Annotated in this window: 48 protein-coding genes, 1 pseudogene and 2 riboswitches; of the genes and pseudogenes, 20 read left to right on the top strand and 29 right to left on the bottom strand. The window is 39.2% G+C overall.

Annotation, left to right across the window (positions count from 1 at the left end):
* The first annotated feature begins 299 nt into the window (after positions 1–299).
* The 3 genes from htpG (at position 300) to KI363_RS17320 (ending at position 3,872) form a co-directional block, all read left to right on the top strand.
* Positions 300–2,183: a molecular chaperone HtpG gene (htpG, locus tag KI363_RS17330; protein WP_212967106.1), complete on the top strand. Its 1,884-nt coding sequence runs from the start codon at positions 300–302 to the stop codon at positions 2,181–2,183.
* Between the two features lie 387 nt (positions 2,184–2,570).
* The gene (gene pcp, locus KI363_RS17325) at positions 2,571–3,215 is read left to right on the top strand and encodes a pyroglutamyl-peptidase I (protein WP_212967105.1); all 645 of its coding nucleotides are present in this window, start codon (positions 2,571–2,573) and stop codon (positions 3,213–3,215) included.
* Between the two features lie 138 nt (positions 3,216–3,353).
* Positions 3,354–3,872 carry a DUF1648 domain-containing protein gene (locus KI363_RS17320; RefSeq protein WP_212967104.1) on the top strand — a complete coding sequence of 173 codons (519 nt, stop codon included), beginning with the start codon at positions 3,354–3,356 and terminating at the stop codon, positions 3,870–3,872.
* Between the two features lie 102 nt (positions 3,873–3,974).
* On the opposite strand, the gene KI363_RS17315 is transcribed toward KI363_RS17320, so the two are convergent.
* On the bottom strand, positions 3,975–4,157 hold the full coding sequence (locus KI363_RS17315; protein WP_212967103.1) for a hypothetical protein: 183 nt from the start codon (positions 4,155–4,157) through the stop codon (positions 3,975–3,977).
* Between the two features lie 137 nt (positions 4,158–4,294).
* A riboswitch (SAM riboswitch) is annotated at positions 4,295–4,402 on the bottom strand.
* Positions 4,403–4,478: 76 nt separating this feature from the next.
* The gene (locus tag KI363_RS17310; protein WP_212967102.1) at positions 4,479–5,495 is read right to left on the bottom strand and encodes a hypothetical protein; all 1,017 of its coding nucleotides are present in this window, start codon (positions 5,493–5,495) and stop codon (positions 4,479–4,481) included.
* 141 nt (positions 5,496–5,636) lie between these two features.
* Here KI363_RS17310 and KI363_RS17305 point away from each other — a divergent pair, with 141 nt between their 5' ends.
* From KI363_RS17305 to KI363_RS17295, 3 genes are all read left to right on the top strand, one after another.
* Entirely contained in the window at positions 5,637–6,119 is a 483-nt protein-coding gene (locus tag KI363_RS17305) for an Hsp20/alpha crystallin family protein (protein WP_158321086.1), read from the top strand.
* A gap of 191 nt (positions 6,120–6,310) precedes the next feature.
* The gene (gene ilvA, locus KI363_RS17300) at positions 6,311–7,579 is read left to right on the top strand and encodes a threonine ammonia-lyase IlvA (protein ID WP_158321085.1); all 1,269 of its coding nucleotides are present in this window, start codon (positions 6,311–6,313) and stop codon (positions 7,577–7,579) included.
* 118 nt (positions 7,580–7,697) lie between these two features.
* Positions 7,698–8,765: a C45 family autoproteolytic acyltransferase/hydrolase gene (locus KI363_RS17295; protein ID WP_212967101.1), complete on the top strand. Its 1,068-nt coding sequence runs from the start codon at positions 7,698–7,700 to the stop codon at positions 8,763–8,765.
* 846 nt (positions 8,766–9,611) lie between these two features.
* On the opposite strand, the gene KI363_RS17290 is transcribed toward KI363_RS17295, so the two are convergent.
* From KI363_RS17290 to KI363_RS17240, 11 genes are all read right to left on the bottom strand, one after another.
* On the bottom strand, positions 9,612–10,826 hold the full coding sequence (locus tag KI363_RS17290) for an ABC transporter permease (protein WP_158321083.1): 1,215 nt from the start codon (positions 10,824–10,826) through the stop codon (positions 9,612–9,614).
* Positions 10,823–11,503: an ABC transporter ATP-binding protein gene (locus KI363_RS17285; protein WP_158321082.1), complete on the bottom strand. Its 681-nt coding sequence runs from the start codon at positions 11,501–11,503 to the stop codon at positions 10,823–10,825. Before KI363_RS17285 ends, KI363_RS17290 begins: the two co-directional genes overlap by 4 nt.
* A complete protein-coding gene (locus KI363_RS17280; RefSeq protein ID WP_158321081.1) occupies positions 11,487–12,749 on the bottom strand; it encodes an efflux RND transporter periplasmic adaptor subunit in 1,263 nt (420 codons plus the stop codon). The genes KI363_RS17285 and KI363_RS17280 overlap by 17 nt, the downstream gene beginning before the upstream one ends.
* 516 nt (positions 12,750–13,265) lie before the next feature.
* Positions 13,266–13,433 (bottom strand): transposase, encoded by a 168-nt coding sequence (locus KI363_RS22110; RefSeq protein WP_373306805.1) that lies wholly within the window; start codon positions 13,431–13,433, stop codon positions 13,266–13,268.
* A gap of 60 nt (positions 13,434–13,493) precedes the next feature.
* The gene (locus tag KI363_RS17270; RefSeq protein WP_158321080.1) at positions 13,494–14,258 is read right to left on the bottom strand and encodes an HAAS domain-containing protein; all 765 of its coding nucleotides are present in this window, start codon (positions 14,256–14,258) and stop codon (positions 13,494–13,496) included.
* Entirely contained in the window at positions 14,248–14,595 is a 348-nt protein-coding gene (locus tag KI363_RS17265; protein WP_158321203.1) for a PadR family transcriptional regulator, read from the bottom strand. Before KI363_RS17265 ends, KI363_RS17270 begins: the two co-directional genes overlap by 11 nt.
* 219 nt (positions 14,596–14,814) lie before the next feature.
* Entirely contained in the window at positions 14,815–15,588 is a 774-nt protein-coding gene (gene yidC / locus KI363_RS17260; protein ID WP_158321079.1) for a membrane protein insertase YidC, read from the bottom strand.
* Positions 15,589–15,626: 38 nt separating this feature from the next.
* Complete coding sequence (locus KI363_RS17255; RefSeq protein WP_212967100.1) at positions 15,627–15,893, bottom strand: hypothetical protein; 267 nt, start codon at positions 15,891–15,893, stop codon at positions 15,627–15,629.
* Positions 15,894–16,244: 351 nt separating this feature from the next.
* The gene (gene cypC, locus KI363_RS17250) at positions 16,245–17,507 is read right to left on the bottom strand and encodes a CYP152 family fatty-acid peroxygenase CypC (RefSeq protein WP_158321202.1); all 1,263 of its coding nucleotides are present in this window, start codon (positions 17,505–17,507) and stop codon (positions 16,245–16,247) included.
* Positions 17,508–17,771: 264 nt separating this feature from the next.
* The gene (locus tag KI363_RS17245) at positions 17,772–18,323 is read right to left on the bottom strand and encodes an NADPH-dependent FMN reductase (protein ID WP_158321077.1); all 552 of its coding nucleotides are present in this window, start codon (positions 18,321–18,323) and stop codon (positions 17,772–17,774) included.
* A gap of 15 nt (positions 18,324–18,338) precedes the next feature.
* Complete coding sequence (locus tag KI363_RS17240; RefSeq protein ID WP_158321076.1) at positions 18,339–18,755, bottom strand: MarR family winged helix-turn-helix transcriptional regulator; 417 nt, start codon at positions 18,753–18,755, stop codon at positions 18,339–18,341.
* Between the two features lie 318 nt (positions 18,756–19,073).
* A riboswitch (SAM riboswitch) is annotated at positions 19,074–19,176 on the top strand.
* A 190-nt stretch (positions 19,177–19,366) separates the two neighbouring features.
* On the opposite strand from KI363_RS17240, the gene KI363_RS17235 reads away from it, so the two are divergent.
* The 4 genes from KI363_RS17235 (at position 19,367) to KI363_RS17220 (ending at position 22,800) form a co-directional block, all read left to right on the top strand.
* Positions 19,367–20,131 carry an SDR family NAD(P)-dependent oxidoreductase gene (locus KI363_RS17235; protein ID WP_212967099.1) on the top strand — a complete coding sequence of 255 codons (765 nt, stop codon included), beginning with the start codon at positions 19,367–19,369 and terminating at the stop codon, positions 20,129–20,131.
* A 109-nt stretch (positions 20,132–20,240) separates the two neighbouring features.
* Positions 20,241–21,542, top strand: a complete 1,302-nt coding sequence (locus KI363_RS17230) for a Na+/H+ antiporter NhaC family protein (protein ID WP_212967098.1) — start codon at positions 20,241–20,243, stop codon at positions 21,540–21,542.
* A gap of 109 nt (positions 21,543–21,651) precedes the next feature.
* A complete protein-coding gene (locus tag KI363_RS17225) occupies positions 21,652–22,119 on the top strand; it encodes an S-ribosylhomocysteine lyase (RefSeq protein WP_158321073.1) in 468 nt (155 codons plus the stop codon).
* An 87-nt stretch (positions 22,120–22,206) separates the two neighbouring features.
* Positions 22,207–22,800, top strand: coding sequence for a class I SAM-dependent methyltransferase (locus tag KI363_RS17220; protein ID WP_212967097.1), 594 nt, complete (start codon positions 22,207–22,209; stop codon positions 22,798–22,800).
* A gap of 164 nt (positions 22,801–22,964) precedes the next feature.
* Here the strand turns inward: KI363_RS17220 and KI363_RS17215 are convergent, their stop codons facing one another.
* Complete coding sequence (locus KI363_RS17215) at positions 22,965–23,171, bottom strand: cation transporter dimerization domain-containing protein (protein ID WP_246516925.1); 207 nt, start codon at positions 23,169–23,171, stop codon at positions 22,965–22,967.
* 49 nt (positions 23,172–23,220) lie between these two features.
* Here KI363_RS17215 and KI363_RS17210 point away from each other — a divergent pair, with 49 nt between their 5' ends.
* The 3 genes from KI363_RS17210 to KI363_RS17200 are packed head-to-tail and all read left to right on the top strand — an operon-like array spanning position 23,221 to position 25,840.
* Positions 23,221–24,582, top strand: coding sequence for a HAMP domain-containing sensor histidine kinase (locus KI363_RS17210; RefSeq protein WP_212967095.1), 1,362 nt, complete (start codon positions 23,221–23,223; stop codon positions 24,580–24,582).
* Between the two features lie 9 nt (positions 24,583–24,591).
* Positions 24,592–25,266, top strand: coding sequence for a response regulator transcription factor (locus KI363_RS17205; protein WP_212967094.1), 675 nt, complete (start codon positions 24,592–24,594; stop codon positions 25,264–25,266).
* Between the two features lie 22 nt (positions 25,267–25,288).
* Positions 25,289–25,840, top strand: coding sequence for a CueP family metal-binding protein (locus tag KI363_RS17200; RefSeq protein ID WP_212967093.1), 552 nt, complete (start codon positions 25,289–25,291; stop codon positions 25,838–25,840).
* Between the two features lie 166 nt (positions 25,841–26,006).
* Here KI363_RS17200 and KI363_RS17195 read toward each other — a convergent pair whose 3' ends face one another.
* The 5 genes from KI363_RS17195 to KI363_RS22290 form a co-directional block, all read right to left on the bottom strand.
* Positions 26,007–28,067 carry a copper-translocating P-type ATPase gene (locus KI363_RS17195; protein ID WP_373306804.1) on the bottom strand — a complete coding sequence of 687 codons (2,061 nt, stop codon included), beginning with the start codon at positions 28,065–28,067 and terminating at the stop codon, positions 26,007–26,009.
* 186 nt (positions 28,068–28,253) lie between these two features.
* Positions 28,254–29,801, bottom strand: a complete 1,548-nt coding sequence (locus KI363_RS17190; protein ID WP_444543506.1) for a multicopper oxidase family protein — start codon at positions 29,799–29,801, stop codon at positions 28,254–28,256.
* A gap of 205 nt (positions 29,802–30,006) precedes the next feature.
* Positions 30,007–30,330, bottom strand: coding sequence for an ArsR/SmtB family transcription factor (locus KI363_RS17185; protein WP_212967091.1), 324 nt, complete (start codon positions 30,328–30,330; stop codon positions 30,007–30,009).
* Between the two features lie 3 nt (positions 30,331–30,333).
* Positions 30,334–30,759, bottom strand: coding sequence for an SRPBCC family protein (locus KI363_RS17180; protein WP_158321066.1), 426 nt, complete (start codon positions 30,757–30,759; stop codon positions 30,334–30,336).
* 126 nt (positions 30,760–30,885) lie between these two features.
* The gene (locus tag KI363_RS22290) at positions 30,886–31,008 is read right to left on the bottom strand and encodes a hypothetical protein (RefSeq protein WP_281414140.1); all 123 of its coding nucleotides are present in this window, start codon (positions 31,006–31,008) and stop codon (positions 30,886–30,888) included.
* A gap of 19 nt (positions 31,009–31,027) precedes the next feature.
* Between KI363_RS22290 and KI363_RS17175 the strand changes: the two genes are divergently transcribed.
* Both KI363_RS17175 and KI363_RS17170 read left to right on the top strand, forming a co-directional pair.
* Positions 31,028–31,315 (top strand): hypothetical protein, encoded by a 288-nt coding sequence (locus KI363_RS17175; protein WP_212967090.1) that lies wholly within the window; start codon positions 31,028–31,030, stop codon positions 31,313–31,315.
* A gap of 36 nt (positions 31,316–31,351) precedes the next feature.
* The gene (locus KI363_RS17170; protein ID WP_212967089.1) at positions 31,352–31,783 is read left to right on the top strand and encodes a hypothetical protein; all 432 of its coding nucleotides are present in this window, start codon (positions 31,352–31,354) and stop codon (positions 31,781–31,783) included.
* 176 nt (positions 31,784–31,959) lie between these two features.
* On the opposite strand, the gene KI363_RS17165 is transcribed toward KI363_RS17170, so the two are convergent.
* Positions 31,960–32,604: an SDR family oxidoreductase gene (locus KI363_RS17165; protein WP_212967088.1), complete on the bottom strand. Its 645-nt coding sequence runs from the start codon at positions 32,602–32,604 to the stop codon at positions 31,960–31,962.
* A gap of 532 nt (positions 32,605–33,136) precedes the next feature.
* On the opposite strand from KI363_RS17165, the gene KI363_RS17160 reads away from it, so the two are divergent.
* The gene (locus tag KI363_RS17160; protein ID WP_212967087.1) at positions 33,137–34,219 is read left to right on the top strand and encodes an NAD(P)H-dependent flavin oxidoreductase; all 1,083 of its coding nucleotides are present in this window, start codon (positions 33,137–33,139) and stop codon (positions 34,217–34,219) included.
* Between the two features lie 167 nt (positions 34,220–34,386).
* On the opposite strand, the gene KI363_RS17155 is transcribed toward KI363_RS17160, so the two are convergent.
* Positions 34,387–35,307, bottom strand: a complete 921-nt coding sequence (locus tag KI363_RS17155; RefSeq protein WP_246516924.1) for a phosphotransferase — start codon at positions 35,305–35,307, stop codon at positions 34,387–34,389.
* Positions 35,308–35,577: 270 nt separating this feature from the next.
* Between KI363_RS17155 and KI363_RS17150 the strand changes: the two genes are divergently transcribed.
* Together KI363_RS17150 and KI363_RS17145 are read left to right on the top strand one after the other, a co-directional pair.
* Positions 35,578–35,904: a YnfA family protein gene (locus tag KI363_RS17150; RefSeq protein ID WP_212967086.1), complete on the top strand. Its 327-nt coding sequence runs from the start codon at positions 35,578–35,580 to the stop codon at positions 35,902–35,904.
* Between the two features lie 198 nt (positions 35,905–36,102).
* Positions 36,103–36,216, top strand: a pseudogene (locus KI363_RS17145) (DJ-1/PfpI family protein); the annotation flags it as partial.
* A gap of 218 nt (positions 36,217–36,434) precedes the next feature.
* On the opposite strand, the gene KI363_RS17140 reads toward KI363_RS17145, so the two are convergent.
* The 5 genes from KI363_RS17140 to KI363_RS17120 all read right to left on the bottom strand — a co-directional run bounded on the left by KI363_RS17140 (position 36,435) and on the right by KI363_RS17120 (position 41,625).
* Positions 36,435–38,414 (bottom strand): bacteriocin-associated integral membrane family protein, encoded by a 1,980-nt coding sequence (locus tag KI363_RS17140; RefSeq protein WP_246516923.1) that lies wholly within the window; start codon positions 38,412–38,414, stop codon positions 36,435–36,437.
* A gap of 175 nt (positions 38,415–38,589) precedes the next feature.
* Positions 38,590–38,955 (bottom strand): hypothetical protein, encoded by a 366-nt coding sequence (locus KI363_RS17135; RefSeq protein WP_246516922.1) that lies wholly within the window; start codon positions 38,953–38,955, stop codon positions 38,590–38,592.
* Between the two features lie 8 nt (positions 38,956–38,963).
* Entirely contained in the window at positions 38,964–39,632 is a 669-nt protein-coding gene (locus KI363_RS17130; RefSeq protein ID WP_212967084.1) for an ABC transporter ATP-binding protein, read from the bottom strand.
* 218 nt (positions 39,633–39,850) lie between these two features.
* Positions 39,851–40,657: a sensor histidine kinase gene (locus tag KI363_RS17125; RefSeq protein WP_212967083.1), complete on the bottom strand. Its 807-nt coding sequence runs from the start codon at positions 40,655–40,657 to the stop codon at positions 39,851–39,853.
* A gap of 257 nt (positions 40,658–40,914) precedes the next feature.
* Entirely contained in the window at positions 40,915–41,625 is a 711-nt protein-coding gene (locus KI363_RS17120; RefSeq protein WP_212967082.1) for a response regulator transcription factor, read from the bottom strand.
* A gap of 388 nt (positions 41,626–42,013) precedes the next feature.
* Between KI363_RS17120 and KI363_RS17115 the strand changes: the two genes are divergently transcribed.
* Together KI363_RS17115 and KI363_RS17110 are read left to right on the top strand one after the other, a co-directional pair.
* Positions 42,014–42,550 carry a DUF2975 domain-containing protein gene (locus KI363_RS17115; protein ID WP_212967081.1) on the top strand — a complete coding sequence of 179 codons (537 nt, stop codon included), beginning with the start codon at positions 42,014–42,016 and terminating at the stop codon, positions 42,548–42,550.
* Between the two features lie 13 nt (positions 42,551–42,563).
* Complete coding sequence (locus KI363_RS17110; protein ID WP_158322190.1) at positions 42,564–42,776, top strand: helix-turn-helix domain-containing protein; 213 nt, start codon at positions 42,564–42,566, stop codon at positions 42,774–42,776.
* Positions 42,777–43,001: 225 nt separating this feature from the next.
* On the opposite strand, the gene KI363_RS17105 is transcribed toward KI363_RS17110, so the two are convergent.
* The 3 genes from KI363_RS17105 to KI363_RS22410 all read right to left on the bottom strand — a co-directional run bounded on the left by KI363_RS17105 (position 43,002) and on the right by KI363_RS22410 (position 44,307).
* Positions 43,002–43,154 (bottom strand): hypothetical protein, encoded by a 153-nt coding sequence (locus KI363_RS17105; RefSeq protein ID WP_212967080.1) that lies wholly within the window; start codon positions 43,152–43,154, stop codon positions 43,002–43,004.
* Between the two features lie 102 nt (positions 43,155–43,256).
* A complete protein-coding gene (locus KI363_RS17100; protein WP_212967079.1) occupies positions 43,257–43,910 on the bottom strand; it encodes an aminoglycoside phosphotransferase family protein in 654 nt (217 codons plus the stop codon).
* Between the two features lie 133 nt (positions 43,911–44,043).
* Positions 44,044–44,307 carry a Pr6Pr family membrane protein gene (locus tag KI363_RS22410; RefSeq protein ID WP_373306806.1) on the bottom strand — a complete coding sequence of 88 codons (264 nt, stop codon included), beginning with the start codon at positions 44,305–44,307 and terminating at the stop codon, positions 44,044–44,046.
* Between the last annotated feature and the right edge of the window lie 136 nt (positions 44,308–44,443).

The following is a 44,443-nucleotide window of genomic DNA, read 5'->3' as shown; positions in this document are numbered from 1 at the left end:
AAAAACATGAAAAAAATTTTAAAACAAACCAAAAAAGGAAAATAGTACGCAGTTTTAGGCTCTAAAAAAACCGCCAAAAGTGTTGATTTTACAGCACTTGAGGCGGTTTTAGGTGTCAAAGATGAGAATTTTTATAGCAAGTGTTTGTGAAAGTTTTTTAAATTATCGCTGAAACTTCCCTTCTAACTTACTATAGAAAAGGTTTTTTTCTTTGACACATTTAGCTCTGTATGGTATTAAATAAGTAGTTAGCACTCTCATGTATCGAGTGCCAATCATAGCGCAAAAGGGGAATTTTTATGGAGAAGAAGCTGTTTCAAGCAGAATCAAAGCGTTTATTAGAAATGATGATCCATTCCATTTATTCAAACAAAGAAATTTTTCTACGGGAATTAATCTCCAACTCTAGTGATGCGATCGATAAAATTTATTACCGTGCCCTCACAGATGATGCTTTAACTTTTAATCAAGACGATTACTACATAAAGCTTTCAATCGATAAAGAAAACCGAAAATTGAAAGTAGAAGATACAGGAATCGGGATGACAAAGGAAGAGCTGGAAGAGAATCTTGGCACCATTGCGCAAAGTGGCTCCTTGGCCTTTAAAAACGAGAATGAATTAAAAGATGGCCATGATATTATCGGCCAATTTGGTGTCGGCTTCTACTCTGCTTTCATGGTAGCGGATCAAGTGACTGTGATCAGTAAAGCTTTAGGTAGTGAAGAAGCATACAAATGGGAATCTTCTGGCGCCGATGGTTATACAATTGAACCAACCACAAAAGAAACGGTTGGGACAGAAATCATCCTAACCATTAAAGAAAATACAGAAGAGGAAAATTATGATGAGTTTTTAGAGGAGTACCGCATCCAATCGATTATTAAGAAATACTCTGACTTCATTCGCTATCCGATTAAAATGGATGTGACGGAAAGCAAACTAAAAGAAGGCACAGAGGATGAATATGAAGAAGTCAAAGAAGAAAAAACTCTCAATAGCATGGTGCCGATTTGGCGCAAAAATAAAAGCGAGTTAACGGACGAAGACTATGAAAATTTTTACGCTGAAAAACGTTATGGATTTGATAAGCCATTAGCGCATATTCACACAAGTGTCGACGGTGCGATTCGTTATAATGCGATTTTATATATCCCGGAAAAAATGCCCTTTGATTATTATTCAAAGGAATTTGAAAAAGGATTAGAATTATATTCAAGCGGCGTCTTGATTATGGAAAAATGTCCAGAGTTACTTCCCGATTACTTTAGTTTTGTCAAAGGAATGGTGGATTCGGAAGACCTATCCCTCAACATTTCTCGCGAGATTTTGCAACAGGACCGCCAATTAAAACGAATTGCCAATAATATTGAAAAGAAAATTAAAAGCGAATTGCAAAGCATGCTGAAGAATGATCGTGAAAAATACGAGACATTCTATGAAGCTTTTGGTAGACAGTTGAAGTTTGGTGTATATAGTGATTATGGCATGCATAAGGACGTTTTACAGGATCTACTTATGTTCTCTTCTTCCAAAGAAAATAAGCTTGTAACATTGGATGAATATGTTTCCAGAATGCCGGAAGAACAGAAGTATATTTACTATGCATCAGGAGATTCGATTGCTCGCATTGAAAAACTGCCACAGACTGAGGTTCTTCGAGAAAAGGGCTATGAAATTTTGTATTTCACGGAAGATGTGGATGAGTTTGCGATCAAAATGTTGATGAATTATAAGGAAAAAGAATTCCGTTCTGTTGCAAGCGGTGATTTAGGACTTGAAGATCAAGAACAGAAAGAAAAAGAAGCTTCCGAAGAAACAGAGGATAACAAGGAACTATTCAAGGCTTTGAAAGAAATTTTATCTGGAAAAGTGAAGGATGTGCGTGCTTCTAAACGATTACGGTCTCACCCTGTTTGTCTCTCTACAGATGGCGAGATTACCATCGAAATGGAAAAAATCTTACAGGCCATGCCGGATAATCAAAATGTCCAAGCCGAAAAGATTTTGGAAATTAATACAAACCATGAAGTGTTCCAATCGCTAAAATCAGCCTTTGAAACAGACAAAGATAAGCTAAACCTATACACTAACCTTTTATATAATCAAGCGCTCCTTATCGAAGGATTGCCTGTACAGGATCCGGTAGAATTTACGAATGATATTTGTAAAGTGATGGTGTAAGTGGATATCTAAAAAATAAGAATCAAGTGGATGAACAAGGATGAACAGCTAAGCAACAAGGATAAACGGCTAAGTTCGCGCCGTCCTGACGGCAGACTCAAGCCGCGACGTCCTGTCGCTTCGTCTGCACTAGTACATCCTTGTACGTCGCAACGCTGTTCTGACCAACGTCCTGTTGGCCTAAATTCGCGACAACAATCGCCACGCCTTTGTGACCTGCATCCCGTCCTGCAGGCCTCCGGTAAAAATGACACTGCGAATTGCTTTTCATAAGCGAACCCTATTTTATTGGGGTTCGTTTTTTCTTTTTAAAAACGGACAAGATTCCAGCTGAAATATGTTACCATTTAAAATAAAGATATCTAGCAAAGGAGTTGGAAAGGTACCGTGAAAAAGGTTTTATTAACTGGGTTTGATCCTTTCGGAACAGATGTGATCAATCCCGCTTCAGAAGCTATCAAACAATTAAATGGATTAATCATAGAAAATGTAAAGCTGATCACTGTTGAAGTACCAACCGTCTTTCATCAATCACGAGAAGTTGTCATAGAGGCGATTGAATTTTTTCAGCCTGATGTTGTGATTTGTGTTGGGCAGGCAGGTGGGCGTACCCAGATTACCCCAGAACGGATTGCGATTAATCTAGACGATGCACGGATTGCGGATAATGAAGGACAACAACCGATAGATGAACCTATTATTGAAAATGGCCCTGCTGCCTACTGGAGCACTTTGCCAGTAAAACGAATGGTCCATCAAATCCGAAAAATGGGGATTCCAGCAAGCGTTTCCCACACAGCAGGCACCTTTGTCTGTAATCATCTATTCTATGGAGTTATGCATTATCTTAGTGAACATGCTCCTCATATTCGCGGGGGATTCATTCATATTCCGTTCATTCCAGAACAAACCCTGGATAAATCCGCCCCAAGCATGAGCCTAAATTTAATTATCATGGCGCTAAAAAGGGCAGCCATTACAGCGGCCCATGAACAAGAGGATATGCATGAAGTTGGCGGGACGATCCATTAAGGTGCCTGGCATGCCCGTTTTCATAATTTCTAATTATTTTGCAAAGGTACATAATGTGAATCTTTCACCGTTCTAGATCGTACTTTAATAGACAGGAGATGGGCTAGTTCACCTAAAAGAAAGATGAGGCATCCACACATGATTGAGGAAAATCGTCCCAAATTAACATTACCCAAAACGAAATGGGAAATTGTCTTTAATATCGCTACCATCATCACTTTTATGAGTACGATGGTATATTTGCTTTATCATTGGAGTCTTTTACCGGAGAAGGTGCCTGCTCATTATAATGCGGCGGGGGTAGTCGATCGGTGGGGCAGCAAAGGGGAAATGCTTATTCTCCCTATCATTGGAATGATGATGTGGGTTGGCATGACCATTTTGGAACGTTATCCACATGTCTATAACTATATGGTCCCGATTACAAAAGAAAATGCCCCTGCCCAATATGTGAATGCACGTCTTATGATCAATGTTCTAAAAAATGAAATCCTGCTTTCCTTCTCTTTTCTCACATGGGAAGGGATTAAAATTGCTTTGGACGAACGAAATGGACTCGGCATTTGGTTTCCAATCATTTTTTTAGGCTTGATCTTTGGTTCAATGGGCTATTTCGTGATCCGCTCTTTTTACTTACAGAAAAGAGAGACTCGATAAGCTTGTCCAAAATGCCTGGTTGCTGATTTCCGATTTTCAGCCGGAAATCAGCTAGTAACAAAAGCATCTCTTGGAATTCTAAGAAAATTGCTTACAAAAGTTCTATTTTCTATTTTTCAAATCATCCACATGATATTCTGTCAGTGGTCTGATGAATTTCCGATATCTTTCCAGCTTAAATGCTTCTAATTCCTCCGGAGACATCTCTTTAATGACTTCACTCGCCTCCTCCTTCGTCTTATCGCATCCCTTTCCATTCTCATTTTCGATGGTCATACGTTTCAATGTCAATCCCTCCTTAAGTGAAACTTTAATCAGTGGGGTTTATTTAGCCGCCACCTTGTACAGGGAACGTAATAGCTGGTTATGCAGATAAATAAAAACCCCATCTGCATTGGATAACAGACGGGGTCATAAGACCGATCTTATCATCCAAAGCAAACAAACAGCTTTGCTGGTTTTAGCACCTTACCTATTGCAGGTTGCTGTGACGTCGTTGAGCCAGATCTCTCAGCCACTCTTGATAACTATTCAATTCATTTCAATTGTATGAGGGATTGGTAAAAATTTCAAGACCAAAGAATGTCCTTTTTCTCTAAGCGCCATTCACCATTGTTCTATTCGCTGAATACACAAAAAAGGGATCTCAGAAAGATACAAATTTCCATCTTCCTGTCCAATAATAACTTCCCCTAATCCTAACTTATCCAATTGTTTTTTTAACCGAGTAAAGGCTTGCTTATAAATGGCATCCGGCACTCTTCCTGCTTGATCAAGCGAAGCAAACAGGTCGGCTAGCTTACCTTTTTCTAGAGGCTTTCCTTCCGTGTGATTCAGTAAAACCCTTTTTAACATGCTCGCCTGCAGAATCGTAAGTGACACTTCTTGCTTCTGAAAAATCACGGACTGTTGGGCGTCAGAAAAATATAAAATAAGGGGGGACTCTTTGTTATCCGGGTTCATTAACTGCTCACATTCCTCTTTCGAAGCTAATTTCAATCCCCGCTCAGAAAGAACAGTAAAGGCATGATTTTCTAGATAGACCTCATAATGACGGATATTCTCTTGGATAGGAGGAAGTTTCAAGTTGGCCATAGATTTCTCATCCATTTTCTCTTCCGCTGTTCTTGTCATGTCCGCGGTCTCTATTGCTACTTTTAACGTGCTGTTTTGTAAATAAAGTAGGACTTGATAATGCTGTTGGTCTGATAAGCTGTAGGGCGAATCGGCGTCTCGCTCATGGCTTTTTAGCGCATTATTAAAATGAACCGCCGCTGTTATGTAAAAACTTTTCCTATAGGCATACATTCCCAGACGGTAATAAGCTAATGCATTTCCTCGATCATATTTCAGCACCTTCGCTAATGACTTCTGATCATCGACATGGTCTCTTTTATAATATGTTTTGGTATATGCACCAAAATGAACCAAATGAGCAATAAGATCTCTTTGGATTTCTTTTACATCATAAGGACTTTCACCCTTTTTTTGTCGAGAGAGTCTTCGTAACAATTCCTCCTCAACACCGATTAATGCGGAGAGAGACACACTTTTCTCTTTATCGACAGAAACTTGAAGTTCTTCTCTTAAAGCCAAAAGCTCCTCCAATGACATGTTCCGCATCTTTTCACCCCATCCCCTTTAGTTCTTCTTTTATCATACTCTTTTTAGGCATATTTTTCAGGTTCCATCCTCTATAAAAGAACATCGATTTTTTTCTAACATAAAATAACGATATAATGTCATAGGAAGGAAAGAATTCGTATGTTTCCTTGGAACTCATTCCCTTTTAACCTAAATCAAGATAAGGCTAAGGCTCCTCCCTTTGAGATCGGCAAAAATAATGTAGACGATTACGTGCAAAAAGTTTTGTCCCAAGCCTTTTCTGCTTTCGATCAGGGTGCAACGAATTCAAATGATTGGTTAGGATCTCTTCTTAAGCAAATGCCCTCTTCCACAAATCCTTCATCCTCAGATGATGTAAAGCTTTTTGAATCCTTTCAATATATCTTTATTCATATCACCGTCCCAGACGAAAAGATATTAGAAAGATGGAAAGTATACCATACAACCAATCAGCTGATCATTGAGGATTCAGAGGCCGCGCAAAACACCAAAACGATTACCTTGCCCGCCCTGGTTGATAAGAAGAAAACAACCGCCGTTTATAAAAATGGCATTTTAGAAATCATTCTTAAAAAGAAAACGGATATGCAATATACGGAAGTGGGAGTCTCAAAAGAATAAAATGGATGTTCTTTTCATTCTTCCCACTTCTCATTGCTTATAAAAATGATAGGACAAGCAACTATTTTAGAAAAAACGGATAATGAAATCGCTATCACTAAATATTAAGAATATTCCTTTGTTCAAGCTCATAATTTCATGTTATAATGTACGAATATTCTAGTTTATTAGCAAGGGAAGTGGATGACGCCATGAGTGAAACAAAATTGAAGTCAAGTGCTGTGAATGTGGAAGATATCCTGATTGCTTACCAACAATTAAAAGACGTTGTGGCACATACGCCTTTGCAAAAAAGTGAGCGTTTATCTGAGAAATATGACTGCCATGTTTTCTTGAAAAGAGAGGATATGCAACATGTGCGCTCGTTCAAATTGCGAGGCGCTTATTATAAAATCAAACGAATTGAAGCAGAAGCAAGAGATAAAGGGGTCGTGTGTGCTAGTGCCGGCAATCATGCCCAAGGAGTTGCTTACGCTTGTTCTCATCTTGGCATTTCTGGAACCATCTTTATGCCACAAACGACACCGAATCAAAAGATTGATCAGGTAAAAATGTTTGGCCGTGAATTTGTCGAAATCGTCCTAGTTGGCGATACATTTGATGATACTTCTAAAAGTGCATTGAACTATGCCGATCAGGAGGATAAAATTTTTATCCATCCATTTGATGACTACGATATTATCGCCGGACAAGGAACCGTTGCTGTTGAAATTATGAATGATTTGGAAGAACCTGTGGACTTTGTCTTTGCTAGTATTGGTGGTGGCGGCTTACTATCAGGTTTAAGTTCTTATATTAAAAATTTATCCCCACATACACATATGATTGGAGTAGAACCTGCTGGGGCAGCTAGTATGAAAGCAGCCATTGACAATAAAGGCATTACCACCCTTGATTCAATCGATAAGTTTGTGGACGGCGCCGCAGTCGGCTGTGCGGGCCAAAAAACCTTTGAAATTTGCCAACAATATGTGGATGATATCATTCCTGTGCCTGAGGGAAAAGTATGTACGACGATTTTAGATCTTTATAATAAGTATGCGATCATTGCAGAACCTGCTGGTGCCCTCCCTATCGCTGCATTGGATTTTTATAAGGAAGAAATCAAGGGGAAATCCGTTATTTGTGTCGTAAGTGGCGGGAATAACGATATTGGGCGGATGCAGGAAATTAAAGAAAAATCCTTATTATATGAGGGCCTTCTCTATTACTTTATCGTAAACTTCCCGCAACGCGCTGGAGCCTTACGTGAGTTTCTCGATAATGTCCTCGGGCCAGAGGATGACATCACCCATTTTGAATATACGAAGAAAAACAACAAAGAAAGTGGTCCGGGATTAGTTGGTATTGAATTAAAAAGACCAGAAGACTATGCCGGTTTAGTGGAACGCATGCAACAAAAAGGCTTTCCTTATACAGAAGTGAACAAAGATAGTACTCTGTTCAATCTTCTTATTTAATTAAAAACTTGGGGGCGTTTGTCCTCAAGTTTTTTCCTTTTGGATCGTAATTGCGTGACATCGTCTGGCGAGAAGAGGTACGATGAATATACCTAAAAAAACACGAGAGGGATCTACGTTGAAAAAAATCTATAGCGACATCATTCAATATCGAGGGACTCATTATGACTTTGGCTTTGCACAAGGCAAAGAAATAAAGGATTCCCTTACCATTAAAAATCGCGAACAGCAATGGAAAGTGCGAAAGCCACGTTTTTCCATTGAAGTGGAAGAAGTTAGGCAAGCGATTCTTCCGTTTGCCCCGGGGGTTTGGGAGGAATTATTGGGGCTGCAGGCGGCACTGGAGTGGCCAATGGAACGGGTTCTCGCTGAATTTGGGGGCTACCGTTTAGATTATGTAAAATCAGGGTGCTCGATTTTAACAGGTGAAGATTATCTCATTCGCAACTATGATTATCATCCGAAAACGTATGAAGGCCGCTATACATTATTCCAGCCATCTGACCAAGGCTATGCGATAATTGGACCGAGTCAAAGAGTGACCGGCCGCATGGATGGGATGAACGAAAAAGGTCTAGCCATGGGCTATAATTTTATGAATCGGAAAAAGCCAGCAGATGGATTCATTTGTTGTATGATTGGAAGACTGATTTTAGAATCATGTGCTTCTGTGGGTGAAGCGGTTGATTTGTTAAAAGAAATTCCTCACCGTCATTCTTTTAGCTATACCGTGTTTGATTCGAGCGGTGAAACGTATATTGTGGAGGCTACGCCTCGCCAGATTGAGGTGCGCCAGGCAAAAATGTGCACCAATCATTTTGAAATTTTAACAGACGAAAATCGCCATCATCTTGTCGACTCAGAGCGACGCTTGGATGCTATGAATGCGAAGTATAAGGAACTTTCTGACGCAAAATCTGCCTTTCGTTTTATGAATGGTCGCAATCAAGGGGTTTTCTCCGAATTATATAGTAGCTGGGCTGGGACGATCCATACTTCTGCTTATTTGCCTAGAGAAATGAAAGCCTGGATCGCTTTAGGCGGAGACCAAGAGCCGATTGAGTTTGATTTTTTAAAATGGCTAAGTGGAGAAGATCTTATTTTGAAAAAAATTACAGGTGAAGTGGATACCGATATCCCGTTTGTTCATATGGACGAAGGGGCGCATTGGTCGCGAAAAAGGTAAGTTTTAACGTGAGCCACTGTCTCGCTAAGTCCGAGCGTATTTTTCGTATATCCGAAACATGGTTGGATCAACGTTTTCTAGCCTTTCCCTTGTTTTCGCATATCCAAACCTTGATTGGATCGACGTTTTCTCGGCTCTCCTTTGTTTTCGTACATCCAAACCATGGTTGGATCGACGTTTTCACGGCTCTCCTTTGTTTTCGTACATCCAAACCATGGGTGGATCGACGTTTTCTCGGATTTCCTTTGTTTTCACACATCCAAACCTTGATTGGATCGACGTTTTCTCGGCTCTCCTTTGTTTTCGCATATCCAAACCATGGGTGGATCGACGTTTTCACGGCTCTCCTTTGTTTTCGCATATCCAAACCTTGGTTGGATCGACGTTTTCACGGCTCTCCTTTGTTTTCGCATATCCAAACCATGGGTGGATCGACGGTTTCTCGGCTTTCCTTTGTTTTCGCATATCCAAACCTTGATTGGATCGACGGTTTCTCGGCTTTCCTTTGTTTTCGCATATCCAAACCTTGGTTGGATCAACGTTTTCTAGCCTTTCCCTTGTTTTCGCATATCCAAACCTTGGTTGGATCGACGTTTTCACGGCTCTCCTTTGTTTTCGCATATCCAAACCTTGGTTGGATCGACGTTTTCACGGCTCTCCTTTGTTTTCGCATATCCAAACCTTGGTTGGATCGACGTTTTCTCGGCTCTCCTTTGTTTTCGCATATCCAAACCTTGGTTGGATCGACGTTTTCTCGGCTTTCCTTTGTTTTCGTACATCCAAACCATGGTTTGCTATACGAGAGTAAAAAGGCTAATTGCTCAAGCGCAATTAGCCTTTTTCCATCTATTCATATCTTAACGCATCAATCGGACTTAATTTGGATGCTTTGTTTGCTGGTAAGATTCCAAATATAATGCCGATGAAGGCTGAGAAGCCGACACCGATGATGACGACGATTGGGCTGACCATGGCATTGATTGGAGACAATAACGTAATTAAACCTGTCCCAACACTTGCCAAGCCGATTCCAATCAAGCCACCTAATGAGGTAAGTGTAATCGATTCAATTAAAAACTGAAATAAAATTTTTCCTCGCGTAGCTCCGAGTGCCTTCCGCAAGCCAATTTCCCTCGTTCGTTCGGTTACGGAGACGAGCATAATATTCATCACACCGATTCCACCAACAAGCAGAGAAATGCCGGCGATGCTACCAATAAAGATTGTCATAATTAAAATCACTTGGTTAAATTCGTCTTCAAACTCTGACATATCAAAGGTGGTATAATAACCCTGTTCAAGCTCTTTGCTTTCCGTTAAGGTCTCGGCGGCTAGTCTTCCTGTCTCCGACATTACTTCTGGGCTTTCGGCGATGAGTGAAAGTTTGTCGATCTCATTACTGCCAAACATTAGTGAAATAACCGCACGCGGCATTAGTATTTCCCCATTTTCACTCCATTGAAATTGCTCAGGTATGGGAGATTTATATACACCAATCACTTTATACGGATTATCATCAAGGTCAATAATTTCCCCAATTGGATTTTCATTCTCTTTGAAGAATTTCTCCCTAGCGACTTTATCGATCATGATCACTCGATTCATGCCATCATTGTCTCGAGCATTGATCGGTCTCCCTTCCAAAATTTCAATACTTTGCGCTTGGAAGTATTCTGGGCCAACACCCGTAATGTCCATCTCACCTGTTTTTTCATTATGAGCTAACATGCCCCAACCAGAATTTGTTCCAATTACGGCTTTGACACCTGGAACTGCCTCAAGAGTTTCTAAATCTTCGGCGAATAATTCAGGCTCTTCCCATGACCATCCCCCACTTTCCATTTCCTCTTCCGTTGGTTCATACTCATAGTATAGCTCAATAACATTTTCATCGACCGCAAATAATTCATCCGTCAAATTATCTTGCGCCCCTTGACCAAGTGCTACAATCGTAATTACGGCAGCGACACCAATAATAATACCAAGCATCGTTAAAAGAGCTCGGACTTTATGATTCCAAATCGAGGAGAAGGCAATCTTGAAGCTTTCTAAAATATTCATGATGTCATCCTCCGATCATCTATGACCAGACCATCCCTTAGTGTAATGACCCGATTGGCATATGCCGCCACTTCTTCTTCATGCGTAACGAGGATCACCGTCTTGCCTTCTTGATTCAACTGCACAAAAAGCTCCATAATCTGCTTACTTGTTTTAGAATCGAGGGCACCTGTTGGTTCATCTGCCATTATCACGGATGGGTTATTCACAAGCGCACGAGCAATCGCCACCCTTTGCTTTTGCCCACCAGATAATTGGTTGGGTAGATGTTTTACACGATCCCCAAGTCCTACTTTTTCTAACATTTGCTGTGCTCTTTCCCTACGCTCTTTTTTTGAAACACCTGCATACACTAGTGGTGTTTCTACATTTTTTATCGCATTTAGACGCGGCAGCAAGAAGAATTGCTGAAACACAAAGCCGATATGGCGATTACGCAACGCAGCTAATTGCTTTTCTCGAAAAGCGCTAATTTTTTCATTGTTTAATTCATAGTCTCCACCTGTTGGGTAATCGAGGAAACCAATGATATTCATTAAAGTGGATTTCCCTGAACCGGATGGACCCATGATCGCAACAAATTCACCATCTTCAATGGAAAGATCAATCCCATGCAGGACGGGAACTTTCAAAGAACCATTCCCATACACCTTGGTAATCTTACTCAACTTCATCATAGGATGTCACTTCCATTCCATCATACAATCCAGGATCTGGGGAGATAACAACCAATTCACCCTTCGTCACACCTTCCGTGATCTCAATGAATTCATCATTCATTTTTCCTGTTTCAACTTCGCGTCGCTGTAAAACGCCATCAACAAGCACATAAATGACTTCAACCATTTCGCCGCTGCTATCTTCGCCCTCTTCCATCGCTTCCTCTTCCAAAATCGCCATATGAGGAACAACTAAAGATTTTTCCCCTCCGCCCATCTTAACTTCTAAGGAAACATGAAACCCTTGACGTAGTTCAGAGGTATCGTCTTTAATCGCGACCTTAAATGGATAGGTTGTGACATTTCCGCCACCACCCATATCATAATCTTCTCCCCCTCCGCCATCATCTGAAGGGAATTGGGAAACAGATTCCACGACACCTTTCCATTCACGATCTTTAAACACTTTTGGGCGAATGATGACAGGTTGATCTTTCGCAATTTTCACTGCATCAAATTCATTCATCGTGCCAATGACTTTATAAGGGTCACTAGAAATAATATGGACGACAGGCTCGCTGGCACCCTCTTCTGTCTTTTCGATATTCTCGTTTATTTTTACAACAATGCCATCAATTTTACTCACAACAGTCATTGCTTTGATTTGTGCATCTAATTCATTAATCGTTTCCTGAGCTGTTTCAATCTCTTCTTTTGTCGCTTCATGGTCCATTTCAGCCTGAACTAGTTCATTTTGTAGCTGATTAACATCATCTTGTGTTACAACCTCTTCCACTACTTCGGCCTCAGGATCTATTTTACGACCCACCTTTTGCTTTGCTTCTCTAATCTTTTTATCTAATTCCGCCATTTGGTTAATCTCGATTTGCATTCTTTTTTTAATTAAATCTCGATCACGTACAGCTTTATCAAATTCGCGTTTTAATTTCGAAGAATCATAGAGAAATAGAGGATCGCCGGCTTTCACCTTTTTATTTTCCTCTACCTTAAATTCTTGAATTTCGCCATTTTCGGGTTCTAAATATACCTTTTGTTCACTTTCAGGTACAATTTTTCCCGTCACTAAGATACTTTCCGTTAATTCTTGCTCATCCGCCTTTTGGACGGTAAGAGGCATGTCTTCCATTTCATCTGCCCCATCGACCATTTTTGCCCCCATGTTCATAACAAGAGCGGCCCCGCCTCCGAGGATGATCAAAACCCCTACAACAATACTAATCCAAATCCAGACCTTTTTCTTCAAAATGGATCCCCCTTCAATTCTCTCTACTAAAATAATATTTTAACTCTATATACTATAACGTAAAAAATGACAAAAAGGTTTCTCTTTTATTAAAATATTTTTACAAAAGATGACATACTCCATCCGACCACTTCTACTTCTACTAACTTTTGACAATATATAGACGTCAAATCGTATAGAACTCCTACAGAATATGAGTGAATTTTTCACTCTGTCCAAGAGTAATCGTTTGAGATAACCACTTGGAAACGAAAACCTTACTTTTACCTTAATTTTGGTTCATCATTGTTTAGCTTCTGTTAAGGTAAATCTACTACTTGGAATTCACTGGCTACTAAAGTTAGATCTAACATTAACTCGTCGTGGCAGAAAAAAGGGGGTAATCGGAAAATAGTGTGGAAAAGTCAGCACCATAGATTTCTTCATACACCCATTCATAGCCAGTTTTTCCCCAATTTGGGAATTGATCAGGTAACATTTTTCTGAAAGTAACTTCAACTTCTTTGAATTTCTTTTTTACTTTACGATATCCTTGTGTAAATAAAATTTTTGCCCAAGAGCTTCAAATGAGTAACCACGACCAACATGGTTCATTGTCTTAATTAAACGATTTAAGGACTCTGTATAGGCATTAGTAATGGGAGAATTAAAATAGTTAAATATCTCTTCTTCCCAATTGTTCATTGATTTAACCAGATCTTCAAAATAAGTCATTAATCCTTATAGTTTGGTAGATGAATCATATTAGTATCCATTACTTTTCTCCAGTTTGGATAATATCCAAAGGTAAATACCAATTCCACCATAAGTCATGATAACACTTATGATCATCTGTGTTTCCTCTTGCAATGGAGTCAGGCTCAGTAAATAATTGGGCAGTATTAAAAATGCCATGATAATAATCAGAGTCCAAGATTTTGCCCAAATGGAAACACCTATTATAATCAGTGCTGCAACCACACCGATAGCCAGGCTTCCCTTATTGCCAAAATAAATGAGGGTAGTGTCGAAGGCTCTATTTAGGTAGATCAACCCAACAAACAAAGCTATGGGCAGTATCGCTATACTACCTAATATCAACCCCTGTATTTTGAGAGATCGATTTGCTGTAGAAATAAATTTAAATCCTATAAAAACAGAAGCAATAAATATTGCACCTATTACAATATGCCCGATGATTTCCAAGATAGAATAGGAAAGATTTCCTTCCCATAAATCAATGAAAATTGAAAAAGAAAATGAGCCAAAAACAATAAAACAAATGTATTTGAACCAAGTTCGATAGTCAATTACCATTTCATCAGAAACCATTTTCATATATTCCTTTGGTGATTTTCCAATAATTTTTTCAATGGGTTTTCCTTTTTTCTCAGCTTCAAATAAATGAACTTCTAACTCACTTACAATATCTTCAATTTCATCTGGGTTTTTCCCACTGGAAAATAAGTATAGATTTAGGTTTTCTATGAACTCTTGGCTCTTTTTAGAAAGTTGTAATTCATTTTTCAATTATCTCATCTCCTTTTGTAAATTTTGTATCTGACTCATAATCTAACACTCTGTTAACATTGTTCTGTAACGTTGCCCAACGTTCCTCGAAATTTTTTAATTCCTGCTCACCCTTAATTGTTAGTGAGTAATATTTTCTTTTAGGTCCAGCTGTTGATTTTTTTAATGTTGATGTAACTAATTCTTCCTTTTGCATCCGCATTAACAATGGATAAATTGTCCCTTCACTAAAAGACTCAAACCCATAATTACCCAACTTCTCTGCCAATTCATATCCGTAGACTTCTTTATTTTTTATAATTGCCAGTAAACAGCCATCAATTATACCCTTTAGCATTTGTGTTGATGACAAGCCTCTTCCTCCTTTCTCAGTAACTTGCAATACAAGAGTTATGATTAAAATATATCTTGCATTACATGATTTATAATAAGTATAACTTCATTAGTCTTGTAATGCAAGGTAAGAAATGAATTAAAATCTAAACAGGAAGAATTCCACACGATTATCCGAATACCCAAAAAAGGTAGCCCTTTTAAGAGACTACCTTTCACCATTTTAATTCTTCGATTCTTCCTCTACCTTTTCAGGATGTTGCGTATAAAATTTCCGGCCGAGCCATGTTTGGAAAATCATGAAAATACCGCCGACCACCCAATAAAGGGGTAAAGCCGCTGGCGCTGAAAAAGAAATGAACATGATCATAATTGGCGAAATATAAGCAAACATCTGCATCTGCTTTTTCTGTGCTTCTGGAACGGTGGCCATTGACACTCTCGCTTGGATAAAATAAACAAATCCTGCGATTAACATCATGATTCGATCTGGACTTCCTAGGTCAAACCAGAGGAAGGAGTGATTCGCAATATCCTCCGAGCTACGAATAGCCCAATACAGCCCCATCAAAATAGGCATTTGAATGATAAGTGGCAGACAGCCTACACCAAGAGGATTCACATTATGTTTCGTATAAAGTGCCATCATTTCTTGTTGAATTTTCTTCTGCTCTTCTGGGTCTTTTGTAGCCCGTAAGCGTTTTTGGATATCGTCCATTTCCGGTTTGATTATATCCATTTTCACTTTCATTTCTTGCTGTTTCTTATACGTGTTCAACATAAATGGCAACAAAATCAAACGAATAATGAGCGTAATCACAATGACAGCAAGTCCAAATTCGCCCCATAAGGCAGAGCCAATTTCATGAATTCCCCATGAAAGCGGGCGGACAAATATATTATAAAAAAAGCCAGTTTCGTTTTCTACACCTGAACAGCCACCAAGCATAAGAGCAGCGATCACAAGCATAGAAAGTAAGATTGTGTTTTTTTTCAATTCGAGTTCACCTTTCTACTTTTAAAGTTTTTGTCTTTTTAAATAGAAAAGTGGTGATCATCTGAATCATCTGGGGATTCTTGCCTTCTCACTGTTTTCATTAATTGAAAGCGACGATGACGCGGTCTTTCATTTTGAATAGTGGGCATGGTAAAGATGTTCAATTGAACAGATTCACTTGCTCGCCCATTCGCTTGGACAGAACGAGAAAGCATGATTAATTGCCAGCTTAAAATCCAAATAATCGCGATCGTAAGTGGCAAAACCCACTCAGCATATGACTCTTGCAGTAATAAATCATACATGGCTAACACCCAATTTCTTCATCCAATTTAGCATCTCGTTCTAGGAACCCGGAGGAATTTATTCCATTCCTCATACAAGATGCAACACTTTTAGTTTCCAATACTAAAAGTATAGTAGTTATTTGAAAGAATGTAAAAGGGTTTATTTGCAAATTGCTAAAAATAGAGTTAAGAATGGGAATCGAATAAGGTTCGGTATTTTTTAACAGAGAAAGCAGGAGGATTAATCGCTGAAGAAAATTATAAAATGTTGGGCATAAGATGTTCATGGTGCATGAGGCTCTTTCAACTTCGATATTTCGCGGTCCATGAACTTGCCACGGGCCACGAAATACCGAGGTACTTGAACTTTCATTCATCAAGCGTAGATTTCTTCCTACGAATATGACTCATAATAAAACCACTAGCTGGCAAGGTTGGCATTTTTACCAAACTAAAGCTTACATCCTGCTTAGGGACATCATATTCTATTTTGTTCACAAGAAAATCTAATGTTGCTTTCAAGATTTCAACGGTAATTCCCTCTCCTGGACAACGATGACCTGTCATAGGGTCTCCACCACCTTGGGGAATGAAATTATATAAGCTTGGTTCCTCTTTTAAAAAGCGATCTGGTTTAAATTGATCCGCTTCTCCCCATTGCTTTTCATCATGGTTCGTCCCATAAAGATCCAGTATCACAAGCTGCCCTTTTTTAAAATCGCATTCTCGCCAAGTAAAATCTTTGCGCACTTTTGCTCCAAGGAACGGACCGAATGGATAATAGCGACGCACTTCTTGGACAAAGGCCTCTCGTTCTTGATCTGTCGTTAGGCGTGTCCGAGATTGGAGATGCTCATGCAAGGCCAAAGCCTCGAAGGTAATAAAAACAGCGATGGCTACAATGGGGCGTAATACATTGTTCAACTCAACAGCGGCGGTATGAGTATCTAAAAGCTCACCCTTTAGATCTTTGTGAAAAGCAATCGTATGAAGAGGGGTTCCTTCCTTTGCATCCAGATTTCCATTCCGTACATCCTCGATTAAGGAACCTGCCCATTCGTCCAGCTTTGTTCTAGCTCTTCTTCCTTTCCAATGCCGTGGCCCAATTGCGCCAAAGGCATCCACCAATGATGTAAATTCATCCGCCCGCTCCGCTACAATCGCTTCTTCTAGAGGAACACCTGCCCATTCACAGGCAGTCCGGCATAATACTTTCCGCGCCTCTTCAAATAACACAATATGTTCCGCCTGTTCCCATTGTTCGATACAGTCTTCCCATTTCGCTAACACGAGTTCGCCCAATTTCTTTTCCTCAAGTGGCGTCATCATGGATAGAAACAAACTTTTCCGATGATCATGCTCTTTCCCATCCAATGCTTGTACACCACCAACGCCAAACAATGACTTTTGAATCCGTTTCGGGATAGCTCCCTCACGTTGGAAAAGTTCTGTGTTATAAAATAACTTGGCCGCTTCTTCCCCCCTCATGCAAACCGTATGTTTGCCTAGTAAACGTGCCTCAAATAAATCTGACTGATATTTTTCCACTCTATTTTGAATGAAGTGATATCCTTCTTGATATAGAGATAAACTATTATCTAGACTTTTATCTTGGGGTACTTCGTTGTTCATGGCCATGAATAGATCCTCTCCTTTTCTTAATCAAACAATTGTTTAAACATATATCCCTTTTACATTTGACAATTATCGGGGAATTTAAACATATACAAGAGATAGAAAAAAGGAGAAGACGATAAAAGCTATAATTCATTGGCATCACAACAGAATGATTAGGCATATATGTAGGACAAAAAGGAAAGATGCAACCAGGTATTTTCCCTTGTTCATCTATCCTTTTTTGTTTCATTATTTCTTCTTTTAGGTGCTATAAGTTGATTAGTCTTTTTTAGACAACTTTACAAAGTCAACAAACTTGTCCACAACGACATCTAAAAAGCCAAGAGTCGGCTCGTCCGCTAACCGCCCTGATTGATCATCGAATTTTTGCGCCGCAAAATTAATGAGGATCTCATTTCCGCTTGGTGGAAGTAATTGGGCTTGAAGACCTGAAAGGATCTCACGTAAGTGAAGCTGTGCCCGAAGTGTTCCAGCCATGCCAATACTAACGCCAGCAGCCATGACGGGTTTACCAATGAAAACCTTATCGACCCTAGAAGCCCAATCGATTGCATTCTTTAGCACTCCAGGGATCGACCAGTTGTATTCTGGAGTGATGATGATCACCCCATCTGCATTCGCAATGGACTGCTTGAATTTTTTCACAGTTTCTGGTGGGTTGTTCTCTTCGTCTTGTTCATAATGTGGCAAAGAACGAATATCCGCAATGTCAATATTCATTTTTGCACTGTAACGTTCTTGCATGGTTTTCGCTAGTTGCATGTTATAAGAATCTTTGCGAAGACTTCCTACAATGATAACAATGTTCATAAAGTTATTTCCTCCTTAAATGTTGTTCATCACTTTGGTGATCAGTTTCTGCAGATCGTCAATCTCCTCTTTCGTCATACCCTTCGTTAAAGTTTCACGCATGTTTCGTTGTATAGGTATAACTGAATGAGCAAGCCGTTTCCCCTCATCTGTTAAATGTATTTTAAAACTGCGTTTATCATTGGGGTCAGCGACTTTTTTTATATATCCCTTTCCCTCCAAGCTCGCAATCATACGTGCGATGCCGGCTTTGTCCTTATTAAGTTGTGAGACAAGCTCATTAGATGAAACGCCATCTTGATTCCAGAGAATCATCATAATGAGATTTTGCTCTGGAGCAAGGTTGAAGGGCTCCAAATGTTTCCTCACATAACTTGTTATCGCCAAATCCGCATTATGGATTAAAATTCCAATATGATCATTCAAGTTCAATAGAGTGAGAACCTCCTTCAACTTGTTGACTAGACAACGTTGACATATCAACTATATTCGTAATGAATATATTTGTCAAATTCCCTCCTTTCCCTCCTTTCCCTCCCCATGCATCTAAAATAGTTTTTTAACAAATGCATGAGTGTTACTAATGCTGCTAATCCCCAGTATCATCACAAATAAATTGTTCGTTGTATCGTAAATAATAGGTTAGAAGATACCAAAATTTAACACTACTGACTATGAACGACTGAAACTATTGACTTACATAGTTGTTTGGTGTAATTTAATATTAATCAACTTCATACATTATAATATTTCTTATCTAGAGAGGTGGAGGGACTGGCCCTACGAAGCCTCGGCAGCGGACTCAGAGAAGTACTGTGCCAATTCCAGTAGTATAAGCACTTGAAGATAAGAAGAGGATTCTACCTATATGCTTTAAAACCTCTTCTACCTTTAAAGAAGAGGTTTTTTCACGTTAGAAGGTATAAAGCTTAATTTAATGCGGATGGATTTTAGGATAATCTTTTCTTTTATTAACAACAGTTGAAGCTTATCTCTAAAGCTTTCATCTGTTGTTCTTTATTTATTCAAGAGGGGGACAACCAATGTACACCATGGATTTAACAGGAAAAGTAGCCATTGTTACAGGTGGGGCAAATGGCATCGGAAAGGCCATTGTCGATGCATTTTTGGATTGCGGTGCAAAAGTGGCAGTGGCTGACATGTCCGTAACAGAAAAAGACGCAAACGATGATATATATTATGTTCAAACCAATGTATCTAAAAGCGATCAGGTAGAAGATATGATCAAAAAAGTAATCACTCACTTCGGAAGATTGGATATTTTAGTCAATAACGCAGGTATTTCCACCATGGATTATATGGTTGATATAAAAGAGGAAGATTGGGATCGGACGATGGACGTGAACGCAAAAGGCGTGTACTTATGTACGCAAGCAGCCGCCAAAGTTTTGCAAGCCCAGGGTAAGGGCGGGAAAATCATCAATATTTCTTCACAGGCTGGCAAAAATGGCTATCGGCTAATGGGAAGCTACGTAGCCTCCAAACATGCAGTACTAGGTATGACAAAAGTAGCTGCGATTGAACTGGCCAAAGATCAAATTAATGTAAATGCTGTATGTCCCGGAATCGTAGAAACGGATATGAAAAGAACTGAAAGAGTAATCGGTGGAGAACTTCGGGGGCTTGACGAGGAATTAATTCGGCTAGAAGATAACTCCCAAGTACCATTAGGAAGAACGGCATTACCAGCAGATATTGCCAATGTTGTGGTCTTTTTGGCCTCAAAATACTCTGATTATATGACTGGACAAGGTATAAACGTTACAGGTGGGATGACGATGAACTAATTCGGCAATATCAGTTTACTTAACAAGTGAAGATGAATAAAGGATGTTCAAAAAGTCCGATTTATCCTCCTTTTTGAACTCGCACTAATAGAATTCAGGAGGTCATTTTATGACAGATAAACAAAAACAAGGGAGTCTTCTTGCCTTACTGCCATTACTTATTTTTGTGTTACTTTTTATCGGTAATGGAATTATTTCTGGAGACTTTTCAAATATGCCATTAAATGTAGCGATTATTATTGCAGTCGCTGTCGCATTAGCTATGAACAGGAAGGAAACCTTATCCAATAAATTAGACATCTTTGCAAAAGGGGCAGGCCATCCTAACATCATGTTAATGGTTGTCATCTTTATATTAGCAGGTGCCTTTGCTGAAACAGCTAAAGGAATGGGGGCGGTTGATTCTACCGTTAACATGGGGCTATCCTTCATCCCTACTAATTTCTTGATGGTAGGATTATTTATTGTTGGTTGTTTTATTTCCATTTCAATGGGGACATCCATGGGGACAGTGGCTGCTTTGGCGCCAATTGGCATAGGGATTGCAGAACAAACTGGAATATCCATGGCTTTGGCTATGGGAACTGTCATGGGCGGAGCCATGTTTGGCGACAATTTATCAATGATTTCAGATACGACGATCGCTGCTGTTCGGACGCAAAAAACAAAAATGAATGACAAATTCAAAACCAACTTTTTTATCGTTTTACCTGGAGCGATTGTGACAGCCATCATTCTTTGGCTCGTAACAAGGGGAAATGAGATCCAGACTCTTGGGGAATATCCTTTTCATTTCATTAAAGTTCTCCCTTATATTCTCGTGTTAGTTGCCGCCTTAGTAGGGATTAATGTTTTTATTGTCCTGCTCGGAGGTACAATTTTTGCCGGAATTATCGGCTTAATCGATGGTTCCTACACAGCAACAGGATTGATTAAAACAGTCTCACAAGGCATTATAAATATGGAGGACATTGCTATTGTCGCCGTACTTATTGGTGGCATGATCGGCATCATTCAACATAATGGAGGAATTGATTGGCTGCTACACTTTGTAACAAGTAAATTGAGAACAAAAAAGGGAGCGGAATTCGGAATTGCCGGATTGGTCAGTGTAGCAGATATCGCAACAGCCAACAATACCATTTCGATTATTATGACAGGCCCACTAGCAAAAAACATTGCCGATGAATATAAGATTGATCCAAGGAAATCTGCAAGTATACTAGATATTTTTGCAAGCTGCTGGCAAGGAATTGTTCCTTATGGCGGACAAATGCTTGTCGCTTCTGGACTAGCTGCTATTTTACCTGTTAGTATCATGCCGTTCTCATTCTATCCCATGGCACTTGGTATCTGTGGTATTCTTGCCATACTCTTTGATTTTCCAAGGTTTCATAAGAAGAATTCCTAAGATCTGTAAATGCTGGGTGATTCTTACGTAGTCAGATAAATACTTATTACAATAAAATATGTTACTATAATAGTAGATAAAATTATGAATTTTTAGGAGTGAAATCATTATGGTCCAAAAAATGAATGTTGAAAGTTTTAACCTTGATCATACAAAAGTAAAGGCACCTTATATTCGTCTAGCAGGTGTAACGGAAGGCGAAAATGGCGATGTCATTCATAAATATGACCTTCGTTTCAAACAGCCGAATCTAGCCCATATGGAAATGCCAGCTTTGCATTCACTAGAACACTTAATGGCTGAATTAATTCGTAATCACCATAATAGTGTCGTCGATTTGAGCCCAATGGGATGTCAAACAGGCTTCTATCTAACAGTTATCAATCATGACAATTACGAAGAAATCTTGGACGCTGTTGAAAAAACGCTGAATGATGTACTCGAAGCAACCGAAGTTCCCGCCTGCAATGAAGTTCAATGCGGATGGGCAGCAAGCCACAGCCTTGAAGGTGCACAAGCATTAGCCCGCGAAATGCTCGCTAAAAAAGATGAATGGCACAACGTATTCGGTGAATAAACATAAGCGTAGAAAGCGAACGGAATAAACTGTTCGCTTTTCTATTTTCTAAAAAAGATGCTTTTGATCAAAAGGAGAATTATTCATATGAAAGATGAAAAATATCATTCTGAAGAAATGGAACGATTTACGAAAAGAGTTGAATTTCTTGAAGATCCTGAAAAAAGAGAAGATATATCACCTGAAAGGCTACTAAGTATACTCCCTTTAAAAAAAGCTGATCATATTTTAGATTTAGGCGCAGGAACTGGCTATTTTACGATTCCAACGGCTAAAGCCGTGGAAGATGGCGCCGTATTTGCAGTGGATATTGATCCGAATATGCTAGGGATGATCCAGTCCAAAGCCAAAAAGGAAAAGATCCCAAATATCAAAACTCTAGAAGGCAGTGTTGCTGATATTCCGTTGTCCGAGGATTCCATTGACTTTGTACTCGTTTCATTAGTGCTACACGAGCTTAAGCCTTTATTATCTGCTTCGCTTCGGGAAATTAAACGGGTACTGAAACCTGGTGGATCTTTCGTATGTATGGAATTTGAGGCGGAAGAAAATCCTACCCATCCCCATCCGAGAATTTCCTCATCCGCTATGGAACAGGAAATCACGGCAGCAGGGCTAAAAGTAACACAGAAGTTATTTCCAACCGATAAAACATATATGATCATTGCCAGGAAATCATAACCGAAGATTTTTGTAGTAAAATAAGCATTCATAAATTTAGGCATATCCCCTCATTTTTCAAGGGGAATTAGATATTTGACGCCAAATATAGCTTTCTCTTCTCGGTATCGGTCGCCTTATGATGATTTTCTTTTGTTTGCTTGGACAGTAAGTGTATATCTGTGTTAATTTTTTATTTTGAGCTCTATATGAACATGAACTTCAAATACATCATGTTCCTTGATTAACACTTCTTCCACGCGTTCAGAGATATCATGGGCGACTCCTATAAATGCTGAATCTACAAAAATGACTACATCTACTACTGCGTTGCTTCCATATTTTCTACCTCTTATATCCTTTAAGTCTATAAATAGCCTTTCTTTCTGCATAAATTCTCGATATTTTATTTGTAAAATGTTCAGTAGGTGGTGTCTAAACTTGAAGAAGATTTCAATTAAAATTGGCCTTCTCTTTTTTTGTTTGATTTTCATGATGGAAGTGTGCTTATTTTTTCTGTTACACCAAAAAATTGCTCATTCAAGGATCGCTGAGGAATTATCCGCCTTAGTGACAAGAGGAAATAACCATCGGGATGTGTTAGAAACATACTATAATGATGAGACGATTCATCATATTGCTTTAATGGAAGGGAAATCTGATACGGAGGTAGTGATCACTAATAATCAAGGGGAGATTATCATTTCCTCAACAGATATAAATAATCAAATGCATCAGTTAATCAAAACAGAAAAAAAAGAAATGTCCAGAAACGGGAAAATCATTGAAAATAATTGGCAGGACAAGCCCTATATTGCCGCCGTTACCCCTTTTGAAACGGACATTGATAACGGTTTTGTTTACATGTTCAAGGATACAAGGCAAGTAAAAGAATTAATGCAACAGTTAAACAGACACTTTCTCATTGCCGGAATAGCTACTGCGATTGTTACAGCGTTCATCATCTTGATTCTCTCGAGGATTATCGCAAGACCCCTTATAAAAATGAAAGAAGCGACCAAAAAATTAAGTAAAGGGAATTTTTCTATCCAACTAGAGAACAGCAGCAATGACGAGCTAGGAGAACTTGCTGATTCTATACAATCGCTCGCCAATGAACTCAACCATCTCAAAACGGAACGGAATGAGTTTTTGGCTAGTATTTCCCACGAACTAAGGACACCCTTAACGTATATAAAGGGGTACGCTGATGTCGCCAAAAAAGATCATATAAGCATGACAGATCGGGTGAACTACTTAAACATCATTACAGAAGAGGTAACAAAGTTGACTACCCTCGTAACTGAATTAATGGAACTGGCTCAGTTAGATAACAACACCTTTACCATTCAGAAACAGTGGTTTCCAATTTGTGATTCTTTGAAAAAAATATCAACAATAATATTGCCATCTTTCCAGGAATCAGGAATTACATTACGTATGATCTGTCCGGAAAACTATCAGATTCTAGCCGATCCGATTCGTTTCGAGCAAATTTTAATCAACTTATTAGATAATGCACGAAAATATTCCCCACGCGGAACCATTACAACTGTAAAAGTAAAAAAAGAAAATGCGGACATTAAGATATCTATTCAAGATGAAGGGAAAGGCATCCCTAGTAAAGATCTTCCATTTATATTCGAACGTTTTTACCGTATTGATAAATCCCGCTCCCGTGAATTAGGCGGTACAGGCCTTGGACTATCTATTGTAAAAGAATTAGTGGATGCACACCATTGGAAAATCGAAATCGCAAGTGAAATCAATAAAGGTTCCACTATTACCATAACAGCGAGGTGAAAAAGGCTCATGCGGAAAATTTTAATTGTGGATGATGAGGAACGGATGCAAAATCTGATTTCTCTTTATTTAATCCCGGCTGGATTTGAATGTGTGGCAAAATCATCAGGTTACGATGCTTTGCTTTATTTACAAAATAACTCCTGTGATCTTGTCATTCTTGACTTAATGATGCCTGAAATGGATGGGTGGGAAACATGTAAGAAGATTAGGGATTTTTCTGATGTTCCCATAATCATGCTTACTGCCAGAACAAATAAATCTGATGTCATCAAAGGGTTAAGTACTGGGGCGGATGATTACATTACAAAACCATTTGATTCAGGAGAACTTCTCGCTCGAATAGAAGCTGTTTTCAGACGTACAAAGTTGCTAGAAAATACAACTATAATCTTCAATGATCTTACTTGGAATCCAGATTCATACTCTCTAAGCTATAAAGACAAGTCCATCCAAGTCACCCCTAAAGAGTTTGCTTTAATTGGCTTATTATTAAAATATCCTAATCGTGTATTTACTAGAGAACAACTTCTCACCATCATTTGGGGACTGGAAGTGGGAACAGAAGACAGAACGATCGATTCTCATATCCGTAACATTCGCGATAAATTAAAAAATGCTGGTTTCCCAATCTATGACCACTTAACAACTGTTTGGGGAGTTGGCTATAAATGGGAAAGCTAACTACAATGAGGAGGAAAATTAAATGAAAAGAACGATTTTTTCAGTTATTGGATTAGTTGCCGTTGCGCTTAGTGTATATTTTTTTGCAACAACAAACAATCGAAATACGCCAGAAGAAGGTGTTACACAAGATATTAAGGAATTGGTGCATGATTACAGTGTAGGTAACATAAAAGACCAGTCCGCCTCTATTACCTCGACAAAGCTCATTGTTACCGACAGTGATGAAAGACAGCTAACCTATGATTTGCCTGAAGACGACTTTTTTGTTTCCATTGCCCCTTACATTAGTCAAACGCATCCATGCGCTAACCATAGCTTAACTGGGTGTCGTGGAGAAATGGCGAACAAAGAGTTTAACGTATTTATTGAAGACATGGAAGGTAACATCGTAATGGATCAAACATTAAAATCTCAATCTAACGGATTTATCGATTTGTGGCTACCACGTGACAAAACATATCGCATAAAAATTGCACACGGTGGAAAAACAGTGGAGTCAGAGCTTTCTACATTTGAGAATGACAATACTTGCATTACAACTATGCAATTGACGGAAAATAAAACCGCCTAACCCCTTTCTTTTTCTAATAAAAAGGTACATATAAATAAAGACAAGAATCGGCCCTCGATCTTTCATATGATAGAGGGGGGTTTTTCTGTGTTTTCTTATCCCTTAGCTGTTTTCATCTATTCATCGATTAGCTAAAAAATCCGGCAAATACACACCGGATTTTTTATCAATCAATCCTTAATAATTTCGCATTTATAGCCACTATGACAGTACTAAGTGACATGAGAATGGCTCCTACTGCTGGACTAAGCACAATCCCCATTGGATAAAAGATACCTGCTGCTAGAGGGATAGCAAATATATTATAGCCAGCTGCCCACCATAGATTTTGTAACATCTTTCGGTAAGTTGCTTTCGAGAGTGTAATAATATTTAAAACATCCATAGGATTGCTTTTGACAAGCACAACATCCGCTGTTTCAATCGCAACATCCGTTCCAGTTCCAATCGCTATACCTAAATCAGCTTTTGCAAGGGCAGGCGCATCATTTACCCCATCCCCTGTCATAGCGGTACGCAGCCCTTCATTTTTTTGTATATACACAATTTTATCCGATTTTTCATGCGGAAGCACTTCTGCAAAAATTTCATCTATGCCCAGTTTCGCTCCAACGTATTGCGCTACCTTAGCATTGTCCCCCGTCAACATGATCGATTTGATATTGATTTGCTTTAATTTATTTATTGCCTCACTTGCTGTATCACGGATGATATCTGCAAGGGCAATCATGCCAGCAATCTTACCGTTCACCAAAGTAAAAACAACCGTCTTGCCTTCCTCAGACCATTCGTTCAATGATTCTTCGTTAATCGATAGTTTTTCAGAACGAACATAACCTGGGCTTACGACCATCACTTCTTTTCCATCCACCTCACCTTGGAGCCCTTTGCCTGTAAGTGATTGAAAATGGCTGACCTGTGGAATGGAAAGTTGTCTTTCTTCCGCAGATGTAAGAATGCCTCGAGCAATTGGATGTTCTGAATGCGCCTCGACTGCAGCTGCCAATGACAATACTTCCTCTTCAGTAAATGGACTGGAGCTAGCGATATTGGTCACACCAAACTCTCCGCGGGTTAATGTTCCTGTTTTATCAAAAACAACAGCTTCGATCAAACGGGCATTTTCAAATGAAGCTCGGTTTCTGATCAACAGACCTTTCTTCGCCGCAATCGCTGTAGAGACCGCCACAACAAGCGGTGCTGCAAGCCCTAATGCGTGTGGACAAGCAATGATAAGCACTGTGACCATTCTGACGATGGCAAAGGAAATGGGGTAGCCCAGTGCAATCCAGATCACAAATGTGAGTAATCCAGCGGCAAGTGCACCGTAAAACAACCATTTTGCTGCCCGATTGGCAAGGTCCTGGGCTCTGGACTTAGACTCTTGTGCCTCCTTGACAAGTTTGATCACCTGAGAAAGATAAGTTCCCTCTCCGGTCTTTTTAATCGATATGATTAAAGACCCCTCGCCATTTACTGAACCACCGATTGCTTCATCTCCAATTCCCTTATCAATTGGAACAGACTCTCCCGTAAGCATTGATTCATCAATCGTTGATGTTCCATCTATTATTTCTCCATCAACAGGAACCTTCTCCCCAGGCCTTACTAAAACGCGATCCCCTTGGCGCAGATCTGTAATATTGACAACTTTTACCTCACCATTTTCATTCATTACACTTGCTTCAGACGGCATTAACTTTGCTAACTCCTCCAAAGCCTTTGAAGCTCCCATGACGGAACGCATTTCAATCCAATGACCAAGAAGCATAATATCAATTAATGTAGCCAATTCCCAGAAGAAATCTTCCCCTACTAAGCCAAAGGCTGCAGCTGAACTGTAGATATAAGCAACAACAATCGCTAATGAAATAAGCGTCATCATCCCCGGGCTTTTATCTTTTATTTCATCTTTTGCCCCAGTTAGAAATGGCCAGCCTCCATAAAAGAAGACGACGGTCGACAGCGCAAACAATATGTACATATCACCCGTAAAACGCCAATTGACGCCCAGAAACATTTGTATCATTGGGGACAAAATCAAAATCGGTATCGTGATGATAAGGGAGATATAAAAGCGTTTTTTAAAATCTTCTACCATATGGGCATGGTGATCATGATGTCCTGAATGTCCTCCATGTGAATGATGGTGGTTCTGGTGGTCTGTACCATTATCGTGAACGCTTGTTTTATGATGTTTAGAATGATCGTGCTCATGCTTAACCAAATGACTCTTTCCTTTCTTTGGGATACGTTACATGTAATTTATCCTGAAAGTTGCCGGAATAAACAAGTAATGCAATTTTCAGGAAAGAATCAATGATGCACAGTGGGGACAATATCGCTTTCAAAATAAATAGTGTTTGCGAACTTAAAGGTAAGGAAACTTCAAAGGATTCCTTCCACTTGAAATTTATTCCACCTTCACCTGTCCCATCATACCGTTATCTTCGTGTTCAAGAATATGACAATGGAACATATACACGCCTTTATTCTTAAATTGTATCGCTATTTTAACTGTTTCATCTGGTTGTATGGAAATACTGTCTTTCCATCCCCGTTCGTTTTCCGGTGGTTCTTCTCCATTTCTGGAAAGTATTTTGAATTGGGTTCCGTGAATGTGGAACGGATGAATCATTCCGCCCATCATGTCTGGCTTATTGTAAATTTCCCATACTTCCGTAACTCCTTGCTCTTGCGTGAAATCAATTCTTTCTGGGTCAAATTTCTTTCCATTTATTGTGACCTGGTCCATCATTCCAAAGAGTTCCACTTCTTTTGTAACTGGTAAGTTCCTCTCTTCCTCTGTCATTGAAAAATCATTCATTTTCCCCGGAACCTCGCTACTCTCTCCGCTCTGATCAGAAACCTCAAATGGTAATAGAATAGATCCATCCTCGTTTATTAACCCCAAGTCTTTTTCTGAATCTATCTTTGAAAAGTCTACAACGATTTCCGCTCGTTCAGATGGTGTCAATGTCATTTCTTTCAGTGTCACCGGTTCATTCAAGAAGCCCCCATCCGTTGCGACTTGTACAAAGGAATCCCCGGTATTCAATTTAAATGTATAGTTCCTTGCATTGGATCCATTTAATAGACGAAGACGAACCTTTTCTTTCTTGAGCGTCAACTTTGGATTCAACGTCCCATTGATCAGTAATGTATCTCCGACTGTGCCATCATCATTCTTTACGGCGCTATAGTTCAATTGTCTTTTTTCATCGAATGTTCGATCTTGAAAAATCAAGGGAATATCATTCTTCCCATATTCATTTGGCAATCCGAGGCTCTTCGAATGGTCATCATCTATATAGATCAATCCTGCAAGTCCATTATAAACCTGTTCTGCGGTTTTCCCTTTTGGATGGGGATGAAACCATAGTGTCGATGCTTCTTGTTTCACTTTAAATTCGATTAACTTTTCCTCACCCGGTTTTAGAGAATCATGTGGTCCCCCATCTGCGTCCCCCGGTACTTCCAGCCCGTGCCAATGAAAAGTTGTTTCCTCATCCAGTTCATTTATCGTTCTAATTTTAACGGTATCTCCTTTACTAAATCGAAGTACCGGTCCTAAAAATGCCCCGTTGTATCCATACGTATTTGTTTCAGTACCATCAAATATTTCCGTTTTCCCTTTTTGTGCTCTGACAGTATATTCAACTCCTTCTCCTTTATCGCGTTCAAGTATGGGTGGGATTTTCAATTCATTTTCCCCGGTAGAGTCGTTTAAACTGATCACCTCATCATGACTCATATGTTCATTCCTCATCTTGTCATGATTCATATGTTTATTTCCCATCTCATCATGATTCATAGCGGAATGATCCATTTCTTCCATATCTTCCTTATTCATAGCAGAATGGTTAGCTTCATCAACAGGTTGTGTACTATTACTACTGCACCCGCTAATAACTAATATACTAATCATTAACACGGTAATCTTAAATTTTATTCCCATCAATCATTTCCCCTTTTCTATGGATGTTTACCTTTGTAGAATAACAAGAAGTTATGGAGAAATTATGCATTTTACTAGACATATATATGAAGAAAAAACAAAAAGAGGCCGGAAAAACTTTCATTGGTGAAAAAGTCTTTCCAGCCTCATATACTTGTTTTAAAATGAATTCCTATTGATTTAAAACGGGCGCCTTGCGCTTTTGTTCCTAAACGTTACTTTCCTCTACAATTTTTTTCAGCGTTGCCAACTTTTCATCCCAATAATGTTCAAAAAACGCAAGCCAATTTTGAATTTCCTTTAATGGTTCTGGGTTAAGTGTATAACGTGTTTCACGTCCTATTCTTTGACTTCTAACAAGACCAGAATTAGACAGAATATGAAGATGCTTATTCACAGCCGTCCGACTTATCGGGAAATGTTCCGCAATCTCTGTTATCGACATTTCCTTTTCGGTAAGCAATTTTAGCACACTACGGCGGGTGGGATCGGAAATGGCTTGGAATACATCGTGCTTAGATTGGTCAAGCATTATTTAACCCTCGATATACGCTGGAAATTTTTCCTTTACAATTTTCTCCCAACCGCCGTCCATAACTCCACGAATGGCTGTGTGTGGTTGTCCGAATTCTGTTACTTTCCCTGCATCCCATCCGGAATGAATAAGGGTAAACTCCGTTTTGCCATCTTCCAACTGTTTCAATTCAAAAGAAAGATGCCAATCCTTTCCCCAATCAAAGCCAACACGGTTAGGAGGGTCAAGCTCAGTTACTTTACATGGAGAATCACCGTATTGACCAGCATGAAGGACGAATTCCTTGCCCAGGACAGGTTCAAAAGAATTCGGCATCCACCAGCCAGCAATACCGTCTGATGTTGAAATGGCCTTCCATACTTTTTCAATTGGAGCGTCGATGACAACTGTTTTACGAATTTCAGGTAATGTTTCTTGTGATTCCATATATGTTTACCTCCTGCATTAAAGTAACACCTTTAAGTGTCACAATGATTATAACACTTAAAGGTGTTATATGAAACATATTTGATTCTTCTTTTCTTACATGTTGTGCAAATACTCATCCAGTATTTATTCAATAATCTCTTCATTCACCCTTCCTATTTTCGCCCGTAAGCTAACAAGGGGTGCTGAATATGTTCTTAAGGAATCAAGTAGACAATATTGCTTATCATCAAAGATTTTTCCGCCCATCTTATCTTGCCTGCCTGCATTGAATTTGCGATTTACAAATTATAATTTTTTCGATCCTTATTATGACAAAACGTATGAGCAAATTGAAGTTCCCGCAGATTTGACTCAGTCGCCTGAAGATACCATTCTCAACTACTTCAGCATTCTACGTGAAGCTGAGAACACAGAAGGAAGAAGCTGTGGAACAATCGGCGAAGCACATATTCCCTATCCACTAGCCTACAACTTTTTATCAAAAGTCTATCAAAAAAGATTAAGCTATGAAGAATATGTTCATTTGTTTGCAGGGGTTGGGCATATAAGCTAAATAAAGCTGTGCAAGGTTTCAGATAGAAAACAGGGTATGAAGTTCTTCTATGAGGTTGAAACGATTGGAGCTTTTGAGGGCAAGAAGGCTGAGTACTTCGGCTATTCTTATGGATTTATCTGGCTTGTTTACGAACAAACAGGTTATCGAATTTCAGATATTCAGCGAATGACCGAAGACTTTCTTTGTGCACCCTATCATGGCTGGGATCAGGATGGAGAATCGATTATCGATGTAAAATATGGAAATTGGTGTAAATTAGTTCAAAAACGATACCCAACTATCCAAAATGGCTATATGAAACATATTTACTTTCATGGGAATGATGGTGCCGATTATTGTTTCATTTTCGTCACATTAACAAATGGAACGGACGTAGAAATTGCTCAATTTCGTAGAGTTGACGATCATAAATGGAAACAGGTAAATATAAAGCCTGAAGAACAATGTATAGCGGAAGACCCTTAAAACAGGCATTTACTCAACAAAAACATGTTTTCTATATACGCGCCTTCCCTGGCGCAACGCCGTTCTGACCCATATCCTGCGGGCCTCCCTACAAACTTCAAGGTCAAACAAAAAGAGGCTGAGAAAAACTCTCATTGGTGAAAAAGTCTTTCTCGCCTCATATACCTTTTATGCCTCTATAATGATTTGAGTGCCTCTTCAATGGGTGTTTCCCCACCAATCATATCAAAGGCTTTTCCAATCGTATGGTTATCCTCCAATGAAGCAATAATTGTTGATGCAACATCCGCGCGGGGGATTTGCCCGCGTTCAAGATCCACCGCCACTTTTATCTTCCCAGTTCCAGGATCATTTGTTAGTCCCCCTGGCCGGATAATTGTATAATCAAGGCCGCTCTTCTCTAACCAAACATCCGCGTAATATTTGGCCGCACTATAATATGGTGCACTACTCATCCATTTGTCACGATGATGAACACCAATCGCACTCACAATCACGAAACGTTTAACCCCAGCTTGTTTGGCTGCTTCCATCGACTTGATGGCTCCGTCTAAATCAATCATCATGGTCTTATCAGCGCCTGTATGACCTCCAGAACCGGCTGTAAATACAATCGCATCCGCCTCCTTTGCCACATTGGCAATATCATCGATGCTTCCTTCTAAATCAACTAGAGCAGTTTTAACACCTTGCTCTTCAAATTTCGCTTTTTGCTCTTCTTTTCGAACCATCGCAATGGCGTTATGCTCACTTGATTCATGCAGCTTTCTCACAACATGCTGTCCTATTTGCCCATTTGCTCCTATGATCAGTACGTTCATGGTATCTCTTCCTTTCTCTATTGGATTTACTACTTACTACTATTGTCTATACCTACACTTTACAACCTAAAGTGATCTCTAAGTCAAGTGATATGAATTCTTTCTGGTCCTTATTCATTTAATTCAGGTAAGTTGCTTGGCTGATTGAATAAACGCAAAAAACAAACAAATTTTTTTACATTTGATCCTTTGAGGTCTACCATTTAAATTAAAGTTCATGAATGTACAGGGTTCGCCATCAATACAATTAATAGCTGGAACCATTTAACTATCACAATGTGTGCCGTTCCCGGTACATATCAACCTCAAGGAAAATAAAAAAAGGGGTAAAGTAAGGCTACATCCCTCCCTTTTGTCTAAATAATCGAAAATAGTATGGTGAGAGGGGTGGAAAGCTTTTCCCCCATTCTTTTGAAATTGTCATCAATTTTATGGTCGGAACAACAAATAGCGTCAGTGTACTTGTTATTTTATCCTGATTATAATATTCGGAAAGGCATGGAAGACACTTTGTAAGACGAGGAGAGATAATATGTGGTATGAAAATAAAGTCACACAGGACTTGAATATCAAATATCCAATTGTTCAAGCGGGAATGGCCGGGGGAATTACAACACCTGAACTAGTGGCCGCCGTTTCCAACAGCGGTGGATTAGGAAGTTTGGGTGCTGGTTATATGAGTTCGGAACAAACGCGAGAGAGCATAAGGAAGGTTAAACAGCTCACGGACAAGCCCTTTGGTGTGAACCTCTTTATCCCGGAAACGCCGGATGTATCCGAAGACGAATTGAAAAAAGCGAACGAATGGCTCCAACCTTTTCGGGAAAAATTGGGCATATCGGAAAAAACGGAGGTAAAAAAACCGACAGCAACCCTTTTTGAACAGCAAATGGAAATCATTATGGAGGAAAGGGTTCCCGTTTGTAGTTTTACATTTGATGTTCCATCGAAAGAAACTGTTCAACAGCTAAAAACGGGGAATATTATGGTAATCGGCACTGCAACGACTGTAAAAGAAGCGATTGCCAACGAGGAAAACGGTGTAGATATGGTGGTTGTCCAAGGAAGCGAGGCCGGGGGACATCGTGGAACCTTTATGGGATCCTTTGAAGAAGCTATGATCGGAACGATGGCGCTTGTCCCGCAAACCGTTGATCAAGTCAATATTCCAGTTATTGCGGCAGGTGGGATCATGGATGGCAGAGGCGTTTTGGCAGCTTTGATACTGGGCGCACAAGCTGTTCAGATGGGAACCGCCTTTGTTACCAGTATAGAAAGCGGAGCAAAAGAACAGCACAAAGAAGCGATTTTGAATAGTACTGAAGAGCAGCCAGTCATCACCTCAGCATTTAGCGGCAAACCGGCAAGAGGTATCCAAAATGATTTCATAACAAAAATGGCGAAACATGAGACGGAACTACCAAAATATCCTATACAAAATACTTTAACAAAAACAATTCGAAGCGAGGCTGCCAAACAAAATCGGCCTGAATGGATGTCACTCTGGTGCGGGCAAAATCCCCGTTCAAGCAAGCACCTATCCGCCAGCAAAGTAATTTCAGACATTGTTTCACAAGTTGATGACATTGTGAAACATATAGAAACAAGGGGATAGCGATCTTTTCCCTTTATCAAAAGCTAAATAAAGGCTGATCCATATTATACATGTATGATATGGATCAGCCTTTTACTGTTAATTTATAAAAAAGCTTGATTATATTCAACCTGTGTTACACCAACAATTGCGCTCTATTGCTGTATTATCTACATAAATATTACTTCTTAATCCAAGGTATAGTCATCATCTATCAGTACAGGAATTAAGCTTGTGAACAAATTTCGTTGAGATGGATTTTTCCAGTCCTCTTCATATTCAGCCATAAGCCACATCACTTCATCAAGAAAGACGTGCTGCTTCGCTTTTCCCCAATACAATATTTCATTTTTAGTTAAGGAAATATGTGTTTTATATCCCGATAAAAACAGTTTCCATTCCTGTTTTGTAAAAATTCGGTCCGGCGCTTTATTATGCTCATTATGAAAAAGCAGTAGGGCCAATGCTAAGTCAAAGATTCTTGGTATCCAAGTCGCATTATCTGGATCAATTAAATAGGGCTCTGGGGTTAAAACCAAATTATTCGCTTTATAATCATGCGGTGTTGCTACATGTGGTAAACCTACATGGTATAGCTCTTCTTGATTAGCCACACTTTCTAGCAACTTTGGTTTTAACCTCCTATCAATTTCCACTTCAGCTTTTTCTGCATGTTGCACAATTGCATCCATACTTTCTTCGACTTCTTGTTGATTAAAATCGTAAACATCATATTCATAAAGATCATAAGTATTGTATGTAGGAGAAAGGCTATGAATTTGACCTAACAATTTCCCGACTTTAAAGATTTCATTTTCTTTCGCTGAGTACCCTATACCTTCTATAAACGGATAAACAACGAAATTTGCATCCTCACATTTTTGTGGATTATCTACTGACAACTCAACAGGTGTCACCACATTTACCCCGTTGTCTTTTAACATAGTTGTATAAGCTATCACACTATTCGCTCTACTTTGTGTGCGCTTTACAACGACACCATATTCTCCATACTTCACATGATATACTGGTGAAAATGGATAAATACTCAAAGGTTCTTCTTTAACTTCAAATCCAAATTTATTCAGAATCTCTTTTCCAGTTATCATGTTTTCTTTTCCCCTAATTAATGTAGTTTTGTGCTTCTCTATTTCGTATGAAAACAGGTTATATTAGAACTCACTATTTCACTCCAATGTTTAAATGTATTTTATCATATTTTATGTATAGTTGTGGCTATTCATTCGTTTTCCAATCAAGAAATGGGCCCAATAGTTTTTAAAACTTTGAATGCACGAACTTGCGGAACCTGGGAACCTTCAACAAAGATACGTTATAATAACTTTATGGATGAAAGAGTGTAAAGGAGTTCGTTCGGAATGATTTATGCAATTATTTTGTTTGTACTTGCAGGTTTAGCTGAAATAGGTGGCGATTATCTAATTTGGGTATGGTTAAGGGAAGGAAAACCGTTTTATTGGGGCATCTTTGGAGGCATAGCTTTGGCTTTATATGGTGTTATTGCTACATTTCAATCATTTCCATCGTTCGGTAGAGTCTACGCAGCCTATGGGGGAGTATTTATTATTCTCTCTGTATTGTGGGGATGGGGCATTGATAAAAAAACACCTGATTTCTATGATTGGGTAGGTGCAGGAATATGTTTAGTTGGTGTTTCGGTTATTTTGTTGGCACCGCGCCAGTAAGGAAAGAGTAGATAACTGGGCAAATTATCCATTCAGAAGGTAGATTTATCTGAGGGTAGGGAATATATTATGGTACAACAAGAATGGAGTTCACTCGAGGTGAATAGGTTTTTCATCCAGAGAATGGGCTCCTAATGAGTAAATGGGGTTCCTGGCCCGGAAATGGGCTTCTCATGAGGTGAATGGGTTTTAAGTCTAGCAGGTGCAGACTACCGTGATGAAGAGGTCGTTGTTAGTGAAAATCTGATCACATCACGTACTCCGGTAGATGAACCTGCGTTTATCCGTGAAATCTTAGCGAAATTAACTTAATTTATCCAAAGGAGGATGGAGTTTCCAAAGAGGGAATTCCTTTCCTCCATATATTATTTATAGCCAAAAAATGTGCACGTTTTTTAGATCGTCCATTTAAAAAGCATCAGAAGCAATTCAAAGAGGCTAATTACTCCCAGATATTTTCTTACTTAAGGGCAAATTAGTGTTTCCATTTAAGCACCTTCATTCCTAAAATATAGACTGTTAATCTGTAATTAAATCCTACGTTTACTGACTCCGTTGAAACACCAACTTGCGGCAAAAAGATGAGATAGCGGAACCATAAGCAATCCATAAGCCGCAATCAGAAGTACAATTCCTAGCGCATTAGGTCTTTGTAACATTACAATGATGCTCACGAGAATCCCTCCCACAAACAATTCCTTGCCCACACGGCTTTGAAGGATTCGCATCCAAGACCGACCTGCCATCCTTAGTGGGAAGTCACGTTTCGCCTGTAATGTTGCGGTGATCAAGGCACTGATGGCAGTAGCAACACTAAAAGCAATCACCTGTGCAATCAGCGAAAGGTTCTGCAACCACGCAAGGTATGCTGCGAACTGAGCTTGTAGTATCCCCTCTTCGGCAATGTAAATAACTTTCAGTTCACCGTTGATCCCACGATCACGTAGCGCTCGAACATCCAGGCTATGTCGTTCCAATAATTGCTGTGTAGCTGTTACACCAGTGAACACTACATTGCTACTCGAAATCATCGAGGTCAAAGTAGAATCATTAAAGGTATCGGACAGTGAGGGAACGACAGCGAGCAAGATATCATCTCCAAAGTGAAGACTCTCGCCCCCTCCCCCTTGAGCCACTGGAAATCGGAATCCCTCAACTGGGTGAAAAAATTGTATGGATTCGAATCTATTCTTGGAATGCTCTTTGTTTGACAATACCTCAATTTCTTCCTGGATTCCGTGAATAAGTTCTTCTGAAAGTTTGTGGTACGAAACAGGTGCGATCGCTCGTTGTTTCGCACCCTTAGTGACTAAGTCCAGCCAACCTTGGTTTACGAAGGAGACGGCGGAATATTTGCCAAAATCAATCGAAGGCCACATTTCCTGGGTGTAAGTATAGGAAAGTGCTACTGCTTCAGCCGATTCTGCATCCTTTACCATCTCGCCAATTTTGGGCTCCATATCAGCCATTTCATCAGTGTCTGTTGCAAATACAATTGATACTTGGTTTGAAAGTTTCTTCCACTGCGCCATTTCAACTGCCTTAGCAGACGAGTGTTTATATGCAGACCAAGCAGGTGCCGCCGTAGCCACCACTAAAATAAATGTTAACGCCTGGATTACAATTGACACTGCCCGAAGGCTTTTTACAGCTGGTTGTCTAGTGGCAAGCATGGTAGCACTCGGCCACGCAGAGGCTGACATAATAAGCGCAGCAAGCATGGATATGGCCATTACAACGACTTGGAGACTTATTAACACTTTGATAAAGGTACTGACGTACATCCAGCCATGAAAAACACCTACATAGCTTGTTGCAACGATTGCTACAATTCCCGCAGAAATGAGTAGTGCTCCACCAAATTCTGTAAGGTCTTGCATTTGAATACGGACAATCGGAGAACCGCCCAGAATCCGGAGGGCGCGTCCTCGCGCCTTCACTGACAACCAGAACAGCGCAAGCGAGGCAGTCAGTGCTAACGATGCCAGAACTACGGTTGTAAATCCCCTTTCCATTACCACGAATACAAGACTATCCAAGATTGAGGCATCCCAACGAGTCATCTTCACCCCCGCATCTTTCAAAGTGTCTTCAAACTCACTCAAACGAGCAGTATTGCCAGTCACAAGGTATACTCCATCCGGATAGGAAAAGTCAAGTCGATCTTTACCAACAATCTTCCCGGTCTCGTCGCCATTGAACCAAGTAAACTCGTCAGGCGGACCTTCTCCGTTAAGCGTAACAAAAATCTTGTCATCTTTATCGCTAGCAAGATCCGGCGCAATCTTGATCAATCCAAGACCCAAGCGCGCATCAAGTTCTTTCAACTTCGAAAAGGCTTCATTGATAGAGAACTCCGATTCGTTGAAGCTGATATCAAGCCTGCTCTTGCTCCCAATAGCCTGTGGAAAATCACGATCATTCAGGTCGGTAATGATTGCAGCTAACAAGGCAAGTAAAGTAAACAATACGCCCGAAACAATCACTATCATACGCTTGTACATACTCATCTCTCTTTCACCCCCTCTTTCTTTTTAAACCTTTCTTTGGTACTGCCTTCCTTTACGACGATATCAGCATGCAAGTTGGTACAGATGATTGCATCATATCTGCTATGTTTTTAAGATAACAGACATGCAACAACGCGAAGGACGACACGTAAGACGAACTGGTTAAAAGATTGTGTTAACGCCTCACCAAATGTACAGGTACTTCAAATCCCTCGCTACGAGTAAGAAAGTGACGGATGGCCTCACGTTCAGCTTTCGAATCATAGGTCACCAAAATAAGCCCTCGATCTAAGTCATCAGGACACGGTCTATCTACTTCCACCTTAATCCCTTCTCCTAGCCTCTCTATTTCCTTGGCGAGTTTTCCATGATCATTCAAAGCATCAGTAGCCTCTGTGACGGTTGGTAGTTGATCGCACGGCGGGTGTGTGTCTTTCGGCGCTGTCGTGATCCAACCGTTTATAAACGCAAACGTTCCTCCTAGCATTAGCAAACCAACAATGACACTAATAATCATTTTAGAAGTTAATTTCACAAGCATCCCCCTCGTTAGATGTTCCGCAATTTTTGTGGCGAGTTGTTGGCCCCGACCTGATGCAAGGCATCGCACGCCTCCATCATCTCGGAATCATGCGTAGACACAATAACCGTCCGACCACGCACAGCAAAGTCCGCAAGCAGTTCGATGACCGTACGCCTGTTCGCTTCATCGAGTGAAGCAGTTGGCTCATCAACAAACAAGATATCAGCATCCTTGTAAATAGCACGAGACAAGGCAAGCCGCTGTTTCTCTCCTCCACTCAGATGTCCAGCCAACTCATTTTCTCTACCTGTAAGGCCAGTCTGTTCGAGTGAATGCATTAACTTTTCTTTGTTTCCCGAGACACGTCCACCAATAATATTCGTCTTCATAGTGACATTGAAGGCAACGGATTCCTCGTCCATAATCCCATAATCCTGAAGTACAAATGCCGCGTGATTTCGCCAAAATTGCCGTCGTGCCGCAGTCCCGTACTTTGTAACATTGTTCCCGTCAATCAGGATGCTGCCCTTATCTACCGGGAGCAATAATCCAAGGCAGTGAAGGAGTGTCGTCTTTCCTGATCCACTCGCACCAACGAGGGCTGTTATGGTACCTGGCTTGCAACGGACAGACTCCCCGTTCAGTACAAGACGCCCACCAATTGCCACCGAAATGTCCTGGGCTTCCATTAACATTTGCACCACCCACCTACTTCGACGAATGTTGAGTCCATCGCCACTATAGTCATCAACATCCATTTGAACGTTTGATATAATCCTTTTCTTTTCCGTCTATACAACGTTTTTTTCATTTATTTCATTCCTCCCAATTCAGTCCCATTCGTTTCTATACTCAGTAGTATAGGGCAAAAAAATAAACACCATTGAAATGGTGTCTTAACAGAATCTTAATTTTAGCAAGGAAATAAAATTTTGATCTTCGTCCCTTTATTTGGCTCACTTTCGATTTTAATCTGACCTCCTTGTTTTTCAATAAACTGCTTGGCAATAGACATTCCCAACCCTGATCCAAGATGGGATTTGTCCGTGGTTGTCCCTCGGTAATATTGATTAAATAATTGCTTAATGGTTTGTTCATCCATTCCAATTCCATTATCTTTAATTTCTAATAAGGTTAAATCTTCTGCTGTTTCTATGGAAACATCAATGGTTGTTTCAGGGGGATTATGATAGATAGCATTCATAATGAAATTTTCTAATGCTCTTTTTAATAATGTCTGATCAAAAGATAATAAAATATCGCCTTCGTTCTTGACGTTTAAATGGATGGGGTAATCATTGGCCATTGGATATTGACGAAGATCTTTCAAAACATTTCTTACAAAAACGACCAAATCCGTAGTATAGATATTCAAAGGAATCTGCATTTTATCAAACTCATAAACAACACTTAAATCATCAATTAATTGCTCCATATATAAAGATTTTTCTTCAATAATTTTAGCAAATTCCTTAATTTCTTCCTCATCCCATTTATGATCGGAACGAAGCATGGCAGCATAACCTTTGATGTAGGATAAGGGCGTTTTTAGATCATGTGTCACTCCAGAAGTCCAATTTTCCCTTGTTTCCTCAAGTTCTTTTCGTTCCTTCTCTGCCGCATTCAGTTGATATGTTAAACCATCGAGCTTGGTTTTAATTTCCAAAAACGGACGAAACCTCATCTTATTTAAAGAGAAATTCTTTATTGGATCGGGCATTTTAAAGACCCCTAGGGATAATTGATCAATCCAGCGTATAAAGAAGAAAAGAGGCTTCCTGATTTGGCGGTCGATAACAAGACCAATCAGAATAAGCATCCCAAGGGATAGTAGCGGAAATAAAACATATGTCGCGAATCCATTAATTTCTAAGGGAATGCTCAAAAAGTTGAGTACTGAAAAACCAGTTATAAAAAAAACAGCGCCTAAGGTTAGAAGAAGCATTATGAATATTAATGAAATTTTGGTTTCTAATTTCATTGGGGACTCCCTTGGCTTTCGGTATTTAGCATATAACCTAACCCTCTGACATTTTTTAGATACATCGGATGTTTAGGGTCTGTTTCTATTTTTTGACGCAGGCGACTAATATGGACCATAACCGTATTTTCTTTCCCCACAACACTATAATCTCCCCAAACTCTTTCATATAGATAGTCTACGCTAAAAACCTGATTGGGATGCTGGCACATGAATTTAAGTAGTTGAAACTCCTTAGCTGGGCAATTGACTTCGTTTCCTTCCACGATTAACTTTGCTTGGTCATAATACAGGACAAAGCGGTCTGTTCGAAACACCTGTGACGTTTCTGGCATTTTTCTCCTTTGACGATATAAGATGGCCTTGATTCGGGCAGCGACTTCAAGGGGATTAAAAGGCTTCGTTATATAATCATCGCCGCCTATAGAAAAGCCGGTTAACTTGTCAATATCAGTAGTGCGTGCTGTTAAAAAGATAATGGGAACATCTGATATATCTCTAATTTGTTGGCACAAATCGAAACCGTTTGTATCAGGTAGCATAACATCAAGCAATATGAGATCAATCTCGTGCTCCTTAACCTTTTTCATTGCTTCAGCACCCGACTCAGCTTGATATATCTCTTGAAATCCTTCCTTATTTAATAAACGTTTTAGCATTTTAATTAATCCTACTTCATCTTCTATAATGAGTATACTTTCTTTCACATCTACCCCTCCTCGTCTACCAGTAATATATTTTTTACATTTGTTTCTGTCAACTTATAAAAAAAGACCATCAAATTGATGATCTGAACCTGCTATATCATGATTGACATTTTTTAGGACTTTACTTCATTAACTGTCCCGTTGAACCCAAACCTTTTTTTGGATTAACACTTCTATGGTTATTTTCAATTTCTTTAGTTATGGATGATTTCTATCCAGTCACCCATCTTTCAATTTGAACACCAACAAACTTTCGAATTGCTTTGGTCAAACTAAATTTTGAAGCTATACGTCAGGAATTTCCTTGAAAAAAGGCAATTAAAATTATCGTTTGACAATAATTCATTATTGTTTTAAAATAATCCGTATTATAAGGGGGCGATATCTAATGAATCTCTTTACCAAGACCGTTTTAAAATCTTTGTCAATTGTGTCGCTAATTGCTCAAGTTTTATGTGCGTTTGCTGGATTAGTACTATTATTTGCGTCTGGAGCTTTATTGTTAGTATCAAAAGGAGTCAAAGAGCAATTGCTACAGTACACAGATTTAACCTCAAACACAAACCTATCAGTATGGGGTTTAATACTTTCTTGCTTAGTCGCGCTGGCAATCATTGCTTGTTTGTTTATCATTATGTACGCTCTGCATAAAATGATTGGTAATATTTACGAACAACACTACTTTGTTTCTCAAAATCTCAAGTATCTCAAACTAATTTTAATCTCGTTCACAAGCTTTACCATTTTACAGTTCATTAGTCAGTTGTTCTTTGCACAAGCACATGCGTACAATGTCAGTGATATTTTTTCAGAATCCTGGTCAAGTTTAATGGGAAATATTCTTCTGTTAGCCATCGTTTACACAATTTATGTGGTTTTTAAATACGGCATGCATTTGCAAGAGGATTCTAACAACGTGATTTAGGTGGGGGCTCCTAATGATAAAAGTTAATCTAGATCGAGTAATGCTAGAAAGAAAAATTTCTTCAAAAGAGTTAGCAGAAAAAATTGATATTACTCCAGCTAATTTATCAATACTAAAAACAGGTAAAGCGCGTGGTATTCGCTTTGCCACACTAGAAAAAATCTGTCAGACCTTAAATTGTCAACCTGGTGATATACTCGAATATGAAGAAAAAGCCGACATATAGCAAAGCATTTGTTATATGTCAGTTTTCAACTATTCCGCTGCTGCACTCATCTCATTCAGTGAAAAAATACCGAAGATGATTAAAAAACTCAAAATAGAACTCGTTCAACCTAAACATACGCTAATAATCGACCAGATTAATTTTATTACTTTGGCGGACGAAACCCCGCTTCCACAGCTTCTTCTTCCATACAAAACTTCACTTCTACTTTTATAACCCCGATGGCTACAATTTACAGTTATCAAACCATTCGGGTGCTTTATTATTGATAAAATTGTGGGTTTCAATCATATATCGAGTTCTTTCTTGTACATACTTTAAATTCCCCATTGTATAACCACCAATTTGACTCGCATGCAAATTTAATGCAACAAACAAGTTATACTTTCTCCAGAATAGGTCAGGTATTTTGTTATCAAAATATCCCATTACCTGGCCTTTAGCAAAATAAGCGCTTACTTGTATAGTATATTTAGGTAATTAAAAAAAGTCTTCTAATGGATCTCCCCAATCAAATGAATCAAAATCAATAATACCATTTAATTTCTTGTCTTTTATAATTAAATTTTGGGGATGAAAATCGTCATGTTGAAAACATACAGGACTATTTTTTATGATAGATATGTTCTTATCGATATAACTTTCTATAAATCTCTGTTTATAGAAAGTCAGTCCTAACTTTTTGCATGTTTCTATTTTATTTCGATATTTTTCTAACCGTTCTTTATACCAATTAGAGGAATTATCTTGAGTTATTAAATGAATCTTTCTTAGTTCTTTTCCGGCCTGTTCCCCAATCTTATATTGTAGGTCCGTTCCTAATGTTGGCAACGCTGTATCTCCACTCATACCATCTATGTATGATAATACTAAATAGCACACTTGCTCCTCTTCGTTTGATTCAAATATAATTGGTTGGTGGCACAACACGTTATTTTCATAATGCTTCTTTAATAAATCAAACTGCAACTTAATTCTATCCCTTTTCTCAATGTTGTAGATCTTCAGTAAATATAAGGGTTTGTTTTCCGAATAAAGCTTAAATTTTTTTGCGCTTGAATACCCAGATTCTAATTCTTTATATGTGTCTACTGGTAAGGCGTGGTAAGAAATAATGTCTTTTATATTAATCATTAACTCCCCCTTTTTTTACAATATTAATAATCGTTCTTCATTCGATTTCCTTGTTACAGAAAAACGCCCATTCGCGAATACGGTGAACACATATTAGTAGTATTGCTAAATAAGGTTTTAAATTTATATCATATTAACCTTTTAATATTTTGTCTTGCAGGAACTTCTCATTTTTAAATCTAAAAATAATTCTGTTTATTAAAATTAGCAGGAAACCAAGCATGCAATACACAAAAGATAAACCTATAATGACTAGTGCTACATTTGCATAGCTGCCAACTCCATAAGGAATATGACCATTCGGATTTAGAAAGAAATAAGGATAGAATCCATCATACATACCTCTTATTAATGATATAGTGCCGTAAAGTATTGGGAAAGCTAACCAAAAGACGATTAATTTATATGATGCTAGTATAGTTTCATGGACACATCTAAGTTAAATTTATACAATGACTTTTAAGGAGGATGTGTCCGATGAGTAAGAAAAATAATGGGAAACGGTATAACGATGATTTCCGAAAAATGATTGT

Source organism: Lederbergia ruris (genome assembly GCF_018332955.1).
GTDB lineage: Bacteria > Bacillota > Bacilli > Bacillales > Bacillaceae_C > Lederbergia > Lederbergia ruris.
The sequence above is the reverse complement of the archived record's forward strand: the minus strand, read 5'-3'. Positions and strand labels throughout refer to the sequence as shown.

Excerpts from the sequence above, each read along its gene's own strand:
- htpG (WP_212967106.1), top strand. The coding sequence starts at position 300 with ATGGAGAAGAAGCTGTTTCAAGCAGAATCAAAGCGTTTATTAGAAATG.
- KI363_RS17320 (WP_212967104.1), top strand. The coding sequence starts at position 3,354 with ATGATTGAGGAAAATCGTCCCAAATTAACATTACCCAAAACGAAATGG.
- KI363_RS17310 (WP_212967102.1), bottom strand. The coding sequence starts at position 5,495 with ATGCGGAACATGTCATTGGAGGAGCTTTTGGCTTTAAGAGAAGAACTT.
- KI363_RS17305 (WP_158321086.1), top strand. The coding sequence starts at position 5,637 with ATGTTTCCTTGGAACTCATTCCCTTTTAACCTAAATCAAGATAAGGCT.
- ilvA (WP_158321085.1), top strand. The coding sequence starts at position 6,311 with ATGAGTGAAACAAAATTGAAGTCAAGTGCTGTGAATGTGGAAGATATC.
- KI363_RS17290 (WP_158321083.1), bottom strand. The coding sequence starts at position 10,826 with ATGAATATTTTAGAAAGCTTCAAGATTGCCTTCTCCTCGATTTGGAAT.
- KI363_RS17285 (WP_158321082.1), bottom strand. The coding sequence starts at position 11,503 with ATGATGAAGTTGAGTAAGATTACCAAGGTGTATGGGAATGGTTCTTTG.
- KI363_RS22110 (WP_373306805.1), bottom strand. The coding sequence starts at position 13,433 with ATGAACAATTGGGAAGAAGAGATATTTAACTATTTTAATTCTCCCATT.
- KI363_RS17265 (WP_158321203.1), bottom strand. The coding sequence starts at position 14,595 with ATGCTAAAGGGTATAATTGATGGCTGTTTACTGGCAATTATAAAAAAT.
- KI363_RS17255 (WP_212967100.1), bottom strand. The coding sequence starts at position 15,893 with ATGTATGATTTATTACTGCAAGAGTCATATGCTGAGTGGGTTTTGCCA.
- cypC (WP_158321202.1), bottom strand. The coding sequence starts at position 17,507 with ATGAACAACGAAGTACCCCAAGATAAAAGTCTAGATAATAGTTTATCT.
- KI363_RS17245 (WP_158321077.1), bottom strand. The coding sequence starts at position 18,323 with ATGAACATTGTTATCATTGTAGGAAGTCTTCGCAAAGATTCTTATAAC.
- KI363_RS17235 (WP_212967099.1), top strand. The coding sequence starts at position 19,367 with ATGTACACCATGGATTTAACAGGAAAAGTAGCCATTGTTACAGGTGGG.
- KI363_RS17230 (WP_212967098.1), top strand. The coding sequence starts at position 20,241 with ATGACAGATAAACAAAAACAAGGGAGTCTTCTTGCCTTACTGCCATTA.
- KI363_RS17225 (WP_158321073.1), top strand. The coding sequence starts at position 21,652 with ATGGTCCAAAAAATGAATGTTGAAAGTTTTAACCTTGATCATACAAAA.
- KI363_RS17220 (WP_212967097.1), top strand. The coding sequence starts at position 22,207 with ATGAAAGATGAAAAATATCATTCTGAAGAAATGGAACGATTTACGAAA.
- KI363_RS17215 (WP_246516925.1), bottom strand. The coding sequence starts at position 23,171 with ATGCAGAAAGAAAGGCTATTTATAGACTTAAAGGATATAAGAGGTAGA.
- KI363_RS17205 (WP_212967094.1), top strand. The coding sequence starts at position 24,592 with ATGCGGAAAATTTTAATTGTGGATGATGAGGAACGGATGCAAAATCTG.
- KI363_RS17200 (WP_212967093.1), top strand. The coding sequence starts at position 25,289 with ATGAAAAGAACGATTTTTTCAGTTATTGGATTAGTTGCCGTTGCGCTT.
- KI363_RS17185 (WP_212967091.1), bottom strand. The coding sequence starts at position 30,330 with ATGCTTGACCAATCTAAGCACGATGTATTCCAAGCCATTTCCGATCCC.
- KI363_RS17180 (WP_158321066.1), bottom strand. The coding sequence starts at position 30,759 with ATGGAATCACAAGAAACATTACCTGAAATTCGTAAAACAGTTGTCATC.
- KI363_RS22290 (WP_281414140.1), bottom strand. The coding sequence starts at position 31,008 with ATGGGCGGAAAAATCTTTGATGATAAGCAATATTGTCTACTTGATTCC.
- KI363_RS17170 (WP_212967089.1), top strand. The coding sequence starts at position 31,352 with ATGAAGTTCTTCTATGAGGTTGAAACGATTGGAGCTTTTGAGGGCAAG.
- KI363_RS17165 (WP_212967088.1), bottom strand. The coding sequence starts at position 32,604 with ATGAACGTACTGATCATAGGAGCAAATGGGCAAATAGGACAGCATGTT.
- KI363_RS17160 (WP_212967087.1), top strand. The coding sequence starts at position 33,137 with ATGTGGTATGAAAATAAAGTCACACAGGACTTGAATATCAAATATCCA.
- KI363_RS17155 (WP_246516924.1), bottom strand. The coding sequence starts at position 35,307 with ATGATAACTGGAAAAGAGATTCTGAATAAATTTGGATTTGAAGTTAAA.
- KI363_RS17150 (WP_212967086.1), top strand. The coding sequence starts at position 35,578 with ATGATTTATGCAATTATTTTGTTTGTACTTGCAGGTTTAGCTGAAATA.
- KI363_RS17140 (WP_246516923.1), bottom strand. The coding sequence starts at position 38,414 with ATGAGTATGTACAAGCGTATGATAGTGATTGTTTCGGGCGTATTGTTT.
- KI363_RS17135 (WP_246516922.1), bottom strand. The coding sequence starts at position 38,955 with ATGCTTGTGAAATTAACTTCTAAAATGATTATTAGTGTCATTGTTGGT.
- KI363_RS17130 (WP_212967084.1), bottom strand. The coding sequence starts at position 39,632 with ATGTTAATGGAAGCCCAGGACATTTCGGTGGCAATTGGTGGGCGTCTT.
- KI363_RS17125 (WP_212967083.1), bottom strand. The coding sequence starts at position 40,657 with ATGCCCGATCCAATAAAGAATTTCTCTTTAAATAAGATGAGGTTTCGT.
- KI363_RS17115 (WP_212967081.1), top strand. The coding sequence starts at position 42,014 with ATGAATCTCTTTACCAAGACCGTTTTAAAATCTTTGTCAATTGTGTCG.
- KI363_RS17110 (WP_158322190.1), top strand. The coding sequence starts at position 42,564 with ATGATAAAAGTTAATCTAGATCGAGTAATGCTAGAAAGAAAAATTTCT.
- KI363_RS17100 (WP_212967079.1), bottom strand. The coding sequence starts at position 43,910 with ATGATTAATATAAAAGACATTATTTCTTACCACGCCTTACCAGTAGAC.